Genomic DNA, 57,471 nt, shown 5'->3' with positions numbered 1-57,471 from the left:
CACCCGGTCCTGGCTTGTCGCCCCGTCGCTTACGGCCAGCCTTGGCGCATCCTGGAATGTGCATCTCCTGTCGTCGTTCGGTGCCGACAAATCCCAGACTCATTCGGACATCTTCGCGGGAGGCTCGGTCTATGGGGCAAGTTATCGGCAATATGATAATGATGCTCAGTCGATCGAATTGAACGCCGACGGCCCGCTTTTCAGCCTACCGGCCGGCGAGGTTCGCGTTGCATTGGGCGGCGGCTATCGCCGTACCGGCATCGAACTGACCACCACCACATTGGGCGTCACGAGCAACGCGTTCAAGCAGCACAGTGAAAACGGATTTGGTTTCGCCGAACTGCTGGTCCCGATCCTTTCGCCAGCACAGAATTCCCGGCTGGGGCGTGCGCTTCGGCTGACGGGGGCATTCCGCTACGAGGCGAACTCTGGCACGGATTCCGTCGCGCTTCCGAAATTGGGGATCGTCTATGAGCCATTTGATGGCTTGGCGATAAAGGGGAGTTGGGGCCGCTCATTCCGCCTCCCGACCCTGTATCAGCGATATGGAAGCTATTCCGCCGTCCTATATCAGACCGCCAGATATGCCACGGGCTTTCCAGCCGACTCGACAATGATAATCTTGGGGGGCGCGAACGCCGACCTGAAACCCGAGAAATCGGAAAGCTGGACCTTCTCGGCGGAATTCCGTCCAGTCGAACATCCCGAATTCACCGGCAGCATCAGCTTTTTCCATTTTGATTACACCGATCGTGTTGCAACGCCACTGACGTCTGCGATCGGCGTACTCAACAATCCGATCTATAACAGCCTCGTAACGCTCGCCCCGTCCACCTCCTTGCAACAGTCGCTGATCAGCGGTGCAGCGATCGGTCTGCAGAATGGCACGACCGGCACTTATGATCCCAGCCGGGTCGTCGCAATTCTGGATGGCCGTGACCGAAACATGGCACGCGAGATCTACAAAGGCATCAGCCTTTCCATGCGCTACCTGATCGGAGACCCGGATCGCGAGGCGCTCGATCTCAGCTTCGATGGCAATTGGATCGATAGCAGCAGGCAATTGTTCGACGGCCTGCCGACGGTCGATCTTTCCGGCACCATATTCAACCCGCCCAAGCTCAAGGGCCGAGTTGGTGCCAGCTATGTCACACCGCGGCTCACCCTCTCTGCATTCACCAATTTGAGTTCAAGCATTCTCGATAACCGGAGGCTGCCAGCTTACCGCCTGCGCGCGCTCGCGACCCTCGATCTTTCCGCCATAGCCAAGATGGGAGGCGGATTCGAATTGGGCGCCAATATGCAGAATGTCTTCAACGCCAAGCCCCCGTTGATCGTCACAGGCTCTGGTTATGACACGCCCTTCGATACGACCAATTACTCCCCGATTGGACGCTTTCTCTCCATCCAGATTCGCCGGTCGTGGTGATGTTGATGCGCGTGGGAACATGCCTGGCCATCTTGCTGACACTCGCGGCGGCACAGCCGATGGTGGGCCGTGCGGTCGCGGCTCAAGGCCACTTCTGGACCATGGACGACATATTGGCGATCCCTGCAGTGGCCGGCACCGCGCTGGCCGATGACGGACGAACGCTTGCCTACATCCTTCGGGTCGCAAACCGAAAGGAGAACCGCACGGAGTTCGAACTCCATGTGACCAACTTCCAGCCGGATGGAGACAGGATCCTTGCCCGTTCCATCTGGATGGAAAGGCTCCAGGCCGTTCCCGGCAAAATGGCCTGGAGCCTATTGATCGATCAGGGACAAGGCGTTCAGCTCTATCAGTTCGGGGCCGACGGCGCCATGCAAGCCCTTGTCGTCAATCCCGATCCAGTCCTGGTCGGGTCAGCCGATGGTGCACAATTCGGCTATGGCTTCACCGGGCCAGTACGCTTTGGCCTTGCCTATTATGACTGGTCACCCGACGGGCGTCGACTCTTCTACTCACTGCTGCGCGGTGAGGACGAAAAAGGAGAAATCCGGCATGATGAAGACGTCACGCGGCTGACCATCTATCGGCGACGAGGCCCGAGGGTCACGACACATTTCTTTATGAAGGAGGATGGTGGTCCGCCGCTCTGGATCGCTGACGTTGTCGGCCCCGACCGGGTTGGGCGCTATCTGGGCGGCATGCCGATCTGGCACGATGATGCGCTTGACTATGCACTTCAGGCAGACAACCTCAATGTGCCCCATATCCAGCGTTACCGCTGGCGGTTCGAGGATCGCAAAAGCCGCCCTCTTGACGAAGGGCCCGCGCTGTTCGCCGATCGCATCGCGGGACCTCATGACGGAACGGTCGCGATCGAGCGCGTCGCCCAGCAGCGTCGCTTGAGAGAGCGAACAATCGATGGCCGCTTGATCGACTATGGGGTGCTTGATGCCACATTGTCGGACCCTCGATCCCCTGGACATTGGCGATCTCCAGACGGGAGTGTGGCACTCATAGCAGTCCGCTTCACGAGCGCGGGCCGCTATGGCCTGATCCGCCTAGATACTGCTGGCAGAGTGGCGCGGATCGAGGTTCCTGAAAGCCTGACCCATTGCAGTTTTACGCCCAGACTGTCCGAAGGCGTGTGCGTGCGCGAAGGGGTAACGCGAGCGCCATCCTTCGTACGGGTCACCGTCGGCACGGGCAGGATCGAAGCGCTTCAGCCCCTGTCGCCGCGACATGATGCGATTACGCCGCTTCGCGTGGAGACCCGCATCCTGACAAACGCCTATGGATACCGCGCGCGAAATCTGATCATTTACCCCCGGACGTATAAATCCGGGCAACGCTATCCCGCTGTGCTCGTCACGCATGGTTCTGACGCCGACGAACGGTTCGGGTCGAAGGATATACAATGGGATTATCCGATCCAGCTCTTCGCTGAACGCGGATATATGGTCATACTGGCCAATGAGCCCGACGTCTCGCAAAGTGACGAGCTGGAAAAGGCTTCGGCAGATCGCAACATGTGCGGCGGGGCAACGCCGCCTGCGGAGATACAGCGTCTGGGTTGGCTCAATCAGATTGAGAGCTTCCGTGTAATATTGCATGCGCTTGACACCGCAGGCCTGATCGATCCCAGGCATGTCGGCATTGCAGGGTATAGTTACGGATCCCAGATCGCGAATGTCGCCGTCACCCAGGCTGATCTGTTTTCAGCTGCATCCAGCGGCGATGGGGGTTTCCTCGAACCAACCAGCTATCGCACGCACCAATGCGTCTACCGGGCAATCTATGGCGGGGCTCCCGGCGAGCCTGTTGCGCAGCCAAATTATGCCGCTTTGGCCCCTTCCTATCGAGCGCGCTTCGCTCAGGCGCCGGTGCTGCAGCAGATCGCCGAACCACATGAGTCCGCGATCGATTTCCATCAGGCATTGCGCGCTGCGCAGATCCCCTCGGAAATATCACTTTATCCCGGAGAGAGCTGGGCGTCGGACGAGACGCATTTTTTCCATCTGCCCTCAAATCAGGTGGGCGCCATGGCGGAGAATCTGGAGTGGTTTGATTATTGGCTACGGGATCTTCCACCCTCAACTGGACCGGATGGCGCGCGACGCGCGCGATGGGAGGCCATGCGGCTTGCGCGGCCCAAGTCAGGCGATCGATGATCGCCGAGCTAGCCGGCCCACTGGCGAGCCCAGCTTTCCACCCCGGCAAGACCGAGCAGGCGGCGGGCATCCGCTCGGTCATAGTCCGGTCTGCCTGACGGCGCATCCGGCGGGGGCACAGCGCATATGAGGTCATGCTCAGCGAGGAAGCCGGACTTGAGGAAGGACAATATCTTGCGCTCATTGTCCCAATAATATCGGTCGAGAAAGCCCGCCGGCCCGCCTTTGGTCCGGCGGGCGGTAATGGCAGGCGGCAGATCGGACGCAAAGGCGCGGCGCGCCATGGAGCGATCGATCCCGCCTTCCACCCATTGCCAGCTGGGTATGCCCAGGCAGACCTCCATGACCGACTGGGCCAGTAACGGCGCTATTGTCGGTGGCTGGACGTGCCGGTCATGAAAGCCTTCATAGCCTACAGCTCGGGATAATGCGCGAATGTGCGCGGCTGCGCCGGGTGCGAGGCCCTCGGGCGGTGTCAGCCAAGGATGGATAGCGATCCTCTCCTTCGCCGCATTCAATCTTTCGATGTTGAGAAAGCCAGGAGTGCCTTGCGCTGCTTTGCGCGGACCACGTGCGAGATGCCGCAAGATATGAAGCAGAATGGTGGCATAGGAAGCGTCGTGCAATCTCGAAACATCCTGCATCGAGGCGATAACAGCCTTGGCGCCCGCTGCGTCCAGATAGCGATCGAGGATCGGCACAATCGAATGTGTCATTCCAAAGACATTATCCCCGCCATGGCCCGTGAAGAACGCCGCAATATTATGTTGTGCTGCAACCATGGCCTGGGCCTTGGCAGTGCTTTGGGCATAATGGGCCATCAGCGGACGCGCAGCATGTGCGACAATGGGCTGCTCAACATCGATGGCATCCAGGTCATAAGGAAAGATGTCGAGCGGCATGTCGAGCGCTTGAGCAACAAGCTGCGCATAGGACGTCTCATCACCCTCGCGGTCGGTCCATCTCATGTGGAAGCCCCGAGGCAAAGAAGTCGCCCCAGCGAGTCCTGCGCAGACGATCGAAGAATCCAGTCCACCCGACAGGCCCGACGAGATCGAGGCGAACTCACCAGCCCAAGTTTTGATCGCGTCAAGAACGGTGGCGCGCAGATGTTCGATCGAGGCAGGGCCAAGGCGCGCACGACCGGCTATATAGTCCCAAGGTTGCCAGAGAAGGTCCGAGCGCTGCTTTGACGGCCCGATGTGTAGCCGCCCGCCCGGCACAATTTCCCGCACTCCGCAGAGGCATGTTTGTTCGCCAGCGTGGAACGGATGCCACATGTGGACAAGCAGCGCGTCCAGGTCGACAGATATTCCATCTGATGCCGCGAAGGGAGATGTGCCTACCTGAGGCGCAATTACGATGCCCTCGTCAATCTCTCTCCAAAAAGCCGGCAGACCACCGGAGGGATCGCGGATTATGACGATGTCGCCGCCAGCAATCTGGAAGATGGCGACATAACTACCCCAATAATCGCGTATCAGACTTTGCCCATGGGTTATGATGGCCGCATTGGTCTCGGCCGCGTTGAGCTCTTTGATCCGCCGACTGGGTAGTGCCTTCGTAAAGAGATGCCCGATTATCGCGCCCTGCGTGCCGATCATCACGACAGGGTCGGACGTCCAAAGATTGATAGGCACCGCGAGCGGCACCTTTGACATCTGGTCTGTCGCTGCACCTTCAGATCCGGCAGTCGCGCAGCGGACATAAGCCAGATAGCGCGACGCACTCATCTCGCCAGGATGGGTTCGAAAGCAGCGATCCGATCGACTCTGTCGGCCATCAGCCTGTCTTCGCACTGAACCCAACAATGCGCCGCGATCGGCAACTGTACGCCAATCACCAGGGTCGCCTGGTGTCCGAAGCGTCGCAACATCCGCGAAATCGCGATGCTGCGCGCAAGGCAGTGATTATCGAGCGGCAGAAACTGCCGCACGAGCTGAAATGCAGCGGCGACCATGGCTTCGCTGAAGATTGGCAGTGTCAACCGCGGCTTTCCTGCCCCCTCCTCGACGCGATCCAAGATGGTCCGCAGCACGTCGCGACGGACCTGAATCACAGCAATGGACAATGCAACAAGTGCCACTGGTGCCAAGAGCCAACCATGCCTGAACTTGATCAGATCCAGATGACTGGATGTCGGAGCTACGGGTGCCGCTGCGCATTCTGCGTCCCTCGTGGCTGGATCGAGCAGTCCTGCTCGGACCAGGGCCGCAATGTCCTCAGCGCCTGGCTTCATTGCGAGGAGGGCGGTCAGATGGTCTCTGGTTGGTCCGCGGACAAGCTGATATCGCCCGCTCGCAATATTGAGAATTACGGGCGTCTGTCCGATCAGGCAGGCATGTAAATCTCGTCCTATCTGTCGCATTGCCGTTTCCTTCCGCAAATCAAAAGGGCGCGCCGCTTTGAATGAGCGGCGCGCCCTTTCGACCTTCAGTCTTCGTCGGAAATGCCGGACGCCTTGTACAGCGTGCCGTTGCCATCATCCTGGCCGATCAGCAGTACGCCGCGGGTGAGTTCGACTGCATCTCCCAGATCGACGATATCCTGCGAATGTGCGTCACGTTCCATGGTCATTCTCCTTCAAGTCAGCGACTCCAGGTCGCAATTCGAAAGATTTCACAGGAACCATTCACCATCCATTTTATAATTACATTATAATCGATGAACAATTATCCCGAGGTCACGGGAGGAGGGCTAATAGTGACCGAGCAGTGAGGGCGTGCGTTGGGCACACGCACTGACCCCTTTAGCCTTTCAGCCTGGACATGCGGGCCAGTCACCCGGTCACCATCCACAATTGACTTTGTGGAAGAAGGAGACTGTTGCGACATATCTTGTTGCACAAGATAAATTGCCCCCACTTTGATACCTATCTGGCCCTTCGGCCAGTGATTGCATATTTGTCTGAGGTCTCGATCAAAGCGGCAGACCTGCATTCTCCTCGCAACCCAAGGGGATTATCCCTTCGCTGCCATGCACCCATTCCGACGCTCGTCGACTGCTCTGCCGTGTCGTCAAACGGACATGCGAAATTGCAGCAAATCTTCGATAAAGTCCCATATTGGCCATGCTCAAGAATGAGAGCGGCAACAGATTCAGTGGGGAATGCGGTTTCTTCAGAACCATTTTGGAGACACATCCATGGTGCCTGAAATATAATTAGAAACGTCCGTAGCGATAATTATAATAATCATTATTGCTCGATAGCAATGAAATTTATATCGGAAATTCCTGATTTCAAACAATATTAAATTGTTGGTTTGACATTTCCCAAATATAATGTATTTTCAATAGTGCTTAACGTCGCCTGCGACGAAATTTGCATCCTATTTGGGTGTCGTTTCCTTACTTGCGCTATCAGCTTCACCTGCAATTCCGCGGGTGGATTCTCTGTTTTCGTGAAGGGAACGCCCATGCCTATCGGCACCGTAAAATTCTTTAATTCTGACAAGGGGTACGGCTTCCTCGCCCCCGAGGACGGCGGTCCGGACAGTTTTGTCCATATTTCCGCCGTCGAGCGTGCGGGAATGATAACGCTCCATAAGGATCAGCGCCTGAGCTACGAAGTCGAAGCAGATCGACGGGGCAAGCAGTCGGCGGTGAACCTGGAAGCCGCGTAAATTACGAAGTCGAGTTTCTATTTTACACTGCCAGCGCGGCATTGCGTCGCGCTGGCTTGCCGTCTTGTCTTTGCTTAAACATCGTGACGTGTTCCCCTGAAATGTGACCGATTTTGAGTAGAGTCCGACGTAAAGGAGTCGGACGAAGATGAAGCGCAGCAGGTTCAGCGAAGAGCAGATCATCGCGATCTTGAAGGAGCAGGAGGCTGGGATGGCGACGGCGGATGTTTGCCGCCGCCACGGAATCAGCTCGGCGACGTTCTACAAATGGAAGTCGAAGTATGGCGGTCTGGAGGTGTCCGAGGCCCGGCGTCTGCGCACGCTGGAGGAAGAGAACAGCCGGCTGAAGAAGCTGCTGGCCGAGGCAATGCTCGACAACGTGGTGCTGAAGGATCTGGCATCAAAAAAATGGTGACGCCCGGCGCTAAGCGGGATGCCGTCGCCCATGCCCGTGAGCATCACGGGCTGAGCGAGCGTCGGGCGTGCAACCTGGTCGGCGTGAGCCGGCGGGTGATCCGGTATCGATCGTCGCGTCCGGACGATGGTCCGCTGCGACAGCGTCTGCGCGAGTTGGCGGCCGAGCGTCGCCGCTTCGGCTATCGGCGTCTCGGGTATCTTCTGGCTCGCGAGGGCATGACGCCCAACCACAAGAAGCTGCTGCGGGTCTATCGCGAGGAGAACCTGCGGGTCCGTCGCCGTGGTGGCCGCAAGCGCGCCCTGGGCACGCGGGCGCCGATGGTGCTGCCGGACGGGCCGAACCAGCGTTGGTCGCTCGACTTCGTCTCCGACACCCTGACGTGCAGCCGGCGGTTCCGCATCCTGTGCGTGGTCGACGACTACACGCGGGAATGCCTGGCGCTGGTGGCCGACACGTCGCTGTCGGGTGTGCGGGTCGCGCGGGAGCTGACGCGGCTGATTGGGATGCGCGGCAAGCCGCATACGGTGGTCAGCGACAACGGCACCGAGCTGACCTCGTCGGCCATCCTGCGCTGGTCGCAGGAACGGCGGGTCGAGTGGCATTACATCGCACCCGGCAAGCCGATGCAAAACGGCTTCGTCGAGAGCTTCAACGGGCGTCTGCGCGACGAATGCCTCAACGAGACCCTGTTCACGTCGCTGCCGCATGCTCGCTTCGTGCTCGATGCCTGGCGGCACGATTACAACTACGTCAGGCCACACTCGAAACTGGGCGGGAGAACCCCCGCCGAGAAAGCCGGCCAACCTGTCCGGGGGCATGCCCCCGGACAGGTTGCCATCACCTCAACCAACCATCATGAAGGAGCCGGACTCTACCTCTGACTGGTGACAATCAGGGGAGCATGTCAATCGGATAGCGGTTAAGTACCACATAATTGCCCGAAATATGGGCAATTGCCCCCGGCCAAGCGACAGCGGCCTAATGCTCCGGCTTTTTTCTTTTGCGTTATGTGCCGGCAAAAGACGTCGTTGAGCGAGACTTTTTCATTACATCACACGCCGATATGCGTGTTCTAGGAATATCATGAATCACAATATCCGTTCGAATATGGCTCATGCCAAATTAGTGCTAGCGACCGGCAAAACGCCGCGTTCATTTTACCAAAACGTCCCTTTGGGCACTCTGCCCGTGCGAGAATTGCGCAGGGCTGTCGCTGAAATGATCGATTGACGTCCGTCGCAACGACATCCAACTCGCAGGAGATCGACATGCCCGCCACGATCGACTTCTACCTGGCCCGCGTCGCACAATGTGACAAAGAGGCGCAGGAAACCAATCTGGCGAATGTGAAAGAGCGCTGCCTGCGGTCAAAAGCTGCATGGCAGATCATGTCTGATCGCGCTTTGCTGGTCCAGATCGACCGCAAAAGACAAGCGCTCGACAAGATGCGAAAAAAGGATGAGCATCTTGATTAAGCGGGCTGGAAGGCGGTTCGACGGTCCATATTTATCTTCGGATCAGATCGAGCGCCAAGGGCATATTCTTGAACTTGCCATAGCCCGATTAGGCTCTCAGGGCGCCATCGCATTTCTGAACGGCGAAGAGTCCAGCCTCGGCGGCCGACCACTAGATATCGCGGTAAAAAGCTCTTCGGGGCTTGAGGCGGTAAAGCGATTTCTCGAAAAACTCTGATAGATATTGTCAGATTTATCATTGATGTCTTTGCGCTTAAGCATCCGCGCATCGTTGCCCGATAGCCAAGGGCTGGGTCACGAACAGCGCAAGGTCGCGCTGATGAATATGCGGAACCCCGACCATAAGCCAACAAGCTTGGGATGCAGTCCAGCACCGTCATCTCCACTGTCAGGGCGATGGGTATGAAGGCAGTTCCATTCGGCCGGCGGCAAAACAGGCGTGGATGGGCAGGGAAGGCAGCCCGCCAGGCAATCCATGGTCATGGGCGGGTACTGCATTCGCTGTCAGCGGTTAGGGAGCGAGCACATTTTCTGACCACCAATTGTGCCGAATTCTCAAACAGGGAGGAGGAGCGGCATATTGAATGGCTCTAACGATTTAATGATCGGTGAATGATAATTCATAAATCATCTTATGTTATATAATTCTCACCGAAGAAATCATGTTGCAATGTCGCTTTTTTGACAAAATATCTTTTGGATTTTTACCAATTTCATTCCGAGTATCATGAATTATATTCCATGAGATATCATTGTCATATCGACACAATAATTACAAAGATTTTGCGTTTGATTTCGGATTTAGCCATAGACTTTAATAATATTATTTGATAAACACAATCATTGCGCGAAATTTGCTGCAAGCATTCGCCGTGACAGAGAGACCAACGTGCTCCCGCTTGCCAGCTGAGGGAGCCCATCCGTGGAAGATCTAAATTATTTACTCAAGCGCGAGCAGGAAGAGTTGCTGCGTGCCCAAAGCGCGCATTGCCGCGCAGCCTCCCATGCGCATCAGCGTTTGGCCAACCGTTATGCGCAGCGCATTCGAGAGCATGTGCACCCCTATCGATCGGAGCGTCCCGATGGTTCAGCCCCTTTCGCTTTGAATGACCAGCGGGATGGTCGGATATGAGCAGGGCCATAAACATCATGGAGTCAGCCGACGCCGTGCGGCTGGTCTGCCAAAAAAACGGCTTCAGGATTTCGGTTCTCGAAGTGCTCGACTCTGGCGGCGTGCGGATCGTTCTCCTTGACCCACGGGATGCCGATGCACTTCGCGTTTTGATGAAGGGTAAGCTGATTGAAGGTTCTGTCACACGCTCCCGATCGCATGTGGCCCGCCACCATCCGCCGTCAGCACGATGAATATGGCCATGGGTCGGTTCGACTATCTTAACCGCCGGAGATTGGCCGAGTTGAAGCATGCTGAGCTTGCGGAGAATCCTGCGATCAGAGCAAGGCACGAGGATTTGGCTCGTGCCTATGCGAAGATCATTTCCGTGTTGCAACGCGAAGAGGCTTCATCGCCTCTACAGCAGTGGCAATTCTGAACTAACCCGGCCAAGTGCCATCACGACAAATCAAATGGGATTCTCCGGTTTACTGACCTGAGAACGACGATGCCTGCCAAGCCCGGTCGCGCGCTGTAGCGAATGGAAGCCTGGCAGGCTTGGTCTCATGCTTGCAAGGCTGGTACGGACTGGCAGGCCCCGGCCTTGGCTGCGAACCAGATATTGTGCCAGCGTTCGGCGCTGCCGCTAAAGGCTGGCAGCAAAATCTCATCCAGACAGAATCCGGCCTGCTCCAGCCTTTCGGCAAATGCGTCATCGCTGTAGGCTGACCATATCGACAGTAGGCCGCCCGGTTTCAGTGCCGCATAGGCCATTTCCAAGCCGTCGGTCGAATAAAGCCTGTCGTTGCTTTTCCTGATGAAACCGTCTGGACCATTATCGACGTCGAGCAGAATGGCATCGAAGCGATCCTTCTCATGGGTAATGACATCAAACACGTCGGCCAATTGAATTCTGACTCGCGGATCTGTCAGATTGGTACCGAACAAGTGCATTAAAGGTCCGTTCGCCCAGCTTATGATTTTGGGCACGAGCTCGGCAACCGTGATGGTCGCGCTTTGTGACCAGGCGTCGAGCGCAGCCCCGAGCGTGAAGCCCATGCCGAGGCCGCCAATCAAAATATCGACATCGCGCTGAGCAAGACGCTCTTGGGTCAGCCTTGCGAGAGCCTTTTCGGATTCATGATCCCGGCTGCCCATCAACTCATCATCGCCAAACTGGATCGAGAACTCTGTCCCACACTGGAGGAGGTGAAGCTGGCCACCGCCGGGAATATCGGCAATATCGACCGTAATTATCGGGAGGCTTTTGTCCGATCCTGCCCCGTTTTCCTGTACTCCTTTCCTTTCTGGGGATGCGCCTCTGCCATTGCAGGCAGGGGGCGACGACCGCGCAATGCGCGTTCCGCTATAGTTCATGGAATTCCTGTCGCGTTCTGGATCAAGCGCGCCGTAAACCGAAGTGGCGTCGATTACGCGGTGACACGGAACCATGCCTGCCTTTTGGAGGCATGGCAAGGAAGGCTATACCGCACGGTGTAGCCTTGGAGACTGCGATTTGGCGGGGAATAGCCAATGCGTCTCGACCAACAATATAGGGGCACCACGATTAGTCGCTGAAATATAAAATGAATTTCGGAACTTAATCCATATCAATCCGCTTACAGCCTATCGGTGACATGTTCGGCGCATCATCGACTGAGAGACATTGTGCTCCCGCTGCAAGGGGAGAACATATGCTATCAGGATTCTGCGTGCTGATCGTCGAGGATGATCCGCTTATTGCAATGGCGCTTTGCGAAAATGTAGAAGCCGTAGGCGGTACAGTTGTCGGGCCGTTTTCAGCCGTCAGTGAAGCCGTCAATTTCCTTACCCAGGCCAAGATTGACGCTGCCATCGTTGATGCAAATCTTCGGGATCGCGATGTGACGCCTCTAGCACTTTTGCTGATAGAAAGCGCAATACCGTTCCTAGTGTACAGTGCTGCCGGACTTCCTCCAGAACTGCAAGCGCGGCATCCTCACTTGCCGCTTGTTATGAAGCCTGGCCAACCGGTCGAAAGGCTCAGGTCACTGCTTGGAGGCAGTGCAAATGGCGCATCCTGATGCTCACACCTCCCATCATCGGTTGCGGCAGGGAAAAAGTGAGAGTCTGATTGCTGGAGAGTAACCTGCTGCACCAGACTCATTTCTTGGGATTATTTTATCACGCAAAAGTTTGTCGGAGGCCGTTTGGGCATCATCCTCTTCTGAAACCCCGATCGCTGGCCATGAAACGCTCCAGCATCGGGCCGATCAATCGCTCAATTGCCATGGGATGGGTCAGTCCGGTGTCGCTGGCATGGATGCGCGCATAAGCCATCAGATCCCGATGTACCGCGGCGGAAAGTTCGACCGAGATTTTGACTGGCTTATCATCCTCGATCGGTCCTAGCTTGAGTTTGCCCATCACTTTTGCCCTTCCCATGGTTCCAGTATGATGTCTCGCTTCACCATCACGCGCAGAGGATGGCCAGGTCTGATGGTGAGTGTCGGGGGAATCGTCAGTTGCCGCCCGATGGTCTGTCGGCCTGCCTGACTGATGCTGTCCTGCGTGCCATATCGCAGCGCTCGCACGAGACTTCCGTCATCGTCGGCCATGACCTCGGTCCCCACGTTCAATAGGGTCGAGATGAATGCTGCGCCGAGCAAGCCGGCCCAATGATTGTCCACACCATCCTGCAGGCCCGACCTGCCGGACTGATCGGCGCCCTGAAGTCGGTCGAGCAGAATCGAACGGCTGTCGGGAAAAATCAGGCGGTCCCAGGCGATCAATATCCTCTGCTGTCCCGCTGCGGTCGCACTGTCATATTCGCCGATCAGCCGAGACCCTTGCGGGATGAGCAGGATCTGGCCCGACGGGCTATCATAAACATTTTCCGTCACCTGCGCGGTGATAAGGCCGGGAAGATCGGATCGGATGCCTGTGATCAGCGCAGCGGGAATGACATTGCCCGCCTGCACGACATAGGGCGATGCCGAATTCGCAACGCGCTGTGTGCTTGCCTCGGCGATAGCGACCGGCGCCAGAAACGTGCGCCTATTCGTATCGGTGGTTCGGGACTGGAGGGGCTGGCTTTCAGCTTCTACCCTCGGGTCCTGGGGCGCTCTGGCCTCCGCTGGCAGCACGCCGTCCGGTTCCTTCGCCCTTGCAACCGTCGGCGCTGAGGCAAGAAACAATCTGCTCGATAGCGCGGCCTCACGCATGCTCCTCTGGCGCTCCCGCTCATGCTGGCGCGCCGTCAGGCGCTCATCGCTGGGTGGCGAGCGGCCGGGGTTCGTCAGACTTGGCTGTTGTTGCGCTTCAAGCAGCGGCTGTCCCGGGGCGTCGGTCAATGGCACCCCCAATTTGGGAATTTTAGAATAGTCGTCTGGTGCTGAGACAATGGTTTCGGCTTTGATGCGGCCGTGCGAGACCGGTATGTTTTCGACGCCGTCGATCGTCTTTGGCCGCAGGGCATAGATCAATGTTCCGGCAATGCAGATGCAACTGACGGCCGCCAGAAGCCCGATCGCTTTCCGGGACAGACGCATGGCCGGCGGCGAGGCCGCCCGCAACGCAAGCGCCTCAGAATTTTTGCCTTTTGATACATTGGAGGGCGCGATGTCGTCGTGTTTATCGATCGCGACTTGGTCCTCGACCTTGTCGCCCGGCTTGCTGCTATTCTCCACGCTGCTCATCATCGGCTTGCCCGATGAACTGGCTTCGGATCGATCCGTTCGATGCGCACCAGTTTGCTGGTTTTCTTGTCCCCAAGCCTCAGTTCCGCTGCGCTGAAAAGGCGATCGACGATCATGAAGTGCCCCTGCACACGGTAATTAACAAGCTCGGCTGATCCTGACGAACCCGTAACAAAAAGCGGTGGCATTTCTCCGGTCGCGATGTCCGAGGGAAACTCGATCAAGACCTGACGGCCATCGTCAAACGCACGCAGCGGGCGCCAGGCAGGCAGATCCCCTTTTATCTGGTAATGGAAGTTCAGGGATGCCAGATCCAACCCCGTCGCGACCGGCGCATTGCGGCTTTCCTGCGCCGCTGCAGCTTTCAATGCGAACAGCGCATCCTGTGGATAAGTCCAGGACACCGATGACATGTAGGTCGATGGCGTCCCGTTCAGTTCGAGATGGTAGGTGCGTCTGTTCGTGTTGATGATGAGGTTGGTGGCGATATCGCCTCTCGTCGGCTTCACCAGCACATGAACGCGCAGCGAGGAGCCACTCCCGCTCACCGTATCCCCGATGATCCAGCGTACAGTGTCGCCGGCGGCGATCGGACCGGCGCCTACAAGTTCCTCGCCTTCCTGTAGCATGATGTCGGTAACTTGCCCGGGCGCAGCATAGACCTGATAGAGCGCTCCATCTGCGAATGCATAGCGCTGCATAGCATTCACATAATCGCCCTGGCTGGGCTGGATACGAGCCGCTGTGTTGGCTGATTTCACATCCCGCTGAGGCGCAGCCGGAAGCGTCCGGACGACATGCGGCACAGGCTTGAGCTGCCCCGGCAGTGGCATGGGCACCGGAAGTGGCACGACTTTGATTGTGGCGTTGCTGGAGGAGCGCTTTGCCGCTGCCATTTCTCCGCTGTCCTGCGCATATGCGGGCGCCATCGACAGAGGCGCGACCATGAACGCGACCAGCAAGGGGACGGCACCGCCGGCAACCAGGGAGGGGCGAGGCTTTGTCACTGTCCGAACTCCTTTGACCAGTTGAGGGCATCGACGAAGATTCCGAGCGGGTTTCTGGTGAGGACGTCCTCGGATTGAGGAGGCTGGAGTGCCACGGTCAGGATTGCCGACCATCGGCTGGTGTCGCTCAATATGCCCTGCTCATAGCGTCGTTCGACCCAGGCGATCCTGAAGCTGTCATCCGAGGCGCGGATGACGCTCGATATCTCGACTGCCACCTGAATTCGCCCGACCTTGGTGAAAGGATCATCGCGCCGCACATATTCGCTCAGTGCTGCCGCCCCCCTGTCGGTCGTGAAGTCATAGGCGCGCAGCCAGTTCTGACGCAGGATGATGGGATCCGTCGGCAGGCTCCTGACCTGCTCGACAAAGCGGGCGAGATGAAAGGCGATCTGGGGATCCGTCGGGCGATAGTCGCGCGTTGCGGGTGCCACCGCCTGCGCTTGGCCAAGCTTGTCGACCTCGACGATCCAGGGCGTCACGGTTCCGCGCGCCATTTGCCACAGCAGCCCGATGCTCATCGTCGTGGAGAGAGCCAGGCTGGCGAAGAATGCCAGGCGCCAGTTGCGCGCCTGCACGCGTGACGACCCAATCCGGTCATCCCAGACTTGAGCGGCCCGCTGATATGGGGTCACTGCTGCGGGCGACTTTCCATAATGGACCGATGTTCGCTGGAACATGATGTCAGTTCCTTTCGCTGATATCCGGGCCGGCGCCGCCACCATGGCTGTCGCCGCTTTTGAGCGTCTGGCTGGCGACGGTGGCGCCATGGCTGATCATCTGGCGTCGCTTCATAGCCATCGCCCAATGCGGCACATGGCCAGCGCCATCCTGGGCGATCGCGCCTGAAGACTGTCCTGTGGCGCCTGAACGCCCTTGTGCAAAACCATCCTTGAGACCAGCGGCGCTGTTGCGCAGCGGCGAGGCAAGCGATGCCGCAGCGCTCTTTGCGACCTCTGCCCGACCACCGCCCACCGCGGACGCACCGGATTTCCCACTGGCGCCAGCTGAATAGGCCCGTGTTGCAGCGCCAGCGATCCGGGCGCCGCTCGCTGCCGCGCTGCCTGCCGCGCTTCCGATGGCGCCGGCTGCCAGCCTTCCACCCGCGCCGCCAGCTGCCAGGGTCGCCGCCGCTGCGACCGCCGTACCCGCTGCGCTCCCGGCGCCAAGCTGCGGACCGCCCGAGACGATCCCATTGGCTATGCCGGGACCGAAAATGCCCAGCCCCAAGAGCGTCAGTGCAGCAAGGGCTATCGACATCACCTGTGCCAGGTCCGGTTCGGCGGGGATGCCAGCGGTCGTAAAGCGTGCGAACAAGCTCGTTCCGATCCCGGTTATCACCGCAAGGACAAGCAGTTTGATCCCGGACGAGATCACATGCGCGAGCACGCGCTCGGCCATGAACGCAGTTCGACCAAAAAAGGCGAAGGGGAGCAGGACAAAGCCCGCGAGCGTCACCAGCTTGAACTCCACGATCGTCACGAAAATCTGGATCGCGAGGATGAAGAAGGCGAGCACGACGATCAGCCAGGCAAGGAGCAGGATCATGATCTGGACGAAGTTGGTGAAGAGACCGACCGGACCCAACAGGTCGGCCGTCGCATCGAGCAGCGGCGCGCCGGCATCGAGGCCAGTGGCGGCAACCGTACCGGGTCTCAGAAAATCGCCGATAGCCAGTCCGCTTCCCGAAGCCTTGAGCCCTAATCCCGCAAAACTCTGGAACAGGATTGTCGCAAGCGTTGAGAAATTGCCGATGATGAAGGCGAACAGACCGATATAGAGCGTCTTTCGGACAAGACGCTGGAGGATATCCTCGTCGGCGCCCCAAGCCCAGAACAGGGCTGCAAGCGTCACATCGATGACGATGAGACTCGAGGAGAGGAAGCCGACCTCACCACCCAGCAAGCCGAAACCGCTATCGATATAGGTGGTGAAGACGAGGAGGAACTCGTCGATGACGTCTGTGTCAGTCATGGCTGACGATCCGACGCAAAGAAGCGGCGTCGCCTCTCTTCCCAGATCGCCAGGCATGCCGCGTCCGGCTGCGCGACCGTGCGGCACTGGGGCGGGATAGGCGCGGCAGGAGGATTGGCCTCCTGTGGACGGACCGTGGCTGATGGTTCGGCCGCTCGTTCGCGCGCCATGACCATTGTCAGCGCAACGATCATTCCCGCAGCAGCGCAGCATAATATGGCAATGCCCGGCCGCCGCATGTCAATTGCCTCGGAACCGACGGAAACGCTCGCGCGACTCCGCTTCGACCGCCGCCTGCTGCGCGGCCGCCAGCGCCTGAGCCCGGCCTTGTGCCGCAGATATTGCCGTCAGATCGGCAAGCTGCTGAGCCTGGAGCGCCAACATCTGGTTTCCCGCTTGTGCGACCTGCAAGGCGCCGGTTGCTGATTGGCTCGCTTCCATCAGGCGCTCCATGCTCGACTGCGCGCCCTCAAGATTGCCGACGACGCCGGCCTGTACGCGCATGGCATCCTGTAACGCGTCGACGCTATCGTGCCAGCGGGCGTCGGCATTCGCGACCATCTGGGCAGCATCGCCGCGCAGCACGGCGCCCGAGTAGCGGGTTGCAAAGACATTCTGGACGTCCTGCACATCATAGGCGATGCGCTGCGCACTCGCGAGCAGGCGACGGGTCTGGCCTATTTGTGCCTGGAGTGTCGACAATGTCGAAAGCGGAAGGCTCGTCAGATTCCTTGCCTCATTGAGAAGCGATGTGGCCTGGTTCTGGATCTGCTGAATCTGATTGTTGATCTGCTGGAGTGCCCGGGACGCCTGCAGGACGTTGGAGGCATAGTTGGTCGGATCATAGACCACCAGAGCATGCGCAGCCGGCGGGATCATGATTGCCATCGGCGCCATCAGAGCGATCAGGACAAAGCGCTTCTTCATTGCGCAGCCTCCTCGACATGGGCAGGGATCTGCGGCTCAGGATCCACCGGTGGCGCGATATCGATGTGCGCGAGAAGGTCTGCCGCCCAGTCCAGGCCCCTTTGTGTCAGCCATCTGGAGGCAAACTGCTCCCGTCCGACCAGATCGAGGATGTCGCTGATCGAGCGATGATCCTGCTTGGAAGAGACGGCGGTGAAGGCGAGCGCGACCTCACCCAGACCGAGCTCGAACAGACGATTGCCGTGCCGGGACTGGCAATAATAGTCGCGCTTGGGCGTCGCCCTGCTCAATATCTCGATCTGGCGATCATTGAGGCCGAAGCGAGAATATATCTGCGTGATCTGCGGCTCTAGGGCGCGCTCATTGGGCAGGAAGATACGGGTTGGGCAGCTTTCGATAATGGCCGGCGCAATCGCGGAGCCATCAATGTCCGAAAGACTCTGGGTGGCAAACACCACGCTCGCATTCTTCTTGCGCAAGGTCTTGAGCCATTCGCGCAGTTGCTCGGCAAATTGCGGATGATCGAGCACCAGCCAGCCTTCATCGATCAGGATGAGGGTCGGACGACCATCGAGATGTGCTTCGATCCTGTGAAAAAGATAGGCCAGCACGGGCGCTGCGGCAGAGGAGCCGACCAGACCTTCGATCTCGAAAGCCTGGACCGATGCCGATCCCAGATTTTCGCTTTCTCCATCGAGATAATTGCCCCAGGAGCCTCCCTCGCAATAGGGGATCAGAGCTTGTTTGAGGCGCTGTGTCTGCAGGAGCGCTGCCAGACCCGACAGCGTGCGCTCGGCGATCGGGGCCGATGCCAGCGAATTGAGCGCCGTCCAGAGATGATCCTTGTCGGCCGGATCGAGCGCAATGCCTTCCGTTCCAAGAAGAGCAGCAATCCATTGCGCAGCCCAGCTTCGTTCAGCCGGCTGGTCGATCCGAGCCAGTGGCTGAAGTGCAATCCTTGGGCTGGCGTCCTGACCTGCATCAATCTGGCCCCCTAGATCGCACCAGTCTCCGCCCATTGCTAAGATGGCGGCGCGGATCGACCCGCCAAAATCGAAGGCGAATATCTGGCTACCGGCATAGCGACGGAACTGCATGGCCATCATGGCGAGCAGTACCGATTTGCCTGCGCCGGTAGGGCCGATGACGAGGGTGTGCCCGACATCGCCAACATGAAGTGAGAGGCGGAAGGGTGTGGATCCCTCGGTCTTGCCGTAGAGAAGCGCCGGACCATCGAGATGTTCGTCGCGCGCGGCGCCTGCCCACACCGCGGACAGCGGAATGAGGTGCGCAAGGTTGAGCGTGGTTATGGGAGGCTTGCGGACATTGGCGTAAACCTGGCCAGGCAGGCCACCCAGCCATGCCTCGACGGCGTTGACGCGCTCGATCGAACAAGTGAAGTCACGCCCCTGGATCACCTTTTCCACCAGCCGCAGCTTGTGCGATGCCTCGGTCGGATCACGGTCCCATACCGTTACGCTCGCCGTTACATAGGCTATGCCAGCATGATCGGCGCCCAGCGCCTGGAGCGCCATGTCTGCGTCAGCGGCCTTGTTCGCAGCGTCGCTGTCGAGCAGGACAGACTGCTCGTTCGTCATCACCTCCTTGAGGATTGCGGCAAGAGACTTGCGCTTGGCAAACCATTGCCGCCGGATTCGGGTCAGCAATCTGGTCGCATCATTCTTGTCGAGCATGATCGCTCTGGTCGACCAGCGATAGGCAAAGGCCTGCGCGTTAAGCTCGTCCAGGAGACCGGGGAAGGTCGACGTCGGAAAACCGGTGATGGTGAGGGTGCGCAGATAATGGTCGCCAAGGCGCGGCTCGAAACCGCCGGACAGGCCCTCATCGGCAAGAAGCGCATCGATATAGGCCGGTGTTTCGGGAACGCGAACCCGCTGGTGCCGCGTCGAAATGCAGCTGTGGAGGAAAGTCAGCGTCTCGCCATCGTCGAGCCATCGCGCTTCAGGCATGAAGCCGTCGAGCAGATGGATCAGCCGATCTGTCCGGTCGGCAAAATTTCGCAGGTGGGTCAGTGGGTCGAGTGCGCCTTTCACTTGCCCTTCGTAAAGCCAGGATTCCGCCCTCGAGATTTCCTCGGCCGGCGGCAGCCAGAGCAGGGTCAGATAATAGAAGCTCTCGAAATGGACGCCGGCCTCGCGAAACTGCGCGCGGCGCTCCATGTCCACCAGAGCCGATGCCCGGTCGCAGAACAGGCCTTGGGGATAGGCTTGCGCGGGCAGACGCTGCGCTTCCACGAACACAGCCCAGCCTGATCCCAGACGTCGCAGCGCATTGTTGATGCGCGCCGCGACGGCAACAAGTTCTGCGGGCGTCGAGCTGTCGAGATCCGGGCCCCGGAACCTGGCCGTACGCTGGAACGACCCATCCTTGTTGAGGACGATGCCCGGTGCCGCCAGCACCGCCCAAGGCAGGAAGTCTGCCAGGCAGGCCGACGTCGATCGATATTCCCGCAATGACATCATGGCTGCATCCATCCGGGATATTTGAGATGGCGGCGGGTCACATCCACGAACTGTGCGTCGTTGCGCGTGGCCCAGACGGCGAGGAAATGGGCGATGGCCCACAGGGCGAGGCCCAATATCCAGAGCCGAAGACCAAGTCCGACCGCACCTGCCAGCGTACCATTGACGATCGCCAGCGAGCGCGGCGCCCCGCCCAGCAATATCGGTTCGCCCAGCGCCCGATAGACAGGCGCATGGAAGCCGGGCGTGGTGTCATGGTCCTGCATCAGATGAGCGCCCCGCCGCCGAAGCTGAAGAAGGACAGGAAGAAGCTCGATGCTGCAAAGGCGATCGAGAGGCCGAAGACGATCTGGATCAACCGCCTGAAGCCACCCGATGTGTCGCCAAAGGCAAGGCTGAGCCCCGTGACGATGATGACGATGACCGCGATGATCTTGGCAACCGGCCCTTCGATCGACTGGAGGATCGACTGGAGCGGTGCCTCCCATGGCATGGACGAGCCGCTGGCATTTGCTGGTGCCGCTATCAGCATCAAGGCGATGCAGGCTGCGGTGGGCATGGCACGCATCCGCGAGGCGCAGCGATTGAGGGAATGGGTCATGAATCTTCTCCTGAGCTGGAGGCATGGGAAATCAGGCGATAATTGCCGGTCGCGGAATCAAGGCCTGTCACCCAGGCCAGTTCGGTGAGGCGTCGGCCCTGGGCATTGCGATCAAGGACCGCGATGAGATTGACGGTTTCTGCGATGAGTGCGCTGGGCACCGTCGCGACCACTTCCTGGATCAACTGTTCGAGCCGGCGGAGCGCGCCGAGGGCGGAACCGGCATGAAGCGTCGCGATGCCGCCGGGATGGCCGGTTCCCCAGGCCTTGAGCAGATCGAGCGCCTCTGCCCCGCGTACTTCGCCAATCGGGATGCGGTCAGGGCGCAGACGCAAGGCCGAGCGCACCAGATCCTGCAGCGATGCTATGCCATCCCTCGTCCGCATGGCGACCAGATTGGGCGAGGCACATTGCAGCTCACGCATATCCTCGATGAGGACGACCCGATGCGGCGACTTGGCGATTTCGGCGAGAAGGGCATTGGCCAGCGTCGTCTTGCCCGACCCCGTGCCGCCCGCGATGATGATATTGGCACGGTCGGCAACAGCACGCCGCAGCACTGTCGCCTGTTCATGCGTGATCACCTGCGCTGCGACATAGTCGTCGATCGTGAAGATCGCGGTCGCTGGCTTGCGAATGGCGAAGGTCGGCGCCCTGACAATCGGTGGGAGCAGCCCCTCGAACCGCTCTCCCGTTATCGGCAACTCTGCCGACACGCGCGGCGATCCTGAATGTGCGTCCACGCCGACATGATGGGCGATGAGGCGAATGATGCGTTCTGCATCCTCTTGTGCCAGCCTGATGGCGCTGTCGTACATGCCCTCGCCCAGCCGATCTACCCAGAGGTGACCGTCCGGATTGAGCATGACCTCGATGACGGCCGGATCCTGGAGCCACCGCCCGATATGAGGCCCCAAGGCTGTCTGCAGCATGCGCGCGCTGCGCTGGGGCTTTCTGACAGCTATTGTCGCGGTCTCAGACATGCTTTTTCCCATCTGATGGCGATGCCGGACCGCCGATGGGATGATTAAGAGACGCAGAAAATGGCGGGTTTCAACAGATGTCTGCGATCATGAAGCTGTGGCGAAGAAAGACAGGCGCTGGCGTAGGACGCTGATCGCACACGGCCAATATCGTCGACGATTCTTCGTGCCGGAGCCATTGGCGGCAGTTGATACCGGTTCGGCGGCTGGCCCCAAATGCGGCCAATCATGTCATTGGATGGTGCCGCCAGCGGCAAGAGCGTCAAGGCAGTCTGCGATCGCAAGCCAGCGAAGCACGCCAGCCTCATCCCCCGCAATGGCAAGGGCTTTCACGCGCCCTGCGATGAACTCCGCTGCTCCGGTGCCATATTGGCGATCAATGGCGAGAGCGGCGGCCCACCGTTCCATCTCCCGGGTCATAGGAGTGACGGAGCCTCGGCCACCGCCTTCTTCTTCACCCAGAGCTCGCTGGTGCGCGTCATCTCGATCAACGCATCGGGAAAGCAGCGGTCCTGAAATGACACGGCGTCATCAAATGAGCCGTGAAGCCACCGCTCATAGTCTTCCGGCATGAGAAGCACCGGCATGCGATCATGCACAGGCCGGATGGCTTCGTTGCAATCGGTCATTACGCCCGAATAGACAGGGCCCCATTCATCGCTCACGCGCCATAGCCCCGCCCATGCAAAGATCGGCTGTCCCTTCACATTGAACCAGGTCCGCGTCTTGGCGCCCTTTTGACCCTCCGCTTCGGCAAAGGCCGTCAGCGGGATGAGGCAGCGCCATTGCGGCTTGGCCGCCAGGCCTTTCCACATCGGCTTGGCGAGATCGGCAATATTGTTGACAGGCTTGGGCTTTGCCGTCGGCGCCATGCCCTTGAGGCGCAACGGGAAGCCCCAGGTCATCGACTGCATGATGCGCTGCCCGGCTTCCTCCCGGATCACGAGGCCCGGCGTGCCGGGATAGACCTCGTCACCGGCATTGGACATGACCGGATTTGCCACGCCAAAATGGGCGGCCACCTCGGCAGCGCTCAGACGCTCGGTGTAGAGATTGCAGATGGCTGACCTCCTGTTCGAATGAAGCGGCTGGAGCAGTTGGCGATTCCAGCTTCATCCTATCATGGCGCGAAAGACGGGAAAGCCGCCTGTCTGGCAGGATAGCCGGCAAATTTCTCGCCCCGACTACAGCAAAAGCGCCTGCGCCTGCGTTCCGGGCGGCGGCGCCTTGCTGCGCCAGCTATCCTCGGTTTGCTGCACCTCCATCCGTTCTGCCGCAAAGGGCGAACGGAACTGGAACCGGATCACATCCTGGATGCCGCCATGCAGCCAGGCGTCATAGTCATGGGGATCAAGCAGCACCGGCATCCGGTCGTTGGTCGGCGGAATCGCGGCATTGGCTTCCATCGTCATGCCGGCATAGACCGGCCCCTCGCTCAGCAGGTTTCGGCAGAAGCCGGCCCAGGCAATGATCGGCTGGCGCTTCACCGAAAACCAGGTCCTGGTCTTGGCACCGGGCACGCCATCGGGATTGGCAAAATGGGTGAGCACGATGAGGCAGCGATAGCGCGGATCGACCACCATCTCTTCCCACATTGGGTTGGTGAGATCTGCGACAAGGCCGATACGCCCCGCTTCTTCGCCGCGCGCGCGCATATCCTTGGTCAGGCGCGGAAAACCCCATGTCATGGACCGCAAGAGGCGCCGGCCGCCCTTCTCGAAGACAACCAGCCCCGGCAGCCCTTCGACTGTCTCCTCGGGCACCGTGATCGAGGGCAAGGGATCGATCCCGAAATGCGTGGCAATCTCGGCGATGCTCGCTCGCGCGCAATGCAGCCGTGACATAACCTCATCTCCTTGAGGGACTCGAAGCCATCGTCTTAACATAGAACATATGAAGAACGAAATGCCATTGACTCTGGCGTAGGATTGGAGCGAACAAATGGGGAACATATTTTCGAGTCCCTGCCTCCATGTCAAAAACCGCCATCCTCGACGAGCTGCGTGCGCGTATCGCGCAGGTGGAAGCCGTGGGCGGTCGGCATCCGGTGCTTCCCTTCGGCATCGAGGCCATCGACCATCATCTGCCGGGCGGCGGCATAGCGACCGGCGCGCTCCATGAGGTTGCCGGCAGTCCGGACCTTGCCGACGATGCAGCCGCGACCATTTTCCTGGCCGGTATTCTCGCGCGGTCGCAGGGCCAGATCATCTGGTGCCTCCACTGGCGCGACCTGTTTTCGCCGGCCCTGCATCTCGCCGGGCTCCACCCCGATCGGGTCATCTTCGTGGAAGCGGGCAATGACACCAATGTCCTTATCGCCATGGAGGAATGCCTGCGTCACCCCGGCCTTGGCGGCGTCGTCGGGGAACTCAGGAAAATGTCGCTGACCGCTTCGCGCCGGCTGCAGCTGGCAGCCGAACAATCGGGCGTGCTGGCCATGGTCTTTCGCCGCGCCATGCCCCCTGAAAGCCAGGCCGAGGGCAGCGCCGCGCTGACCCGCTGGCGGGTGCGGGCCGTGCCCAGCCCGACGCTGGGCTTTCCCGGTCTCGCGCGTCCGCGCTGGTCGCTGGCGCTTGAGCGCGCGCGCGGCACCGAACCCCAAATCTGGACCGTAGAGGGAAGCGATGAGACGGGTTGTCTCGCTGTTCCTGCCGCGCTGGTCGACGGATCGTATCCGTCGCAAAGCCGGCAGGCCGCCTGAAGGCGGCGCACCGCCCCTCGTCACCGCCCATGTCGACCATGGCCGCCGCCTGATCGCGGCCGTGGACGAGGAGGCGCGCCGGCTTGGCATAGCCGGCGGCATGACGGTAACGCGTGCCCGGTCGCTGGCGCCGGAGCTGGACGTGGTGGATGCCGATCCCGAGGGCGATCTTGAGGGCCTGCGCCGGCTCGCTCTGTGGGCGGGAAAGCGCTATTCTCCGATCGTCGCGCCCGATCCACCTGATGGCCTGTGGATCGACATTACCGGCTGCGCCCATCTCTTCGAGGGCGAAGTGCCACTCCTCAAGGACATGATGCGCCGGGTCAGTGGCTCGGGCCTCGCCTGCCAGGTCGCGGTCGCCGACACGCCCGGTTGCGCCCATGCGGTGGCACGGTTTGTGCCATCAGGACGGCCGAACATCATCGAGCCCGGCGCCACGCGCGCCGCGCTCTCGATCATGCCGGTCACCGCGCTGCGCATCGAGCCGGGCGTCGCGAGCGAACTGCGCCGCATGGGGTTCGAGCGCATCGAGCAGCTGATCGCCGCGCCGCGTGCGCCGCTCGCCAAGCGATTCGGCCGCCAGCTCTACAAGCGCCTCGACCAGGCCTTGGGCCAGGTGCCCGAACCCATCGATCCGATCTACCGCGCCAGCTTGCCGCGCGTCCGGCGCAGCCTGCTCGAACCGATTGGCACTGCCGATGCCATCGCCCAGGTCATCGCCGACCTCTGCGCCGATCTTGCCCGCCTCCTGCTGCGCGCGGGCACAGGCGCGCGCCGGCTCGATCTTCATTTCGAGCGGGTCGATGGTGCCAGACAGGCCGTGCGGGTCGGGACTGCCTCCCCCTCGCGCGATGTACGCCATCTGGCGAAATTGCTCTCCCAGAAGATCGAGACGATCGATCCGGGCATGGGGATCGAGGCGATGGCGCTGATCGCGTCTCTCACCCAGCCCATGGCGGCCGCCCAGGTCGGGAGCGTCCTGGCTGGCGAGGAGCGCGGCCCGGATCTTACCGCGATCGTCGATACGCTCGCCAATCGCTTTGGCGCGCGTAGCCTCTATCGCTCCGCGCCGCGCGCGAGCAGCATGCCCGAGCGTGAAGTCGCGCATGTTGCGCCCTTGTCATCGGCCGGTGGCGCTGGCTGGGCCGATGATCTCCCCCGGCCCGCCCGCATGCTGGTTCCGCCAGAACCCGTCGACGTCATGGCAATGCTGCCCGATCATCCGCCCGCCATGTTCGTCTGGCGGGGTCGGCGTTACCGGATCGCCCAGGCCGATGGGCCCGAGCGCCTGCATGGCGAATGGTGGCGCGAGGGCGGTCATGAGGCGGATACGCCCTATGCCGTGCGGGATTATTTCCAGGTCGAGACGTCAAGCGGCGCGCGTTACTGGCTGTTCCGCATGGGCGATGGCGAACAGGCGTCCACCGGCCCGATGCGCTGGTTCATCCATGGTGCCTTTGCATGATGTCCGAGGATGATCTCGGGGACGAACAGGCGGATGATCTTGAGGGCGCCCGCTATGTCGAGCTGCAGGTTACCACCCATTTCTCCTTTCTGCGCGGTGCCTCCAGCCCCGCGGAGCTGTTCTCGGCCGCCGCGCTACTGGGACTGCCCGCGCTTGGTGTCACCGATCGCAACAGTCTTGCCGGCGCCGTGCGGGCCTGGGACGCGCAGAAGGTCACAGGCTGCCGGGCTATCATAGGCTGCCGGCTGGACCTTGTCTGCGGCACCTCGTTGCTCGTCTATCCCACCGACCGCGAGGCCTATTCGCGGCTCTGCCGACTTTTGAGCATCGGCAAGGCCCGTGGCGGCAAGGGCAGCTGCCATCTCGACTGGTCGGACGTGGCGGACTGGGGGGAAGGAGCGATCGGCATATTGGTGCCCGACCGCGCCGGTGCAGCGTGCGAGGAGGCGCTCGACCGGCTTGGCTCGATCTTCGGGGCCCGCGCTTATCTCGCCCTTTCGATCCGGCGCCGGCCCCGAGATGCGATCCGACTGCGCGATCTTGCCCGCCTCGCCGCGCGCGCCGGGGTCCAGACCGTCGCCACCGGCGACATTCTCTACCATGCGCCCGAGCGGCGGCTGCTGCAGGATGTGGTGAGCTGCATCCGCGAGAAATGCACGGTCGATACGCTAGGGCAGCGCCGCGAGCGTTTTGCCGATCGGCATCTCAAGTCCGTCGCGGAAATGGAGCGGCTTTTCACCCGCTATCTGGGCGACGTGACGCCGCTCCGCCGCAGTGTCGAGATTGCGCGGGCCTGCCGCTTCGACCTTGGTCAGCTCACCTATACCTATCCCGACGAGATCGGGGAAAGCGGCCTTACCCCGCAGCAGGAATTGGAGCGCCTCACCTGGACAAAGGCGCCAGGCCGCTATCCTCATGGGATTCCCGGCAATGTCCGCGAACAGCTTCTCCATGAGCTGAGGCTCATCGGCGATCTGGCCTATGCGCCCTATTTCCTCACCGTCCATTCGATCGTCCAGTTTGCGCGCTCGAAGGATATTTTATGCCAGGGGCGCGGCAGCGCCGCCAATTCGGCAGTCTGCTTCGTACTCGGCATCACCTCGATCGATCCGGTCAAATCCGAACTGCTCTTCGAGCGCTTCGTGTCGGCCGAGCGGCGCGAGCCACCGGATATCGACGTCGATTTCGAGCATGAGCGGCGTGAGGAAGTGATCCAGTGGATTTATGAAACCTATGGCCGCGAACGTTCGGCGCTGACCGCCGTCATTTCCCGCTTTCGCGCGCGCGGCGCCGTGCGCGAGGTGGGCAAGGCGCTGGGGCTCAGCGAAGACATGCTGTCGGGCCTTGCAAGCCAGGTCTGGGGCTGGGCGCGCGATGGCGTCGAGGCGAAACATGCGCAGGAGCTAAATCTCGACACGAGCGACAAGCGGCTGGCGCTGACGCTCGAGCTCGCCCGCACCCTCATCAATACGCCGCGGCACATGTCCCAGCATCCCGGCGGCTTCGTGCTGACCCTGGGACGGCTCGACGAACTGGTGCCGATCGAGCCCGCTGCCATGGCCGATCGCCAGATCATCGAATGGGACAAGGATGATATCGATGCGCTCGGCTTCATGAAGGTCGATGTGCTGGGCCTTGGCATGCTGGGCTGCATGCGCCGCGCCTTCGCTCTGCTCGAGGATGACAAGGGCATCGCAATGGACCTGGCCTCCATTCCCCATGATGATCCGGAAACCTTTGCGATGATCCGCAAGGCCGATACGCTGGGCGTCTTCCAGATCGAGAGCCGGGCGCAGATGGCGATGCTGCCGCGGATCAAGCCCACCAAATTCTATGACCTGGTGGTCGAGGTGGCGATTGTGCGGCCGGGCCCGATCCAGGGCGACATGGTCCATCCATACCTGCGTCGCCGCGAGGGAAAGGAAGCGATCAGCTATCCTACCGAAGAACTGCGCCGGGTGCTGGAAAAGACCCTGGGCGTGCCCCTTTTCCAGGAACAGGCGATGCGCGTCGCGATCGAATGCGCGGGCTTCACGCCGTCGGAGGCCGATCTGCTGCGCCGGGCGATGGCGACCTTCAAGCTGACCGGCGGGGTGTCCCATTTCCGCGACAAGCTCATCAACGGCATGATCGCGCGCGGCTATCAGCGCGACTTTGCCGAACAGACCTTCAAGCAGATCGAGGGCTTTGGCTCCTACGGTTTTCCCGAGAGCCACGCCGCATCCTTCGCGCTCATCGCCTATGCCTCTTCCTGGATGAAATGCCATCATCCCGACGTCTTCTGCGCAGCGCTCCTCAACGCCCAGCCCATGGGTTTCTATGCGCCCGCCCAGATCGTGCGGGACGCGCGCCAGCATGGGGTCGAGGTCCGCCCCATCGACGTCAATCACAGCCGCTGGGACTGCACGCTCGAGCCGACGCAAGGCCGCTATCATGCGTTAAGGATCGGGCTGCGTTATGCGCGCGAGCTCAAAAATGCCGACGGTGCCGCGATCGTCCTGGCACGGGGCAATGAACCCTATGCCAGTGTCGAGGAGATCCAGCGCCGCGCCGGCGTCAGCGGCCGCGCGCTCGACCGGATCGGCCATGCCGGTGGCTTTGGTTCGCTGGCGCTCTCGCGCCGCGCCGGCCTCTGGGAGGTGAAGGGTCTTGGCGAAGAGGTCTTGCCGCTCTTTGCCGCAGCGGACGCAAGGGCAGGCAAGCTCCGACCCGAAGCGATCGAGCCGGAGGTGGCGCTCCCGCAGATGGGCGAAGGCGAAGAGGTGGTGGAGGATTATCGCGCGATCGGACTTTCGCTGCGCGCCCATCCGCTCGCCTTTCTGCGCGACGAACTCGCCCGCCGGAAGATGGTGACCTGCGCCGCGCTCAAGGATATTCGCGACGGGCGATGGGTCAATCTCGCCGGTCTCGTTCTCCTGCGCCAGAAGCCGGGCTCCGCCAAAGGCACCATGTTCATCACGCTCGAGGATGAGACCGATGTCGCCAATCTCGTCGTCTGGCCCAATCTCTTCGAGAAGCATCGCCGCGTGGTGCTGGGCGCCTCGATGATGGGCGTGCGCGGTCAGGTCCAGAAGGAGGGCGAGGTCATCCATCTCATCGCCCAACGGCTCGACGATCTCTCGCCTCTCCTCGCCAGCGTCGGCCAGCGGGCGGATGTCGCCAGCATCTATCAGGTCAGCCGCGCCGATATCGTCAGAAGCGCCATGGCTCCCGATCCCCGCGATGCGGTGAACAGGCCGCTCGGGCGCGGGGCCCGCGATCTTTACGATCCTGATCTGCGCCTGGGCTCGGGCATCATTCCGGGCCAGCCGACAGAGGGCATCAAGGTCAAGACAAGGGATTTTCGCTGAAAGGCGGCCAGCCGCCGATACGGCTCAGGCCGGCTCGATCTGCTCGACATCGAGCATGTCGAAATCCGACCTCGTCCCTACGACCCGGACCATCTGGCCAATAAGATGCCGGCAGGATCTGGGGCAATCGAGTCGCCATTTCCCGCCATCAGCGACACGCAGCACGGGATAGGGATCGCCGCCAAGCAGGATGCCGATCAGTTCGTGCCGCGTGCCGCGTGGCATGTCATTTGTGCCTTGCGGGCTTGCGGGGAGTTTGAGCCTGGGACGGGTTCTGGTCCTGCGGATTCTCGAACACCCAGTTGAGATAGGCGGCGATGCGGATACCACCGCGCTTGAGCCGATCATCAAGCTCGACCCGGTGCTGATAGGCATAGTCCCAGGACAGGCTGGTATCGGTGGGATAGATGGTTTTGCGCAGCGCGATGCTCTCGCGGATCCAGGTGCCTGGATCGCGAACATTCCAGGCGATGATCTGCTGCGGCGTGATCGCGCGCGCCAGCCAGTCGGCGAGTTCGGAATAGGAGAGCGATCGCTGTTCGATCATCGCACTGTCCCAGACCGAATGGAGATTGGTCGAGCGACCGAACCAGCTCACCTTCACGTCATTGCCGCCCCGGTCATTGCCGCCGCCGGCATGAAGCGGCTGGTGGAGGTCACCGATGATGTGGACGACAAAGCGCAGGGCGAGGCGCTTGTCGTCCATTGAGGCTTTAGGATCACGCAGGGTTGCGGTGAAGCGAGCGAGCGCGCTCATCGCGTCGCCTTCGGGCGGCGCGTCGGCGCTCGTATAGGCGTCGCCCTCGCGCACGGTCACATAATGCCATGGGCTGGCCTGCTTCTGCCAGAAATCGGCAGGGTCGGATTTCATGTCGTCCGGCCAGGTCGCCGCCTGTGCCAGATCTTCGTCCCCCAGGAGAAGCTGGACATTGGCGCGGGCCAGGCCGCTCAGGTTCCGGTCGGCAATGGCACCGGTGACGCGGTGGCCGATGGGCCCCCAGGCAAAAGCCGGCGAGGTGATCGAGAGAAGGATTAGAGGTAGAATGAGTTTGCGCATGGACGCACCATTAGCGCGTCTCCACGCATGATCCAGCAATTCGATTCTGGATCCATTTGGAAGGCTACGGCTCTCAAGCTTAGGCAAGTCGGACACAAAGGTCTGAACCTATCCCGCTGGTCGGTCTGTCAACTATCGCCCTGAATTCCTGACGTGCCACCGCGCATTTCTGCTTCCAGAAAGGTGGCGCGATCATGTCGATCATCGCTTATGCGGGCGGTAGCTTCCAGCCTGTTTGCTGAGAGGCCGATCGGCAATCGCATCTGGAAAATGCTGTCGATGGGCCCGAAACCTCGATCCGCGCATTTCTACATCGTTTACGCACCCGACTTTGGGGAGTGATGGATGAGCATCCTTGTAAATGGCGCCTTGGCCGAGGGTCCTAAAGACCCTCGTGTTTCCCTCCTCGACTTTCTGCGGGAGCATCGGGGCCTCACCGGATCGAAGAAAGGCTGCAATCAAGGTGCATGTGGCGCCTGCACCGTGCTGGCGAATGGAGAGCGGATTCTTTCCTGTCTCGCGCTCGCCGTTCAATATGAGGGGCAGGAGATCGTCACGATCGAAGGCTTGGGAACGGCCGACAATCTGCACCCGCTTCAGCAGGCCTTTGTCGAGCATGACGGTTTCCAATGCGGCTATTGCACGCCGGGACAGATATGCTCTGCAGTCGGGATGGCCGCCGAACTGCAACGCGGCGTTCCCAGTCACGTAACGCACGCGCTCGACACCGACAACATAGGGATGACGCGCGACGAGGTTCGTGAGCGGATGAGCGGCAACCTGTGCCGCTGCGGCGCGCATAATGGCATCGTCGATGCGATCCTGGAGACCTTTGCGGAGGTCACCGAATGATCCCCTTTACCTATCATCGCGCCGCCAACGCCGACGAGGCGCTGCGACAGGCCGGTAACGGCGTCCGCTATCTTGGCGGAGGAACAAACCTCGTCGATCTCATGCGGGAAAATATCGAGCGTCCATCGACCTTGATCGATGTGACAGGTCTCGAAACGGGCATAGTCGAGCAATCCGATGGCGGCATGCTGATCGGCGCTGCGGCGCGCAACACTGCGGTGGCCGAACATCGCGCCATCCGCGAACGATATCCCCTTCTTTCCCGCGCGATCATCGCCGGAGCCAGCGCGCAGATCCGCAATATGGCTACCGTCGCCGGCAACATCCTGCAGCGCACCCGGTGCCTCTATTTCTACGACCAGGATGGCACGCAATGTAACAAGCGCATCCCGGGAAGCGGCTGCGATGCGATTGGCGGCTTCACCAGAAATCATGCGATTCTTGGCGCGTCCGATCATTGTATCGCCACCCATCCATCGGACATGTGCGTGGCCTTGGCTGCGCTTGACGCCGCTGTGCATGTGCGAGGACCCAATGGCGCAAGAAAGATCGCGTTTGCTGACTTTCATCGCTTGCCCGGCGAGCGACCCGATATCGACACCAATCTGCAGCAGGGCGAACTCATCACCGCAATCGAACTGCCAGCTGTGTCACCCACTGCGCGCTCGACCTACCGCAAGGTCCGTGATCGGGCGAGCTATGCGTTCGCGCTGGTGTCCGTCGCGGCTGTCCTCGATGTGGAACAGGGGCATGTTCGGGACGTCCGGCTGGCGCTCGGCGGCGTTGCCCATAAGCCGTGGCGTGCAGCCAGAGCGGAAGCGCTTTTGCGTGGATCACCCGCAACGGTGGATGCCTTCATCAAGGCAGCCGCGGAGGAACTGTCCTATGCCCGGCCGCTCCGGGACAATGGCTTCAAGGTCGCGCTCGCGCAGCGGACGATGGTCGCTGTACTCACGCAGTTGATGGAGGACATGGCATGAGCCTGATCGATAGCGGCAAGGCGTTGGCGCAAGGCCTGATGCAGGGCGCGATGGCGAAGGTAGTGGCGCTCGCGCCAGATAGCTGGATGCCGGGAGGCGAACCCGATCCGCTCATCCGTCACCAGCATGGTCATGTCGGCAAGCCCGTCTCGCGCATCGACGGGCCACTCAAGGTGACGGGGGCTGCTCCTTTTGCGGCGGAGTTTCCTCTGGAAAACATGGTCTACGCCGCCATCGTCTACAGCAGGATCGCGAAAGGTCGCATCACCTCGCTCAATGTCGAAACGGCTGAGAGCGCGCCCGGCGTCCTGCTCGTCATGACCTATCGTAACGCGCCAAGACTAAAGCCTGCCCCCCTGTTCATGAGTGATCCCAAGGCCGCTGCGGGCGACAGCATTCCCGTCCTGCAGGATGAGAAGATTTACTGGAACGGTCAGCCTATCGCCATCATACTTGCTGACACGCAGGAGCAAGCGGACCATGCCGCCGGCCTGATCGATGTGGCCTATGCGGCCGAGCCGGCGGAGACCGACTTCCATGCGGCGATCGCCAGGGGGACCACACAATCACAGTTCATGGGCCAGCCGCTGCATGACAAGGTTGGCGATGCGCAGGCAGCGTTCGAAAAGGCCGCCGTCAAGATCGACGCGGCCTATTCGACGCCGCGCCACAATCATAATCCCATCGAACTTCATGCCGTCACGCTCTCGTGGGAGGGCGACACACTCCGCATCCATGATGCGCAGCAAGCGGTCGCGCATTCGGCCTGGACGCTGGGGCAGGTGTTCGATCTACCCGCCGGCAAGGTCGTCATCACATCGCCTTATGTCGGCGGCGGTTTCGGCAGTAAAACACTGTGGCAGCATCAGATCATCGCGGCCGCAGCCGCGAAGCTTGCCCAGCGACCAGTCCGATTGATGCTGACCCGAGAAGGTGTCTACCGCACCGTTGGTGGTCGTTCGCCGACCGAGCAGCAGGTCGCTCTGGGCGCGACCGCCGAGGGGAAGCTCACCGCAGTCATCCATCGCGGTGTGACGGCAAAGACATCGCACAATGTCATGCCCGAACCATTCATCCTCCCAACGCGCAGCGCCTACGCCGCGGAGAATATCCTGCTGGACGTCCAGCATGTCGAGATCGACATGACCAGTAACACATTCATGCGCGCGCCAGGCGAGGCGGTGGGCACCTTCGCGCTTGAATGCGCGATGGACGAACTGGCCGAGAAGCTCGGTCTCGACCCCATCGAGCTCCGCTTGCGCAACGAGCCGGAGAAGGACCCGATATCCGGTCTGCCCTTTTCAGCGCGGCATATTGACCAGGCATGGCGCGACGGGGCCGAGCGCTTCGGGTGGAGCGGACGCAACCCTCTGCCGCGCATGCACCAGGAAGGCGAATGGCTGATCGGCATGGGATGCGCCACCGCTACCTATCCCTATTACCGGATGCCCGGCGGCGCAGCCCGCATCACCCTGTCTCGCGCCGGCCATGCGACGATCGACATCGCCGCGCACGAAATGGGCATGGGTACGGCTACGGCGCAGACACAGGTGGCAGCTGAACGACTGGGCCTGCCGATGTCACACATCCAATTCAACTATGGCGACTCAACCTTGCCTGGGCTGGTCCTTGCAGGCGGATCGCAGCAGACGGCATCGATCGGCGCCTCGGTGATTGCGGCTTACAATAAGCTGGTCGCGCAACTGCTGGCTCTGGCAGGGAATGACTCGCCTCTGGCTGGGCTGAAACAGGCAGAGGTGGGAAGTCGGGATGGCGGCCTAGCCAGCCTGGACGATCCATCGCGGTATGAAAGCTACACGTCGATCCTCTCGCGCGCCCAGCGCGACGCCGTCGTCATCGAAGCCGAGCCGCCCATGCCGCTCGAGACCATGCACTGGTCGATGCACAGCCACGGCGCCATGTTCTGCGAAGTGCGGGTCAACATGATTACGGGTGAACCGCGCATATCTCGCTTCCTGGGATCGTTCGACTGCGGCCGCATCCTCAATCCCAAGACGGCGGCGAGTCAGTTCAGGGGGGGCATCATCATGGGCCTGGGCCTCGCGCTGATGGAAGAAGCACAGTTCGACGAGCGGAGCGGACGGATCATGAACCCCAGCCTCGCTGAATATCATATGCCCGTGCATATGGACGTTCCCGAAATCGATGTCATCTGGACCGACATACCCGATCCCCACACACCCATGGGCGCGCGCGGCGTCGGCGAAATTGGCATCACCGGTACGGGGGCGGCGGTCGCCAACGCGATCTACAATGCGACTGGGAAACGCGTGCGTGATTTGCCGATCACGCTCGACAAATTGATTTAGGATATCAACTGATGGCAACGCCGGCTGTGATGACGGCAAATGGGACATTTGCGACGGTCGGCTTCGGGAGGTTGTCCGACGATTGCGGACATTCCCGACGACGCGCTCTGAGATCCGCTTCACCAAATTTCCAGACGGTCATGCCACCAAATGAATGCCTGACAGCAGCCACTTATTCACGCACCTCCACCCAGTTCAAACCGGAATTTTTCTGCCGATTGCGAAAGAGGCGTCAGTGCACTATAGAATGGTGGTGAACCCGGTGCGCAAGCAGGTCAGGAACGGGGTGCTGTCACCGCCCAGTTCGAACGGCAGCAAATTTCAAAACGCAAGGGTCTAGAAAACTAGGGGCTACTCACTCGCAGGCAATCTTGCGGAAATGCGTGCAGATTTAACCTCTCTATCAGTAATAGCTATCTACGTAGCAATGCCTTGGGGGTTAGCCTTTCCTTGTCGGCATATTGAGCTACACTCTGCTGCGAGAGATATTGCGGCACAAACGTGCTGAACTCACTCTTGGACTTTGTCTGCAGGACTTCATCCAGATTGATGGCCTGCATGAATTTTACGCCTGCTCTGCCATTTTCCGTCCAACGCACCACCGCTTCAAGAGGTGCGGGCATGCCTATTTCAAGCCAGACATGGTCATCGACCTGCAATTTGAGATCCGTTTCGACCATCGCGCCCGTGCGGGAGAGGTTTCGCATCCTTACGGCTTCATTTGCAGAATCGGTAATGATACGTCCCGCCCGAATGATCCTTCGCCGTTCCGCGCGGTCAACCATGTATCCGTCAGCAATTGCCGTTTCGCTTTTTGTTCTTTCCAAGGCGGCCGCCGCGTCCATCGGCCGTCCATAAATATATCCCTGAATGAGCGTGCAGCCCAACTCACGAATGAGCGCAAGCTGATCTTCCGTCTCTACGCCTTCTGCAGTCGTGACCATGCCAAGATCACCTGCAAGGCCAACTATAGCCTTGATGATATGGACATTATTGTTTCCAGGTACAGTGGCTCCTTTTACGAAGGATTGATCAATTTTAATTTTGTCGAATGGAATGCTTTTTAGATATCCTAAGCTCGAAAATCCGGTTCCAAAATCATCGAGAGAAATTTTAACGCCCAGCATTTTGAGAGACGTAATAGCAGATCTCGTCTTTGCCGTATCATTGAGCAATGCTCCCTCTGTGATTTCCAGCTCGAGCCTATTTGCTGATATTCCTGCATACGCAATGGCACTGGCAGCTAAAGAGGGAAGGGACTGACTTGAGAACTGGACTGGTGAAATGTTCACAGCGACTGAAATGTTCTCAGGCCATTTCGATGCCTCCAGGCAAGCATTTCGTAGAACCCATTCACCAAGTTCGGTGATAATTCCGGATTCCTCTGCAATTGGGATGAAGATTCCGGGAGAGATGATGCCTTGTGTTGGATGCGTCCAGCGAACCAGGGCCTCAAATCCAACAAGATGGCCCGTTACAGTGTGCACTACGGGTTGGTAGACAAGATGGAACTCACCTCGCTCTATTGCCCGGCGCATATCTTCTTCGATCTGCTGCCTTAAAAGCGCTTGCTCATGCATCTCCGTCGCGAAGAAGCGATAGGCGCCCCTGCCGGCAGCTTTAGCTGAATAGAGAGCCAAATCGGCATCTCGCACCATATCGATCGCTGATCGCTGATCGTAATCCGAAATAGCAATCCCTATCGACGTGCCAATTGTGACCAGATGCGATTGTATGAGGTATGGCTGGGATAGACTGTGGATTATATCGATGGCGATCGACGATAACCTGTCCTGTTCACAAATGTCGGCGAACACTATTTGGAATTCGTCGCCACCAAGGCGCCCGACCTGCCCCCTGCCGGCGATAATCTTGACCAGTCGCTCCGATACGCTTTTCAGGAGTTGATCGCCTACAAGATGGCCAAACGTGTCGTTGACGAATTTGAAGCGATCAAGGTCCAAGATCATCGTGGAGCAACGATGCTTACGATGCACCGACGACATGATGCTATTTTCAAGCGCCTGCCGCATCGTATCTCTGTTGGCGAGATTGGTTAGGGAATCAAAACGCGCCAGCTGCAGCAGTTTGATCTCTGAATTTTTCTGATCTGTCAGATCCAGCGCGAAACCTACGAAACCGCGAAATCGTCCAACTTCATCATGACTTGGTTCGCCGGTGATTGACCACCATACATCATGCTGGCCTTTGGACTTGAGCACCAATCCTTCAAAGGGCAAGCGCGACGTAAGGTAGAAACTCAGACTCCGCTCGGACGCCTCTTCTGCCAAGCTGGCTTCATTATCGACGAGGTCGGTTAGGCTCTTGGGCGAAATGCCACTTCCCGCCATGGCGCGCGAGACTTTCGAGCTAAGATAATTCAGTGAGCCATCAATGCCGGTTTCCCAGAACCAACCCGCGCCGCTTTCTTCATATTTTTCAAGCAGGCGCGAGGCTTGCCCATCGGTCAAAGCTGCTTGCGTGGCCATGAGAGGACGAGGTGAACGCAAAACCATATTCTTTGACCAGTTTGCTGCGCAGTTGAAATCATATGTGTGGAAGGGAAGGCACGTGGCCTAGCCGTCCGACTGAAACCTGTCCTGGATTACTCTGCCTCCCAGGTCTGCCGCTTCCGGTATGGGGTTTACGGGCTCGAGATATTCCTCATTCGCCACTGAAGGCACCGCATTGCCACTCGGCTTGGCAGGCAAAATCATTCGGCTCTGCTCGTGCATTGCCGCTGCCGGGGCAATGGTTGGCGAAGACTTGCCCGGCTGGCTCTCGCCATCCTGGTCACTTGCTGCCACTATGATGGCGCCAATGCCGAGTGCCAGGTAGATGAGCTTATCCATTTTCCGACTGCTCCTTCAGCATGTGGACGGCACCATATTTTCGTTGTTGTAGATGCCGTTGGTCCCCCCCCCATAATCCCGCTGGTCGCGGACGGTCATAGCGGCTGTCGCAGTGATTTGACTTAGCGGCACGAACAGGCGCGCAATGAGAGGCTGATAGTCATAGGCGATCTCGACAAACATGAGGGCGCCATCGTCGGGCGCGGTAGCGGTTTGCCCTCCCACCGTTACGCCAGAGAGGTTGCTGTCCCCTGCACGGCCCTGCGACGAGGGCCAGGTCTTTGCCCCACGGCACCGCTGCCATCTTATTCGATAGCGATTGGTAGGATTAGGATTCTCAATTGGCTCAATGCTGCTGAGTATGACGCGGCCATGGCCAAAGAGATCAAGCCGCCCACTTTGTAGCCCAGCACCGGTTAGCAGGTCATTGATCTGCGCCTCCGTGATCTGCTTGTTGGCCAAAACCGTGCCAGTACCCATGCGCGCGGCATTGTCCGCGACATGAAGCGCCAATTGACTGATGCGCATCTTGGTCGTCACGAAGTTGGTCAGTTCGGCTCCCGACAGCGCTATCGTCGACATCAACGGCAGAGCCAGACCGAATTCCACGGCTGCCACTGCCCGACTATTTTCTAGCAGCTTGATGACCAGCGACAGTAGCTTCATGGGCAGTGCCCGACTGTTGGCGAGCCATAGCTGCCCTGCTCACCAAATGGCTGATTTCCCAGGACCGTCCGCGCTTCGACGGTTGCCATCTCGGACATGCCTATGAGCCGCGCCATGGGGAACAGGCGTGAATACGTGATTTGGACAGTATATACGACATTGTCCTTGGCGCCGCCTTGTCCATTGTCACCGCCATCGCGGTCCCATATCGTATTGTGATTATTGTCCTGAAACGGTTCATCATCATCGCAGCGACCATTGTTGTTGATGTCCTGGAAGGGCTCTGCAGTGGCTTGGGCCGCTTTTGTGAAATCTCGGAAATATCGCCGCGAGAAAGTAACCGATGAGTTCGCGGCCAAATGCTCGACGCGTTCGCGTACCGTTGCATCAAGTTGAGACTGCCGTGCTTCCGACTTGCCACTTTCCAGCGTCGCGTCTCTAGCACTTTTCTGCACTGCGCCTTGCAGAACAGACTGCATGTAGAGGCTGTGTCCGAGGTCCAAAAAGCCTAGGAGCGTGGTAACAAAGACCGTCGATACCAAGCCAAACTCGACAATTGTGGCGCCGGATTGATCCGCCAGGATCCTGCATCTTGAAGTTTGTTGCCGACTCATTTTGTCAGTCGCAGCTGTGAGATTTCATCGGCGATCTGCTGAAAATTTGAGATCAGCGTGGCGCTATTGGCTGCCACATAATAGCGATTGGGCGAAGCACAGGACTGCAGCAGCGCCTGGGCGTTCGTGCTGACGCCATTACCAAATGAGACCACCCACAAGGTGATGTTCTTGGACTTGATTGCGGAACACAGAGCCTTCGTGCGCTCATTCACGACAGCTGTCAGGAGAGATGCGCCTGGCCCAGCATTGCTGCGGGTCTGGCGCCTGTCCCACCAAGCAATGCCATGAGCCGTATAGCCTTGGTTGCTCGTGACCGTGTCGCCGTCGGTCATGAAAACCAGATGCCGTTCGATTTCGCCCCCCGTGGGCGTGAAGGCATTCTCCGGTCCGAAGATTCCTGTGGGCGACATAAGTCGCGCGCCCCACAGCAAACCTATGTCATGATAGGTGTTGCCGTTGGGGTAGAGGGTATTTACATAAGACTCAAAGCTGCTCGCCGATGGATAGCTCTTGAGTTTGGAGGCAGCTGTCGGGCACGCATATGTATAGTTGCGACTGAGATCTGAGCTGGTCTTGACCTTCGAAACGGTCCAGTTGCCGTTGCTGTCGTAGCGCCCCCAGACCAGATCGGGCAGAAGTGGCCTCCATTTTGTGGCATCGGATCCATCAGGTATCATGTCGATGTTCATGTCGAACGCATTCGATGGGATTGGTGCGAATTCGCCTGCCGGGCTATCGTCGGTGTTCTGATAGGTCTGGCGCTCTTCGACGCAGCCATCCCAAGCCACGGTAGCTGCCTGCCCATAGGGGCCGACCGGAGCAACAATGCTGGCCTTCCAACCGTCCGCCCCAGCCTTCAGCCCCGAAACATCGAAGCTGAGTTGACCATATTCATATTCCTTGAAGCCGGTCGTATCGGTCCGCTGATAGTTCCGCTTCAAATAGCCGCTGATATAACGCCGTTGTATCTGGCATTTTCCGCCCACCATCACACCCTGATAATTGTAGTAGCGACCATCCTGGTTGGTTGACCAACTCACCACCCGGTTGGCACCGCTACCAGTCGTACTCTGGGCATAGGGAGCACTCTCGGGCCCCGTCATTTCGATTGAATTGGCAGGGATCCGGCCGTTGCAACTCGTGCCACCAGCCGTGCCGTGATTTTCCCACGCGCTCCAATTCATGCTGTAGGGGACTTGTTCTGTGGACGTGACCTCCGCCGTGCCCTCCTTGAATCCGTCAACGTCGGTATTGCCTGTCGTCTTAGCCTTGCGTGATTGGTAGAGTGCGGTGTCGACCATCCAGTCGTTGCGTAGCAATCGCCCGACATTTACATTCGAAGAATATGGGACGAAGCCGAAGCGTAACTGTACGTCATTGTTGCGATAGCCAGTCGGGTTGCTGCCGCACTGGGCGGATGTGTCAATTTTTGCGAGAGCCTCATAGAAGCATTTTACAGCCTGCTTAAGGCCATTGATCTTCGTATCACCATCGCCAGGATTGACCGAAGCCATCGAACCCGTGGTATCGAGGACGAACATGACATCGGTGTTGGGGATGCGCATTTCGGCGTCGCAATTGACCGAAATCGTCTTGGTCCCGTAACCGAAAATAACCATGACCGTCATGGGAATGATGACGGACGCCGAACCGGATACTTTCCCCTGACTTTCAGAAAAACGCTTGTTCAGCTCGCTTGAGCCGTAAGAGCCGGGCACATAATTAATGTTGAAAATGCCCTCAGCGGTGGTCCGGGCTTTTTCATTATTTGCCGCCCATGCTCCGCCTGCCATCTGTTTGCGACCAGCGAGCGCGCCTGCGTCGCAAGCATGCTGCAGGCGGGTCTTCACCAGATAGATTCTCGCCATATCGACGCCGCCACCGATAAAGCCCAGAAGTGGCAGAAATCCGGCTGCAACCATGACAAGCACATTGCCAGCTTCATTTTCGCGCAAGCGCCCCAGAAAACCCATGACCCATCCCTTCAGAGTGTGTGGTCATGGCGTATCGAGGTTTATAGCAAGTTAAGTAATCTCGACATTACCGTAACATAGATCAATAAATGCCAATTTTGCGTAATTTTCTCGCGTAAATTTTGCCATATTAGATGGCATTTGGTGTGTATCTGAGGAGCCGAATTCTGGCTCTGCGCGTATCATAAGAGGCGCCGCCGCCGAAAACTTTGGCCTGATCTCTCAGCCCGTCACGGAATCAGTCTATCAACGCCTAGTCGCTTGAACAGGGCGAAAAGCGCATCGGCGGTGGGTTGGTATCCGGCGAAACCAAGCCGCCGGCCTTGTTCCTCTGCGACGACCTCGGCCGGCTGCCCCAGATCAGCATCGGTATGCCAAGGTGATGCAAGCCGGATGAGATCCGGCTCCGCTAGTCCCTCGCGGATCGCGATCTCCCGCCACAGCGCAGCGTCGCCCGCCATCTGCGGCTCTAGGGGTCGAACCGTGCCATCGAACGGTACAACCTCGATGCCGAAGCGCAGACGGGCCAGCTCGTGACACGCCGCCCACGTGCTCTTGAACTGACGCCCGCAGGCCATGCGATTCTCGCCTAGCGGACGGACCGCACTTGGGCATCGGAAATTGGCAGCTGAAAGTCTTCAAAGGGTCGACAACGGAGGAAGGGCCCCATGCGGATCAGGCCGGAAGTACAAGCGCTGCTGCGTCGACTCAGCGATTACCGTCAAGGCCAGGTTCCGTCGAGGCTTACGTTGTTACGTCGAATGCCGGGGTTTGGGGCGCTACCCCGCCAAAGTCATTCCGCCGCCGCCCCGGCCCTTAGAAACCTCGGGCGGACTGAACTCGACCCGCACATTTAGACCATCACGGCCACGAAACTCGTAGACGCGGCTCTCTAGGATCTCTTGATCGTCGAACGATAAAGGCGCGCTTAATGATCGCCACTCATCCTTGACGACGCCAAGCAGCCAGTTCTTGGCCTCGAGCGTGAGCTGTCCGTTTCGCCAGAGGGTCACCCCCGGGTCGGGGCTGTGACAGGATGCAGTAATCTCTCCGCCCTTGATACGGATGACGGCGGACTGACCGTCCTCACATACGAGCTTTCCACCGGGTGGCTTCGGGAAATTCTTTTCGACGGTCACGGCGCCCTCCTGATTTCGATCGTCGTCTCGTGCTCAATCACATGATAGTCCGGAAACGGAACCTGCCCGACGACGAGTCCCCCAAGCGCGCCGGCAGCAATCAGGCTGCTGCGTGCCTCAAGTTCTTGCTTGCGCACCAACCGCGCTAATTCTTCAGGCGAGAAGTCCGGGAAGGATACCACTTTCTTTTCATGGGCCAACACGGTCCGCATGGCCATCTCGAACGTCTGTCCGTCGGCAATCCAGATACCGAAATGGTCCTCCAAGATCGGCGGGTCGTCTTGCTTCACGAATAGCCAAATGCCGAGCCCGATCAGAACTACGCCCAACAAGGGGGCGGCGATGGCTAGCGCAGTCGCTATTGCTTCTGGCGGCCGAGGAAATGCCACATCCGTAAACAGCGTCGCCAAGGCCAGCACGAGCGGTGGACCCGCTGCGAGAGTCGTGCCGCTGCGAACTAACAGTGATGCGAAACGAAGCTTGGGATTCCCGCGGAGAAGCTTCCAAAACGCTTCGAACAATCGATAGCCGGTCGGCAAAGGCGGGTCAGTCATCGGATTGCACCAATTCAGTAGAGCTTGCCCGACCATAAGCCAGTGTACCCCGTGTCGTAAGCGCAAACACTAAGTCGATTGGAATTAAACAAGCGGCAGGTTTCGGTCAGTCTCGGCATCTAGAATGGGAAAGCTGCCGGTCCGCACCTGGGAGCGTGAAATTGGATGCTGAGCGACTGATATGGGTCGAAACTGGCAGCATATCTAGATCGAACAAATGGTCGTTGTGAAAACGCACCTAGACAATGGTAGCGCTATCTAAAATTTGTTGCATTACAGCACTCTTCCACGCACAATCAGTCGATCAACGAGCAAAGCGCGCCTTTATAAAGCTTTGCCGATAGGAGGGATATGTGATGCCGCTTCAAAGCGGAATGCTGACAAGCCTGTTGTGTGCTGCCTCTCTGATCTGCGGGTCTGGCGCCGCGGCGAAGACGATTTCGTCCGCATCGACTTACGCCAACCCCATTCTCTACGCCGATTATTCCGACCCCGACGTCATCCGCGTCGGACAAGATTATTATATGGTGGCGTCGAGCTTTCATTTCTCGCCCGGCATCCCGATCCTCCATTCCCGCGACCTGGTCCACTGGTCGATCCTTCGCCATGTCTTGCCGCGCCTGCCGTTCGCGCCCGAATATGACATGCCCGGCCCCCACAGCCTGACCGACGCGATTTCCAAGCCGATCGGCGGCACCCGCTATGCCGGCGGCGTCTGGGCGCCTTCGATCCGCCATCATGCCGGCCTGTTCTACGTCTATTGGGCGACGCCGGACGAGGGCATCTTCATGGCCACCGCCAGCAAGGCGGAAGGCCCCTGGAGCGCGCCGGTCAAGGTGATCGACCAGCCGATGCTGGAAGACCCCTGCCCCTTCTGGGACGATGATGGCCAGGCCTGGCTGGTCCATTCCCGCCATGGCGCCGGGCCATTGATCCTCCATCGTATGAGCGCGGACGGCAAGAGCGTGCTCGATGGGGGAACGGTGATCGTCGAGGACAAGCAGAAGCTGCCGATCCTCGAAGGCCCCAAATTCTACAAACGCAACGGCTATTATTATATCTTCGCGCCCTATGGCGGCGTGGAGAAGGGCGCGCAGGTCGCCCTGCGCGCGCGCGATATTCGTGGCCCCTATGAAGCGAAAACCGTGCTGGCGCAGGGCAGCAGCGCGCTGCAGGGGCCGCATCAGGGCGGCTGGGTCGAAACGCCGTCGGGCCAGGGCTGGTTCATCCACTTCAACAGCAGCGGCGCCTTTGGCCGCATCACCTATCTGGAACCGCTCAAATGGGTCGATGACTGGCCGGTGATCGGCGACCTGCGCCCTGGCAGTGATGTCGGCCAGCCGGTCGAGCACCATGCCATGCCGGACACGGGATCGCCCGCACGCACGGATCGGCTCCAGGACACGGACGCATTCGGCAGCGCGCAACTGGGGCCACAATGGGAATGGAACCATAACCCGGACGACCGTGCCTGGAGCCTCACGGCACGCCCCGGTTTCCTCCGTCTCCACGCCCTGCCCGCCGACCATCTGGTAACCGCCCGCAACACGCTGACCCAGATATTGCAGGGGCCGAGCAGCCGGATCACGACCCGGATCGAGATCGGCCGGATGACCGATGGCCAGCGGGCGGGGCTTACTCTGTTCGGCGTGAAGCCTAGCTGGATCGGCATCGTCCGGCAGAGTGGAAGGATGCACCTGACCCTGGCGTCGGCCGGGGAGGAAACCACCGGCCCTGCCCTCACCGGCTCCTCCGTCGAATTGCGGGCGGAGGTCGGCGCAGACCAGACGGTCCGCTACAGTTACAGTCTCGACGGCCGCGCCTTCCTGCCGTTCGGCGATGCCATTGGCCTTGCCCGTTTCTCCTGGTGGAAAGGCTCACGGCCGGGCCTGTTCACCTTCAACCGCAGCGGCGCGGATGGATCGATCGACGTGGACTGGGTCCGGGTCGATCATCCCGCGCCGGTCGCGCCTTAAAGCCAGCTCTCAGGGGATATAAATGGATCGACGTTCCTTCCTGCTCACCGCCGCGAGCGGCCTTGCCAGCGCTGGCGCAAGTCGAATGGCCTATGCCGAACCGGCTGCCGATGCGCCGCGCTTCAACACCGCCAACCGGCTTTGGCAGGCGGCCTATGACAAGGCGCTGGCGGTATTGGCCGCCAATGTTCAGGTCATGCCCTATGTCAGCAAGCCGGTGCTGATCGAAGGCGCCGTCTATCAGGGCATCTGGCAGGAATGCGGGCCGCACGAGGCGTTGGTCTATCGCAAATTCCGGCCGGACGTGGCCCGTAACAGCCATATGACCTTTTTCGAATTGCAGCGGGCGGACGGCCAGTTGCCCGCCAACAACAAGATCGTCGAAACCGGCTTTGGCCAGATCCAGATGGTGGTGCCGATCGCTGCCACCGCCTGGGAACTGGCGCGAGCGACCGGCGACAGCGCGCTGCTGGAGGCCAGCTACCGCGCCTGTACGGCCTGGGATGGCTGGCTGATGCGCTATCGCAATACGCGCGGCACCGGACTGGTCGAAGGATTTTGCACCTATGATACCGGCCATGACAACAGCCCGCGCTGGGCCGGCATGCCCAACCAGTGTCCGAACAAGGACGCCCGCACCCATCACCCCATCGCTACCCTGCCCCGCCTGTGCCCGGACCTGTCCGCAACCGTTTATGGCGGGCGCAGGGCCTTGGTCGAAATGGCATCGGCTCTTGGCAAGACCAGCGAGGCCGACCGCTGGGCCGCGCAGGCCGATCATATTCGCGGCCTGATCCTCTCCAAACTCTATGTGCCGGAAGATGCGGCCTTCTACGATCTCGACGCGAAGGGCGATTTCGTGCGCGTTCGTTCCGATATTCTTTCGCGCGTCTGCGGCGAACATGTGCCCGATCAGGCGCTGTTCGACACGCTCTGGACCCGGCAACTGCATAATCCGGCCGCCTTCTGGGCGCCCTATCCGCTGACGTCGGTGGCGATGGATGACCCTGCCTTTGTCGGATCGATACCGGCCAATAGCTGGGGCGGCGCCACCCAGGCGCTGACGGCGCTGCGCGCAGGCCGCTGGTTCGACCATTATGGCCGCACCGCCGAGTTCAGCCAGATGATGACACCCTGGTGCGCAGCGCTGATCCGCGACATGACCTTCCGCCAGCAGATGGACCCGCGCACCGGTGCCTTCACCCATGCCGAGGCCGCCGGCTATTCCCCCGCCGCGCTGGTGATGGTCGATTATAGCTGGCGGCTCGTCGGCGTCTGCGAGGAAGCTGATGACCTGCACTGGAATGTCCGCCCTGGCCATGAGGCTGCGCAGGCCACCCATCTGTCGATGCCGACCGATGCGGGACGCAGCGCCACCATGGTCTATCTCGCCGGGGGCGCCGACCTCAGCCTTGCGGGCGCACCAATCGGCCGGATCGAGGGTGGGGCCGCGCGCCTCGTCACCGACAAGCAGGGCAAGCCACGCCATCTGATCGGTATCGAGCCGCAGGCCCAGACGGTCCGCCTGCGCCTGACGGGACAGCCCGTCCGCCAACTGACCCTGCACGCCAATGAACGGGTGACGCTGTGAACCGGGTGATCGACCGCCGCAGCCTGATCGCGGGCGCCGCGACCCTGGCCCTGCCGGTTCCTGCCTGGGCAAGATCAGTAAACTCCCTCGCCACGCTGGGCTCCGCCAAGGGCATCCGCTTCGGCAGCACGGTCGGCAAGGATAATTTCGCCGATCCCCGCTATCGCGCGCTCAATGCCGCACAATGCGCACTGGTCGTGCCGGAAAATGAAATGAAATGGTCGATCACGCGTCCCGATCCGCAGCACTTCGACTTTCGCGCGGCCGACCGGATCGTGGATTGGGCAGGAGCCAACGGCCTTGGCGTGCGCGGTCACACCTTGTTGTGGCACAGCGAGCGATGGGTGCCGCAATGGGTGGCGGAGCATGATTATGGGCCCAATCCCAGGGCGGAGGCGGAACGGCTGCTGACCGATCATGTCGCCACGGTCGCCGGCCGCTATGCCGACCGGATCGACAGTTTCGATGTCGTCAACGAAGCGATCGATTCCGAAACCGGGGCGCTGCGCGACACCGCTTTGTCCCGGCATATCGGGGCGTTCGAGACAATCGACATCGCCTTTCGCACCGCGCGCGCGGCAGCGCCAAAGGCCCAGTTGGTCTATAATGACTATATGGGCTGGCGCGCCGACGAGGGCGTGCATCGGGATGCGGTGCTGCGCCTGCTGGAACAGATGCGCAAGCGTGGCACGCCCATCGATGCCCTTGGCATACAGAGTCACCTCGGCAGCAAGTTCAGCGATACGCCGACAGGGCTGGGATCATTGGATGAACCCGCCTTCCGCCGCTTCCTGGATCAGGTCACCGGCATGGGCCTTGACCTGCTGGTCACGGAAATGGACGTGCATGACAATCCGCTACCCGGCGCCATCGGTCCGCGCGACGCGCAGGTCGCCGCCCATGCCAAGGCCTATCTCGACCTGATGCTATCCTATCCCCAAACGAAGACGGTGATGTGCTGGGGCCTGTCCGACCGCTATAGCTGGCTCAGCGGCATGCGGCTGCGGCCTGACGGCATGGCCAAGCGGCCCTGCCCCTTCGATGCCGATTTTCGCCCCAAACCCTTTCGCGATGCGATCGCGGCGGCCTTCGCCGCCGCACCAGACCGCAGGGGCTAAAAGTCACCGGACAGCGGGCCGTCGCTCCGGCGGTCCGCGATCCAGCGCGCCCCACTGCTGCGAAAGCCGGTGACCCGGTCAAGCGACCAGGTCGTGCCGCGTGGCGCGCGCAGGCCGACAAAGTCGGCGTCCTGCACATCCTCCAGCCGGAAGGCTGCACGCGGATCGGGCGCGGCCACCGCCACCTCGACATTGCTGAAGCGGATATTGCGCGCGTGGCGGACGAAGAAACCGGTGGCGGGCAGATCGCCAAACATCGTCGCCTCGGGATAAGCCAGTTCGGCCTCGGGCGGACGCACCTTGGCCATCGCCGTCGGCGCACCACCGACATGCTGGAAATGACAGTCGGCAATGGAGACATCCTCGATCGGATGATCGACCAGCCCCGCAATCACCGATGGCAGCATATTGGCGCCCGAACTCACCACATTCTGGATCAGGATGCGCTTCATCGTGCCGATCGGTACGCCCGCAGGCCCGCGCATCCGCTTGCCCAGCCGCAGGAACAGCGGCGCGTCGATAATGCCCCGCATGGTGATATTGCTGACCGTCACATCCTCGACCACTGCGCCATCGACCGTCTCGAACGCCAGCCCCCGGCTATCCTCGAAGATGCAGTTGCTGATGGTGATGTTGCGGAAGCCACCATTGGATTCGGTGCCGAACTTGATGCGTCCGTGGATCTTGGGCGCAAAGGACGGCGGCATCTTGCGCCAGCTACCATCCAGCACCGACCCGACTTCATAATTGCCGGTGACGAAACAGTCGGAAATAGTGAGATTTTCGGTGATGCGAGGATGGCCCAGCGCATAGCTGCTCTTGGGGCAGATGCCGTCGTCCCAGGGCGAATTGACGGTGCAATTGCTGATCCGCACATTGCGGCAGCAGTCAATGTCGAAGCCGTCGCGATTGGTGTCCACCAGCACATTGTCGATGGTAAGATTATCGACCCCGGTGGCGAGCAGTGCGAACCAGCCGCCCTCCAATATCCTGATGTCGCGCAACAGGACGTTGCGGCAATTTTTGAGCGCGATCGCCTTGTTGCCGGTGCCGGGACCGGTCGGATCCTTGAGCCAATTATCCTTGCCGTCGCCCCGGCCCAGCCCCTTGCCCCAGATCAGCCCCGGACCAAGGATGGCGATGTCGTTCAGCCCCTCGCCCCAGATCAGGCTGTTGCGCCAATGGCTATGCCCGAAATCTTGATAAGCACCCCACTCCCCGATCGGTTCGGCATGGTCATAGCCATGCGCGCCGGTTGGCGCGGCGGCCAGCAGGACAGCGCCATCCGCCAGGAACAGCGTGACCCGGCTCTTCATCCGGATCGTGTAGCTGGCATAGGAACCGGCCGGGAAATAGACGGTGCCGCCGCCCAGCCCGGCGACATGATCGATCGCCTTGTTGATCGCGCCGCTATCGATCGCCGTGCCGTCGCCCTTGGCGCCGAACCGGCGGACATCGACGATCCCGCCAACGGCCCCGGCAGCCGATCCCAGGCTCGCACCGGAGGCCGCAAAAGCCGGTTGCGCGATCCCGGCCATGCCTGCCCATGCACCGCCTTGCAGGAAGCTTCGCCGGTCAAAACCCATCATCCATCCCCTTGTCATGATGAAGGCGGGAACAGCCTAGCTGCCCCCGCCCTCCTGTCTCGTCCTCAGAATTTCAGCGATGCGCCGATGAAGAACTCGGTCCCCAGCACGTCATAGGTCGCCGAGAAGGTGTTGGCATTCGGCCCCTGGGTGGTGACCGGTGGCTTGTTGTTGAACATGTTGTTCGCACCGCCGAAAATCTCCATCCCCTCGCGCAGCTTGTAGTTGAACGACAGGTCGAAATAATTCTGATCGTTCAGCACCGGGTAGGCGAAGCTGTCGAGGCTGGGCGCGTTCGCCGCCCCCTGACGATGCGGCACGACATAGCGGTCGGTCGTGACCTTGCCGATATAGCGATGACGCAGGCTGAGGCTCAGATCCTCGACATTCCAGGTGATGCGCGACGTCGCCCGCCAGCGCGGCAGCGGCTGGCCGCAGGTCGGGCCATAGGCTCCGGCACATTCATTCTTGATGTCGGGCAACGCCGCGACCGGCGTGGACGTGAATTCGTCCAGATAGGTCAGGTTGCTGCTGATATCGAACGAGCTGGTGCTGCCCAGCCCTGGGAAGCCGAAACCGACGTCGAAGGAATAGCGCATCGCAAAGTCGATGCCCGAGGTCTTGAGCTTGCCGGTATTGGCGTTGCGGATCTGCGCCACATAGGGATCGTTGATCTCACCCGTATTGGGATTGCGCACGATCGCCCGGCAGAACTCGCTATTGGCGTCCTGAATGACGGTATAGCAGAGATTGAGCGTGTTCTGCAGGCCACCGCCCAGCGACGAGATCGCGCCGTCCAGCGAGATGTTGAAATAATCGACGCTGAAATAGAGCTTGGGCGCGAAGCTGGGCGTGAACACGGCGCCGACGGTGAACGTGTCGGACTTTTCCGCACCCAGATTGACGTTGCCGCCAAAGTCCGCCGGCATGATGTTGTTGGGCTGGACCGCATCGGTGAAGACCGCGCCGGCTGGAACGCCCGTCGCGATGCAGACCGCGCGGACGGCATCGGTCCGCTGCGCCGCCGAAGCGCGCGAGGAGCAAGGATCGGTCGCGACACCGACGACACGGGTCACACCGCCGTAAAGGTCGTTCACATTGGGTGCGCGAATCGCCCGCTGATACTGTCCACGGAAGGCAAGATCGCGGTTCACCCGCCAGTCGAGCCCGCCCAGATAGGTCCACTGGCCGCCAATGCCGGACAGGCTATAGTCGGAATAGCGGAAGCCGCCATTGGCAACCAGGCTCTCCATGAACGGTGTGTCGTGGATCAACGGCACGCGCAATTCGCCGAAAATCTCGTTGACCGAAACGTCGCCCTTGGTCGGCAGGCCGGGATTGAAACCGGCGACGTCGCCCGAGGCCAGGAAGGAGTCCGGCGTGAAGGTTGCGCTGGTCTTGCGCCACTCATAGCCGCTGGAGAAACCCACCGGACCGGCAGGCAGCTGGAACAGGGTGCCGGTGACGCTCGCCTGTGCGACCTGCTGGGTGGCGATGGTCGAGTTGGTGGCGTTGATGCGGATCGCGCTGGCGCAGGCTTCGGAGATATTCTGGCCAAAGATGTTGCAGACCGGTGCCGCGCCATTGACCGACAACAAGGCCGCCTGCAGCCGGCTACGCGAAATCGCGTTCTGCAGCAGCAACGTGTCTTCACTGCGGGCATAGGTGTAATAGGCGTCGAACTTGAGATCGGTCAGGACATTGTCCGACACGCTGCCCAGATTGCCTTTGAAGCCCCAGGCGCCACGGAAGACATTACGCCGTTCGCTGGCCAATCGCGGCCCCACTTCCCGATAGCGGCGTCCCGCGGTCAGAACCGCCAGCCCGTCCCCTGCGGTCGTCGTCCGCGTCGCGGTACCGCTGGTGACGGTGGTCGTCCCGGTTTCGGCCAGATCAAGCTGGCGGAGCACTTCCTGCAACTGCGGCGTCAGATAGGGATTATTGACATCGAACAAGGTGGGCGACCCGACATTGGTCGGCGCCAGTCGGGCATTCACCACATTGCTGCTATAGTGAAGCTCCATATAGCCGGTGATGTCATCGGTGAAATCATAATGGCCAAAGCTGTTGATCATCCAGCGCTTCTGCGGCTGGATCAGATAATTGTCGGGGCCCAGATTAAAATCATCCTGCGGCGTGATCTGTGGCCGGGCAACCGTGCCTTCATCGTTGAAGGTGAAGCCGCGCGACGTCATCGCCGACAGGCCGGCATTGGCATAGGCGGCATTGAGCGCCGCGTTGGAGCCGCCCGCCGCCGGAATACCGGAAAAGCGTCCATTGGGAATGTCACCGCTGCCACCGGCAACGAAGCCAAGCTCACCGCCACCCGCGACGCAGCCCAGGCCAGAGGCCGGCGTGAAGGGCGTGCCGGCCCGGTCATGGCCGCCGCTGCCCGGCACGATGCATCCGTCGTTGAGCGAGTCATAGGCAAAGCTGCCGCGCTGCCCGCGCGTGATCGAGTTGCGCTTGAGATAATTGCCCGACACGACCAGATTGCCACGACCGTCGGCAAAATTACCGCCCATCGTCAGGTCGACGGTATAGACGGGCGTCCCGGTGGGACGATCCATATTGAGCTGGGCGCGCGCTTCCACGCCTTCGAAATCGTCGCGCATGATGAAGTTGACGACGCCGGTGATGGCATCGGACCCGTAGACGGCCGACGAACCACCCGTCACGATTTCCGTGCGCGCAATCAGGCTCGACGGAATCGTGTTGAGATCGGTAACCTGCTCCGGACCATAAATGGCATAGCGCCGCCCATTGACCAGCACCAGGTTGCGGGTCGAACCAAAGCCGCGCAGGTTGACGTCGGCAAAGCCGCCGGGAACAGTATTCGAGGTCGCGCTACCCAATTGTGAACCGACCACCTGCGGCAGCTGCGCCAGCGTCTTTTCGACGTTCACATTGCCCGAGAGCTTGATGTCCTCGGAGCCGACCACGCTGACCGGGGTCGAGGCGTCGAAGCCATTGCGCGCGATGCGCGATCCGGTGACGACGATGTCTGCGGTTGCGCTATCCGAGCCGCCCTGCGCCTGCTCGGCAGCAGTGACAGCTGGCGTTTCGGTGGAAGTTTGGGCCTGTGCCAGCGCTGGCACGACCGGACAAAAAATAAGCGCGGCTCCCGTCAGGAAATGCACGCGCAACGATTGCATCTGCTTCATTCGATCCTCCCCTTCTTTCTTGCAATGACCAGTTGGAGCCTTGACCTGCTCCGCCGTAAATTGCTCGACACGCCTTAGTTAGCGCTATCATTGATGGCCGTGAATTATGCTTCTCCAACCCGCGCGTCAAGTCAAATAGATAGGCATGATGGTAGCGCGTGACAGAAGCGATCTGGCAGCATAGCGTCCGACCATGAATAGCAATGCTTCGTTCAACAATGGCCATGAGCCGACCATTTCTGACGTGGCGGATCGCGCCGGCGTTTCGATCCGCACGGTTTCGCGCGTCCTCAACAATTCGCCGCGCGTCAGCGACGACACCCGCGAGCGCATCGAGCAGGCTATTTCCGCCTTGAATTTCAGGCCAAGCCTGCGCGCAAGGGCGTTGGCCAAGGGTCGATCCTTCCTGATCGGCATCGTCCATAATGATCGCAACGCTCTGGTTCTCGACACCGTGCAACGGGGCGTTGGACGAGAAGCGACACGGCGCGGCTATGAGGTCATCTGCCATTCGACGCCACTGGAAGAAGAAGGCGCGATCGAGGATGTGCTTGCCTTTGCCCGCAGGTCTCGCATCGATGGCCTGATCGTGCTGCCCCCCGTGTCCGGGATCATCGGCTTGCCTCAGGCCCTGCAAGCCGAACAGGTTGCCGCCGTGGCGCTCTCGGCCGTGCCGATCGATGGCTATGGCAGCGTCATATTGTCCCGCGAAGCCGATGCGGCCGGTGCGGTCGCGGATTATCTGGTTGCACTCGGCCACCAGCGAATCGCGATGGTCACCGGCCCCCAGTCGATGATATCCGCCATCGAACGACGTCGTGGTTTTATCGAAGCGCTCGACCGGAACAGAGTTGCCTTGCTTCATGAAATCGAGGGGAATTACAGCCTCGCCTCCGGCGTCGCAGCCGCCGAGCAGCTTCTATCCCTTTCGCCGCTGCCCACAGCCATTTTTGCCGCCAACGACATCATGGCAGCGGGCGTGCTGAAGGTCGCTTCGGAACTTCGCATCGCCGTACCAAGCCCGCTTTCCGTCGTCGGGTTTGACGGCAGTCTGGTTGCCGAATTGCTAACCCCCGCGCTGACCACCGTAGCGCGACCATTTGGCGAAATGGCCGAGATCGCAACCCACCAACTGATCGATCTTGTCGAAGGTCTACCTTTGCCGCAGGTAGCACCGCCCCCACTCCGATTAGTGATCGCTCAGTCAACTACTGCCGCTCTAATAGGAGACCGTCAGCAGTTCGGAATGACAAATTAGAAGCAGAGCGTCCACAAAGGGTCGACAGCGGAGATGGCCGCTGCGCTCCCCAAGCTGCGAAGGCAATTATGCACCGTGGCTCGCTAAAAATCCGTTTCTGCAGCTGGTTGTTTTCGAGCCGGAAGCAAGGCCTTGTCGATGCGCGCTGCCACGCCGACACTTCGGCCCGCGAGGTTCGGGATTGAATAGCGCACCGCGCTGCCGAGCACCTTTGCCGCGTCGGACAGGCTCAACCCATAATCCTGCTGCAGCCATTGTATCAAACCTGTGGTTGCGGCCCTCGTGGCTTCGTCGAGCGAGCCGGCCTGCCCCAACGCCATGATCGCATCAGGCGATTCAATCCTGGGCATCATGATGGCGCTTCCCTTGATGATTTCGACCGAGAATTCGACGTCCATCGACGTTTCGAGCGCATATTGGGAGGTTTCGCCGTCCCCTTGGAGCGCGTGTGCGTCCCCCAGATACAGCAACGCGCCGGGTTGCTGGACTGGCAAAAAGACGGTGTTGCCCGCAACCACCTCGGGAAAGTCCATGTTGCCGCCTGCACGACCGGTATCCCCTGTCGATAGTGGAGGAGAAGCAAAGCCACTCGCCAGGCCGACGCCGCCGAGCATTGGTCGCAATGGGACGCGATAGTCTTTCAATCGATCTCCAGGCTCCTCGAGCGTTGCAAATCCGCTCTCCCGATCAAGGCGCCATCGCACTGGCCGGCCAAGATCGGACGCTTTTGCACTCAAGCCCGCCCCCAGTACGCGTGTCACGATCGTGTCGAGGCTATCTGCCCAATCTCGATTGGGCGTCAGCTTGCGGATGTGTATCGCGAGCGTGTCGCCTTGCTGTGCTCCCGCAACAAAGAAGGGGCCGGTCTGCGGATTGCCGAACAATGCGCGCGTGACGCCATTTGCATCAATGCCGCCGGAATCGATTGTCGAAGTTCGAACGATATCGCCAGGCCATATCGTCAGGACCGGATCGCGCTCAGCCGAGAAGCTGTTGGCGAAGGATTGAGGGGCATAGTCTATCACGCGCGGCTGAGCCGTCGGACGCTCGGGCACTGGTCGGGCGGAGAAGGCAAATGCCTGCCGCCTATCCGGGAAATTATTATCAGGGTAATTGGCGGTACCAGACAGCCGGCCTTTTTCGAGACGCGCCTCGAACCGATATTCGGCTCCGCGCTTGTCGGTCACCGAAAAATGCAAAGCCTCGCCAGCAATCGTCCCTGCTACACGATCGCCGTCCCAGTCGCCGGAAACCGCATCCTGCAGGATCGACAGGTTGAGTGTCGAATACTCCGGATTTCCCCATCGATCGACCACCAACACCCACTGGCCATTCATCTTGGGCGAGGCTGACGCCACCGACGTCAGCATGCACAACGCGCCAGCGGCTATCACGGTACGCAACATAGGCCCTCCTCATCAATTGACTACAGATGTAGTTAATTGATGAGCGCTGGCAATGCTGTTGGTCGAAAAGGTGGTTATGGAAAGGCGGTCGACGTCCATCTCCTTCTTGACGCTCACAATCCACATGGTCACCATCAGCCATATGATCGAGAACAACGCAAAAAAGCGGACCGACGGGAAATGATAGACGACAAATCGCGGCCGAATGGCCGCAAAGGGTCGATAGACTGCGCTTCCTTCTATTCTGAGCAGGTCAGGCCAGCTTGGCAAAGGCGAAGAACATGCCTGCGGCAAGATGTTTATGGTGCTGTCCATCGAATTGGGTAGATGTCGCTATTCATCTCGCAGCCCGAACCCTCTGGGAATGGAGGAAAGCTGGTAAGGGAAAAGCGGACAAGCGTCTTTGGCAGCATCCTTCTCGCGCTGACGGGGCAAGCGGCTATTGCTCAAGTCCCAACTAGTCTTTCTGACCTCGTTGGTTCCCGGGCTGCTAGCGGCGAAACTCAGATGAAAGCGCGGGGCTACGATTTCGTGAAGGTCGAGAAGGGCGATGACCGAAGCTACACGACATGGTGGAATCTCGACAAGCAGCGACTCCGGTGCATGTCAACCGCATGCTTCAGCGTATGCGAAAGGAGGGCCCCACCTGCCTTCCAGATGAAACTCCCTCATCTTCAATCATTTGCCATGATCTTTCGACAACCGCCGAATCAGCTCTCGCCTTTTTCAGAAATTAGCCGCCGTCGGCGCAGTTCGATAAGAGCACCTTGCTGGCGCGGGGTTGGAAAATCCCTGTCTGCCATGTTCTCGATTTCCAGAAAAAGCGCTTCATCACTGGCAAAAATGGCTTCCGCTTCCGCGAAAACATAATCCTGTGCGTAATATTTCCGTCTGCCGTTGTTTACCAATTTACCTTCTCTCTGCTTCTTAAAGCAGAGCGCGCATAGTTTGTTGGAGTTGGACCGTTCAATAACATTAGTTAGTCTGAAGCGTTTAATTGTGATTCATCTCAATAATGTGCATCAGGGGCGAACGCTTTGGCCTGCGGTTCCTGGCAGAAAAATCTCGATGAATACGGGCCGATCGTCACGCAATTGCTTTGGTGCCCCAAGACAGATTTGTGCGCCGATCGGCGCAACGGCGTTGCAGAAGGCTGTAAAGGCCAGCGGCCGACGATCCGATCATCATGGCTGCCAGAAGCGTGGCTTCAATCTTGAGGACCAGGGTCGATCCATCACGGTCATTTTTGACGTCAGGTTTCAATTATCTGCCTTAAAAATACCCCACCGACGCCGGCGGGGTGTCGTCCTGAATATCAGAGGAAAGAGAAGATCGAGGCCCCTCACGCATTTGTTCCGGATCTTATCGCATCAAACCCACGAGAGCGGCGAACAACGCCCCGCACAGGATGCCCAGCGCCAAGACGGACGCTTTGCCGCCATCGGTGAGATGAACGGCGCGATCACGGTGATTTTCGCTGTGCTGGACACCGAAGGCGTCTCGATCATCTCTGCCCGCCCGGCCAGCATTACGGAACGCAGGCTCCTGCCATGACCGACCCAAAACATGCCGCTCCCGGATACACCCAGGCCGATATGGATGCGGTCAGCAATAACCGTGAATGGACAGCCGATGACTTCGCGAGGGCAAAGCCTTTCGCTGAGGCCTTCCCGGACCTCGCAAAGACAATTCGCGTACGCGGTCCGCAGAGGACCCCGAAAAAGGTCAGCACGCTGTGCCTTTCGCCCGAGGTGATCGAGCATTTCAAATCGGGCGGTCCCGGTTGGCAGTCGCGGATCGATGCAGCCCTCAAAGATTGGGTGGCTGCGCACTGACGCCGATTGACCCCATCCTTTTGGCAGGGCGATGGCAAGCTGTCGATCCGCTGCTGGGGAGAAATCGGTTACTGAGCGACCGGCGGGGGGCGACTGCAGCACCCAACGAAAGAGAACGTAGACGAAACGATAGCGCAAGATCGGGTTGCATCAAACAAGCGCACAGCCAATGATCGAGTGGTGCAAACGAACGATGGCCCAACAGACCCCGAGCTGATCCGCTTCCTGCGCGAGGAACTGGGCGGGGACGTCTCACCCGACGAAACAGCTTGGGAGCATGCCGGTCCTATCTGGTTGTGGCGCGGGGAAGGCAAGGATGGCCAGCCGTCATCGATGTCGTGGCATTTTCTGACGATCGACGGCTACGTCGCGGAAGCCATCCGTGTAGCATCGTCTGGTCACTCAGCGGCTTGGGGATCAGTCTATGTAGAGGCTGCCATCGGCAAAACATGCTGGCGCACATCGGTTTTTCCGAGCAAGGCCCGCCAAGGCTACATGCTACCCATCAAGGCGAGCGTGAGAAAAGCAGAAAAGCTGGCCGAAGGCGACTTGATCACGGTACGCATTACCCTATCCAAGGGACCATCACGCTAGAAATGAGCGCTCGACCTGAGGGAAGTTGGTCGCGAGCCGCCGGAAAAACGGAAGATCTGCGCCTGAGGAGCCGAACTCTGTCTCTGAAAGTATGATTTGGGTCGGCGGTAGACGCCGATTTCAATCTTAGCTTCAGAATCAATGACGGAGAGCAGGGAAGAAAAATGCTCAGTCCGCCTGTGATTTTAGGAGATTGCAGCGAGTCTAAAGCGAATTTACCATCCAGAGCATGGCGGCCGTTCGAGGGCAATCGATTGGGCCCGCCTGGGAGAGTTCGTTACGATGATTGACCGCGCTAAGGTATTGGTGATCGACGATAGCATAGAGATGCGAAACGTCCTGTGCCGGCTTCTGCGGAAAGATTCCCGCTTCGAAGTTGTCGAAGAAGGAGTAGATTGCGTACATGGTGTTGCTATGGCGCGCGATTACGCCCCCGACATCGCTATTCTTGATTGCCCTCCCCCTTTGAAGAATGAGCTGCACTACGCAACGCAATTGAGACAGGTTACTCCCTCCATCTACATCGCG

53 protein-coding genes (2 of these 53 running past the window's edge) are annotated in these 57,471 nt (G+C 60.1%); 23 read left to right on the top strand and 30 right to left on the bottom strand.

From position 1 onward, the window contains the following. Together DIZ22_RS19605 and DIZ22_RS19600 are read left to right on the top strand one after the other, a co-directional pair. On the top strand, positions 1-1,429 hold the 3' portion of the coding sequence (locus DIZ22_RS19605; RefSeq protein ID WP_240626784.1) for a TonB-dependent receptor. Its footprint begins 1,118 nt before the window's first position; the window shows 1,429 of its 2,547 coding nt (coding positions 1,119-2,547); its start codon lies beyond the left edge, outside the window; its stop codon occupies positions 1,427-1,429. After that, positions 1,429-3,600, top strand: coding sequence for a prolyl oligopeptidase family serine peptidase (locus tag DIZ22_RS19600; protein ID WP_122928670.1), 2,172 nt, complete (start codon positions 1,429-1,431; stop codon positions 3,598-3,600). The genes DIZ22_RS19605 and DIZ22_RS19600 overlap by 1 nt, the downstream gene beginning before the upstream one ends. Before the next feature lie 8 nt (positions 3,601-3,608). On the opposite strand, the gene DIZ22_RS19595 is transcribed toward DIZ22_RS19600, so the two are convergent. The 3 genes from DIZ22_RS19595 to DIZ22_RS19585 form a co-directional block, all read right to left on the bottom strand. Further along, positions 3,609-5,261, bottom strand: coding sequence for an asparagine synthetase B family protein (locus tag DIZ22_RS19595; protein WP_240626783.1), 1,653 nt, complete (start codon positions 5,259-5,261; stop codon positions 3,609-3,611). Positions 5,262-5,329: 68 nt separating this feature from the next. Next, complete coding sequence (locus DIZ22_RS19590) at positions 5,330-5,968, bottom strand: lasso peptide biosynthesis B2 protein (RefSeq protein ID WP_122928665.1); 639 nt, start codon at positions 5,966-5,968, stop codon at positions 5,330-5,332. 65 nt (positions 5,969-6,033) lie between these two features. Beyond that, entirely contained in the window at positions 6,034-6,171 is a 138-nt protein-coding gene (locus DIZ22_RS19585; protein ID WP_004209709.1) for a benenodin family lasso peptide, read from the bottom strand. Positions 6,172-7,016: 845 nt separating this feature from the next. On the opposite strand from DIZ22_RS19585, the gene DIZ22_RS19580 reads away from it, so the two are divergent. The 6 genes from DIZ22_RS19580 (at position 7,017) to DIZ22_RS19555 (ending at position 10,666) form a co-directional block, all read left to right on the top strand. Then, entirely contained in the window at positions 7,017-7,223 is a 207-nt protein-coding gene (locus DIZ22_RS19580; protein WP_004209708.1) for a cold shock domain-containing protein, read from the top strand. A gap of 148 nt (positions 7,224-7,371) precedes the next feature. Then, a protein-coding gene (locus DIZ22_RS19575) for an IS3 family transposase (protein WP_107917615.1) occupies positions 7,372-8,522 on the top strand; the annotation gives its coding sequence in 2 pieces (ribosomal slippage) (positions 7,372-7,624 and positions 7,624-8,522; 1,152 coding nt in all). A gap of 387 nt (positions 8,523-8,909) precedes the next feature. Further along, positions 8,910-9,116, top strand: a complete 207-nt coding sequence (locus DIZ22_RS19570) for a hypothetical protein (RefSeq protein ID WP_004209707.1) — start codon at positions 8,910-8,912, stop codon at positions 9,114-9,116. After that, a complete protein-coding gene (locus tag DIZ22_RS22000; RefSeq protein WP_206364611.1) occupies positions 9,109-9,333 on the top strand; it encodes a hypothetical protein in 225 nt (74 codons plus the stop codon). Before DIZ22_RS19570 ends, DIZ22_RS22000 begins: the two co-directional genes overlap by 8 nt. 705 nt (positions 9,334-10,038) lie before the next feature. After that, entirely contained in the window at positions 10,039-10,248 is a 210-nt protein-coding gene (locus DIZ22_RS19565) for a hypothetical protein (protein WP_072893433.1), read from the top strand. A 241-nt stretch (positions 10,249-10,489) separates the two neighbouring features. Then, positions 10,490-10,666: a hypothetical protein gene (locus DIZ22_RS19555; protein ID WP_206364610.1), complete on the top strand. Its 177-nt coding sequence runs from the start codon at positions 10,490-10,492 to the stop codon at positions 10,664-10,666. Positions 10,667-10,791: 125 nt separating this feature from the next. Here the strand turns inward: DIZ22_RS19555 and DIZ22_RS19550 are convergent, their stop codons facing one another. After that, on the bottom strand, positions 10,792-11,604 hold the full coding sequence (locus DIZ22_RS19550; RefSeq protein ID WP_122928660.1) for a spermidine synthase: 813 nt from the start codon (positions 11,602-11,604) through the stop codon (positions 10,792-10,794). 335 nt (positions 11,605-11,939) lie between these two features. Here DIZ22_RS19550 and DIZ22_RS19545 point away from each other — a divergent pair, with 335 nt between their 5' ends. Beyond that, on the top strand, positions 11,940-12,290 hold the full coding sequence (locus DIZ22_RS19545; RefSeq protein WP_122928860.1) for a response regulator: 351 nt from the start codon (positions 11,940-11,942) through the stop codon (positions 12,288-12,290). 133 nt (positions 12,291-12,423) lie between these two features. Here DIZ22_RS19545 and DIZ22_RS19540 read toward each other — a convergent pair whose 3' ends face one another. The 12 genes from DIZ22_RS19540 to DIZ22_RS19475 all read right to left on the bottom strand — a co-directional run bounded on the left by DIZ22_RS19540 (position 12,424) and on the right by DIZ22_RS19475 (position 23,723). Further along, positions 12,424-12,633, bottom strand: coding sequence for a DUF2274 domain-containing protein (locus tag DIZ22_RS19540; protein WP_122928658.1), 210 nt, complete (start codon positions 12,631-12,633; stop codon positions 12,424-12,426). Continuing rightward, a complete protein-coding gene (locus DIZ22_RS19535) occupies positions 12,633-13,907 on the bottom strand; it encodes a TrbI/VirB10 family protein (protein ID WP_240626782.1) in 1,275 nt (424 codons plus the stop codon). Before DIZ22_RS19535 ends, DIZ22_RS19540 begins: the two co-directional genes overlap by 1 nt. Continuing rightward, positions 13,904-14,911, bottom strand: coding sequence for a P-type conjugative transfer protein TrbG (gene trbG / locus DIZ22_RS19530; RefSeq protein WP_122928655.1), 1,008 nt, complete (start codon positions 14,909-14,911; stop codon positions 13,904-13,906). Before trbG ends, DIZ22_RS19535 begins: the two co-directional genes overlap by 4 nt. Next, positions 14,908-15,591 carry a conjugal transfer protein TrbF gene (gene trbF / locus DIZ22_RS19525; RefSeq protein ID WP_122928652.1) on the bottom strand — a complete coding sequence of 228 codons (684 nt, stop codon included), beginning with the start codon at positions 15,589-15,591 and terminating at the stop codon, positions 14,908-14,910. Before trbF ends, trbG begins: the two co-directional genes overlap by 4 nt. Positions 15,592-15,595: 4 nt before the next feature. After that, on the bottom strand, positions 15,596-16,885 hold the full coding sequence (trbL, locus tag DIZ22_RS19520) for a P-type conjugative transfer protein TrbL (RefSeq protein WP_122928650.1): 1,290 nt from the start codon (positions 16,883-16,885) through the stop codon (positions 15,596-15,598). 240 nt (positions 16,886-17,125) lie between these two features. Beyond that, positions 17,126-17,812 carry a P-type conjugative transfer protein TrbJ gene (gene trbJ, locus DIZ22_RS19510; RefSeq protein ID WP_122928645.1) on the bottom strand — a complete coding sequence of 229 codons (687 nt, stop codon included), beginning with the start codon at positions 17,810-17,812 and terminating at the stop codon, positions 17,126-17,128. Beyond that, positions 17,809-20,295 (bottom strand): conjugal transfer protein TrbE, encoded by a 2,487-nt coding sequence (trbE, locus tag DIZ22_RS19505; protein ID WP_122928642.1) that lies wholly within the window; start codon positions 20,293-20,295, stop codon positions 17,809-17,811. The genes trbJ and trbE overlap by 4 nt, the downstream gene beginning before the upstream one ends. Further along, positions 20,292-20,561, bottom strand: a complete 270-nt coding sequence (locus DIZ22_RS19500; protein ID WP_122928640.1) for a VirB3 family type IV secretion system protein — start codon at positions 20,559-20,561, stop codon at positions 20,292-20,294. Before DIZ22_RS19500 ends, trbE begins: the two co-directional genes overlap by 4 nt. After that, complete coding sequence (locus tag DIZ22_RS19495) at positions 20,561-20,863, bottom strand: TrbC/VirB2 family protein (protein ID WP_234893326.1); 303 nt, start codon at positions 20,861-20,863, stop codon at positions 20,561-20,563. The genes DIZ22_RS19500 and DIZ22_RS19495 overlap by 1 nt, the downstream gene beginning before the upstream one ends. A 29-nt stretch (positions 20,864-20,892) precedes the next feature. Then, on the bottom strand, positions 20,893-21,879 hold the full coding sequence (trbB, locus tag DIZ22_RS19490; RefSeq protein WP_122928635.1) for a P-type conjugative transfer ATPase TrbB: 987 nt from the start codon (positions 21,877-21,879) through the stop codon (positions 20,893-20,895). Between the two features lie 416 nt (positions 21,880-22,295). After that, positions 22,296-22,940, bottom strand: a complete 645-nt coding sequence (locus tag DIZ22_RS19480) for an SOS response-associated peptidase family protein (protein ID WP_122928631.1) — start codon at positions 22,938-22,940, stop codon at positions 22,296-22,298. 123 nt (positions 22,941-23,063) lie between these two features. After that, positions 23,064-23,723: an SOS response-associated peptidase family protein gene (locus DIZ22_RS19475; RefSeq protein WP_122928628.1), complete on the bottom strand. Its 660-nt coding sequence runs from the start codon at positions 23,721-23,723 to the stop codon at positions 23,064-23,066. A gap of 128 nt (positions 23,724-23,851) precedes the next feature. On the opposite strand from DIZ22_RS19475, the gene DIZ22_RS19470 reads away from it, so the two are divergent. From DIZ22_RS19470 to DIZ22_RS19460, 3 genes are read left to right on the top strand one after another with little or no spacing between them, the layout of a single operon-like run. Continuing rightward, positions 23,852-24,580 (top strand): damage-inducible mutagenesis protein, encoded by a 729-nt coding sequence (locus tag DIZ22_RS19470; protein ID WP_122928626.1) that lies wholly within the window; start codon positions 23,852-23,854, stop codon positions 24,578-24,580. Beyond that, positions 24,504-26,045 carry a DUF6504 family protein gene (locus DIZ22_RS19465; protein WP_122928625.1) on the top strand — a complete coding sequence of 514 codons (1,542 nt, stop codon included), beginning with the start codon at positions 24,504-24,506 and terminating at the stop codon, positions 26,043-26,045. Before DIZ22_RS19470 ends, DIZ22_RS19465 begins: the two co-directional genes overlap by 77 nt. Continuing rightward, on the top strand, positions 26,042-29,395 hold the full coding sequence (locus DIZ22_RS19460) for an error-prone DNA polymerase (RefSeq protein WP_122928624.1): 3,354 nt from the start codon (positions 26,042-26,044) through the stop codon (positions 29,393-29,395). The genes DIZ22_RS19465 and DIZ22_RS19460 overlap by 4 nt, the downstream gene beginning before the upstream one ends. Positions 29,396-29,419: 24 nt before the next feature. On the opposite strand, the gene DIZ22_RS19455 is transcribed toward DIZ22_RS19460, so the two are convergent. Beyond that, positions 29,420-29,620, bottom strand: coding sequence for a DUF5818 domain-containing protein (locus tag DIZ22_RS19455; protein WP_122928622.1), 201 nt, complete (start codon positions 29,618-29,620; stop codon positions 29,420-29,422). Position 29,621: 1 nt separating this feature from the next. Continuing rightward, the gene (locus DIZ22_RS19450; RefSeq protein ID WP_122928619.1) at positions 29,622-30,452 is read right to left on the bottom strand and encodes a S1/P1 nuclease; all 831 of its coding nucleotides are present in this window, start codon (positions 30,450-30,452) and stop codon (positions 29,622-29,624) included. A 345-nt stretch (positions 30,453-30,797) separates the two neighbouring features. On the opposite strand from DIZ22_RS19450, the gene DIZ22_RS19445 reads away from it, so the two are divergent. From DIZ22_RS19445 to DIZ22_RS19435, 3 genes are read left to right on the top strand one after another with little or no spacing between them, the layout of a single operon-like run. Beyond that, positions 30,798-31,304 carry a 2Fe-2S iron-sulfur cluster-binding protein gene (locus tag DIZ22_RS19445; RefSeq protein WP_072893401.1) on the top strand — a complete coding sequence of 169 codons (507 nt, stop codon included), beginning with the start codon at positions 30,798-30,800 and terminating at the stop codon, positions 31,302-31,304. Continuing rightward, positions 31,301-32,284 (top strand): xanthine dehydrogenase family protein subunit M, encoded by a 984-nt coding sequence (locus DIZ22_RS19440; protein ID WP_122928617.1) that lies wholly within the window; start codon positions 31,301-31,303, stop codon positions 32,282-32,284. The genes DIZ22_RS19445 and DIZ22_RS19440 overlap by 4 nt, the downstream gene beginning before the upstream one ends. After that, entirely contained in the window at positions 32,281-34,614 is a 2,334-nt protein-coding gene (locus DIZ22_RS19435; protein ID WP_072893394.1) for a xanthine dehydrogenase family protein molybdopterin-binding subunit, read from the top strand. Before DIZ22_RS19440 ends, DIZ22_RS19435 begins: the two co-directional genes overlap by 4 nt. A gap of 413 nt (positions 34,615-35,027) precedes the next feature. On the opposite strand, the gene DIZ22_RS19430 is transcribed toward DIZ22_RS19435, so the two are convergent. The 8 genes from DIZ22_RS19430 to DIZ22_RS19395 form a co-directional block, all read right to left on the bottom strand. Continuing rightward, positions 35,028-37,103, bottom strand: coding sequence for an EAL domain-containing protein (locus DIZ22_RS19430; RefSeq protein ID WP_048938928.1), 2,076 nt, complete (start codon positions 37,101-37,103; stop codon positions 35,028-35,030). 87 nt (positions 37,104-37,190) lie between these two features. Then, positions 37,191-37,466, bottom strand: a complete 276-nt coding sequence (locus DIZ22_RS19425; RefSeq protein WP_048938929.1) for a hypothetical protein — start codon at positions 37,464-37,466, stop codon at positions 37,191-37,193. A 15-nt stretch (positions 37,467-37,481) separates the two neighbouring features. After that, entirely contained in the window at positions 37,482-38,132 is a 651-nt protein-coding gene (locus DIZ22_RS19420; RefSeq protein ID WP_048938930.1) for a hypothetical protein, read from the bottom strand. After that, entirely contained in the window at positions 38,129-38,746 is a 618-nt protein-coding gene (locus DIZ22_RS19415; protein ID WP_048938931.1) for a TadE family protein, read from the bottom strand. The genes DIZ22_RS19420 and DIZ22_RS19415 overlap by 4 nt, the downstream gene beginning before the upstream one ends. After that, a complete protein-coding gene (locus DIZ22_RS19410; protein ID WP_048938932.1) occupies positions 38,743-40,722 on the bottom strand; it encodes a Tad domain-containing protein in 1,980 nt (659 codons plus the stop codon). Before DIZ22_RS19410 ends, DIZ22_RS19415 begins: the two co-directional genes overlap by 4 nt. A gap of 230 nt (positions 40,723-40,952) precedes the next feature. Then, positions 40,953-41,300 carry a hypothetical protein gene (locus DIZ22_RS19405; RefSeq protein WP_048938933.1) on the bottom strand — a complete coding sequence of 116 codons (348 nt, stop codon included), beginning with the start codon at positions 41,298-41,300 and terminating at the stop codon, positions 40,953-40,955. A gap of 201 nt (positions 41,301-41,501) precedes the next feature. Continuing rightward, positions 41,502-41,861: a hypothetical protein gene (locus DIZ22_RS21995; protein ID WP_048938934.1), complete on the bottom strand. Its 360-nt coding sequence runs from the start codon at positions 41,859-41,861 to the stop codon at positions 41,502-41,504. Further along, positions 41,858-42,415 (bottom strand): hypothetical protein, encoded by a 558-nt coding sequence (locus DIZ22_RS19395; RefSeq protein ID WP_048938935.1) that lies wholly within the window; start codon positions 42,413-42,415, stop codon positions 41,858-41,860. Before DIZ22_RS19395 ends, DIZ22_RS21995 begins: the two co-directional genes overlap by 4 nt. Positions 42,416-42,771: 356 nt before the next feature. Between DIZ22_RS19395 and DIZ22_RS19390 the strand changes: the two genes are divergently transcribed. From DIZ22_RS19390 to DIZ22_RS19380, 3 genes are read left to right on the top strand one after another with little or no spacing between them, the layout of a single operon-like run. Continuing rightward, positions 42,772-44,391 (top strand): glycoside hydrolase 43 family protein, encoded by a 1,620-nt coding sequence (locus DIZ22_RS19390; protein WP_048938936.1) that lies wholly within the window; start codon positions 42,772-42,774, stop codon positions 44,389-44,391. A gap of 22 nt (positions 44,392-44,413) precedes the next feature. Beyond that, on the top strand, positions 44,414-45,982 hold the full coding sequence (locus DIZ22_RS19385; RefSeq protein ID WP_048938937.1) for an alpha-L-rhamnosidase: 1,569 nt from the start codon (positions 44,414-44,416) through the stop codon (positions 45,980-45,982). Further along, positions 45,979-47,100, top strand: a complete 1,122-nt coding sequence (locus tag DIZ22_RS19380) for an endo-1,4-beta-xylanase (protein WP_048938938.1) — start codon at positions 45,979-45,981, stop codon at positions 47,098-47,100. The genes DIZ22_RS19385 and DIZ22_RS19380 overlap by 4 nt, the downstream gene beginning before the upstream one ends. On the opposite strand, the gene DIZ22_RS19375 is transcribed toward DIZ22_RS19380, so the two are convergent. After that, positions 47,097-48,686 (bottom strand): glycoside hydrolase family 28 protein, encoded by a 1,590-nt coding sequence (locus tag DIZ22_RS19375; RefSeq protein ID WP_048938971.1) that lies wholly within the window; start codon positions 48,684-48,686, stop codon positions 47,097-47,099. The two genes, DIZ22_RS19380 and DIZ22_RS19375, sit on opposite strands and share 4 nt — an antisense overlap. A gap of 65 nt (positions 48,687-48,751) precedes the next feature. Then, positions 48,752-51,850, bottom strand: coding sequence for a TonB-dependent receptor (locus tag DIZ22_RS19370; RefSeq protein ID WP_048938939.1), 3,099 nt, complete (start codon positions 51,848-51,850; stop codon positions 48,752-48,754). Between the two features lie 193 nt (positions 51,851-52,043). Here DIZ22_RS19370 and DIZ22_RS19365 point away from each other — a divergent pair, with 193 nt between their 5' ends. Next, positions 52,044-53,108 (top strand): LacI family DNA-binding transcriptional regulator, encoded by a 1,065-nt coding sequence (locus DIZ22_RS19365; protein ID WP_048938940.1) that lies wholly within the window; start codon positions 52,044-52,046, stop codon positions 53,106-53,108. Positions 53,109-53,191: 83 nt separating this feature from the next. Here DIZ22_RS19365 and DIZ22_RS19360 read toward each other — a convergent pair whose 3' ends face one another. Together DIZ22_RS19360 and DIZ22_RS21990 are read right to left on the bottom strand one after the other, a co-directional pair. Continuing rightward, positions 53,192-54,514: an acetamidase/formamidase family protein gene (locus DIZ22_RS19360; RefSeq protein ID WP_122928615.1), complete on the bottom strand. Its 1,323-nt coding sequence runs from the start codon at positions 54,512-54,514 to the stop codon at positions 53,192-53,194. 710 nt (positions 54,515-55,224) lie between these two features. Further along, positions 55,225-55,422 carry a hypothetical protein gene (locus DIZ22_RS21990; protein WP_139278834.1) on the bottom strand — a complete coding sequence of 66 codons (198 nt, stop codon included), beginning with the start codon at positions 55,420-55,422 and terminating at the stop codon, positions 55,225-55,227. A 91-nt stretch (positions 55,423-55,513) separates the two neighbouring features. On the opposite strand from DIZ22_RS21990, the gene DIZ22_RS21985 reads away from it, so the two are divergent. From DIZ22_RS21985 to DIZ22_RS19340, 4 genes are all read left to right on the top strand, one after another. Continuing rightward, positions 55,514-56,068 (top strand): hypothetical protein, encoded by a 555-nt coding sequence (locus DIZ22_RS21985; RefSeq protein WP_164488838.1) that lies wholly within the window; start codon positions 55,514-55,516, stop codon positions 56,066-56,068. Beyond that, positions 56,065-56,349 carry a BrnA antitoxin family protein gene (locus DIZ22_RS19350; RefSeq protein WP_072895386.1) on the top strand — a complete coding sequence of 95 codons (285 nt, stop codon included), beginning with the start codon at positions 56,065-56,067 and terminating at the stop codon, positions 56,347-56,349. Before DIZ22_RS21985 ends, DIZ22_RS19350 begins: the two co-directional genes overlap by 4 nt. A gap of 180 nt (positions 56,350-56,529) precedes the next feature. Further along, entirely contained in the window at positions 56,530-56,943 is a 414-nt protein-coding gene (locus DIZ22_RS19345) for a DUF1905 domain-containing protein (RefSeq protein ID WP_235654636.1), read from the top strand. A 282-nt stretch (positions 56,944-57,225) separates the two neighbouring features. Further along, positions 57,226-57,471, top strand: partial view of a response regulator transcription factor gene (locus tag DIZ22_RS19340; RefSeq protein WP_072895389.1) — the 5' portion only. Its footprint extends 396 nt past the window's final position; 246 of the gene's 642 nt are visible here — the first part of the coding sequence; the start codon lies at positions 57,226-57,228; its stop codon lies off the right edge, out of view.

Source organism: Sphingobium sp. LF-16 (assembly GCF_003711185.1).
GTDB classification, from domain to species: Bacteria; Pseudomonadota; Alphaproteobacteria; order Sphingomonadales; family Sphingomonadaceae; genus Sphingobium; species Sphingobium yanoikuyae_A.
Note: the sequence above shows the minus strand (reverse complement) of the source record. Positions and strands in the feature narration are given on the sequence as shown.

What these genes read in the sequence shown, in the direction of transcription:
- DIZ22_RS19600 (WP_122928670.1), top strand. Translation starts at nt 1,429, where the DNA reads ATGTTGATGCGCGTGGGAACATGCCTGGCCATCTTGCTGACACTCGCG.
- DIZ22_RS19595 (WP_240626783.1), bottom strand. Translation starts at nt 5,261, where the DNA reads ATGTCAAAGGTGCCGCTCGCGGTGCCTATCAATCTTTGGACGTCCGAC.
- DIZ22_RS19590 (WP_122928665.1), bottom strand. Translation starts at nt 5,968, where the DNA reads ATGCGACAGATAGGACGAGATTTACATGCCTGCCTGATCGGACAGACG.
- DIZ22_RS19585 (WP_004209709.1), bottom strand. Translation starts at nt 6,171, where the DNA reads ATGGAACGTGACGCACATTCGCAGGATATCGTCGATCTGGGAGATGCA.
- DIZ22_RS19580 (WP_004209708.1), top strand. Translation starts at nt 7,017, where the DNA reads ATGCCTATCGGCACCGTAAAATTCTTTAATTCTGACAAGGGGTACGGC.
- DIZ22_RS19570 (WP_004209707.1), top strand. Translation starts at nt 8,910, where the DNA reads ATGCCCGCCACGATCGACTTCTACCTGGCCCGCGTCGCACAATGTGAC.
- DIZ22_RS19555 (WP_206364610.1), top strand. Translation starts at nt 10,490, where the DNA reads ATGGGTCGGTTCGACTATCTTAACCGCCGGAGATTGGCCGAGTTGAAG.
- DIZ22_RS19550 (WP_122928660.1), bottom strand. Translation starts at nt 11,604, where the DNA reads ATGAACTATAGCGGAACGCGCATTGCGCGGTCGTCGCCCCCTGCCTGC.
- DIZ22_RS19540 (WP_122928658.1), bottom strand. Translation starts at nt 12,633, where the DNA reads ATGGGCAAACTCAAGCTAGGACCGATCGAGGATGATAAGCCAGTCAAA.
- DIZ22_RS19535 (WP_240626782.1), bottom strand. Translation starts at nt 13,907, where the DNA reads ATGATGAGCAGCGTGGAGAATAGCAGCAAGCCGGGCGACAAGGTCGAG.
- trbF (WP_122928652.1), bottom strand. Translation starts at nt 15,591, where the DNA reads ATGTTCCAGCGAACATCGGTCCATTATGGAAAGTCGCCCGCAGCAGTG.
- trbL (WP_122928650.1), bottom strand. Translation starts at nt 16,885, where the DNA reads ATGACTGACACAGACGTCATCGACGAGTTCCTCCTCGTCTTCACCACC.
- trbJ (WP_122928645.1), bottom strand. Translation starts at nt 17,812, where the DNA reads ATGAAGAAGCGCTTTGTCCTGATCGCTCTGATGGCGCCGATGGCAATC.
- trbE (WP_122928642.1), bottom strand. Translation starts at nt 20,295, where the DNA reads ATGATGTCATTGCGGGAATATCGATCGACGTCGGCCTGCCTGGCAGAC.
- DIZ22_RS19500 (WP_122928640.1), bottom strand. Translation starts at nt 20,561, where the DNA reads ATGCAGGACCATGACACCACGCCCGGCTTCCATGCGCCTGTCTATCGG.
- DIZ22_RS19495 (WP_234893326.1), bottom strand. Translation starts at nt 20,863, where the DNA reads ATGCGTGCCATGCCCACCGCAGCCTGCATCGCCTTGATGCTGATAGCG.
- trbB (WP_122928635.1), bottom strand. Translation starts at nt 21,879, where the DNA reads ATGTCTGAGACCGCGACAATAGCTGTCAGAAAGCCCCAGCGCAGCGCG.
- DIZ22_RS19475 (WP_122928628.1), bottom strand. Translation starts at nt 23,723, where the DNA reads ATGTCACGGCTGCATTGCGCGCGAGCGAGCATCGCCGAGATTGCCACG.
- DIZ22_RS19470 (WP_122928626.1), top strand. Translation starts at nt 23,852, where the DNA reads ATGTCAAAAACCGCCATCCTCGACGAGCTGCGTGCGCGTATCGCGCAG.
- DIZ22_RS19465 (WP_122928625.1), top strand. Translation starts at nt 24,504, where the DNA reads ATGAGACGGGTTGTCTCGCTGTTCCTGCCGCGCTGGTCGACGGATCGT.
- DIZ22_RS19460 (WP_122928624.1), top strand. Translation starts at nt 26,042, where the DNA reads ATGATGTCCGAGGATGATCTCGGGGACGAACAGGCGGATGATCTTGAG.
- DIZ22_RS19455 (WP_122928622.1), bottom strand. Translation starts at nt 29,620, where the DNA reads ATGCCACGCGGCACGCGGCACGAACTGATCGGCATCCTGCTTGGCGGC.
- DIZ22_RS19450 (WP_122928619.1), bottom strand. Translation starts at nt 30,452, where the DNA reads ATGCGCAAACTCATTCTACCTCTAATCCTTCTCTCGATCACCTCGCCG.
- DIZ22_RS19445 (WP_072893401.1), top strand. Translation starts at nt 30,798, where the DNA reads ATGAGCATCCTTGTAAATGGCGCCTTGGCCGAGGGTCCTAAAGACCCT.
- DIZ22_RS19440 (WP_122928617.1), top strand. Translation starts at nt 31,301, where the DNA reads ATGATCCCCTTTACCTATCATCGCGCCGCCAACGCCGACGAGGCGCTG.
- DIZ22_RS19435 (WP_072893394.1), top strand. Translation starts at nt 32,281, where the DNA reads ATGAGCCTGATCGATAGCGGCAAGGCGTTGGCGCAAGGCCTGATGCAG.
- DIZ22_RS19430 (WP_048938928.1), bottom strand. Translation starts at nt 37,103, where the DNA reads ATGGCCACGCAAGCAGCTTTGACCGATGGGCAAGCCTCGCGCCTGCTT.
- DIZ22_RS19425 (WP_048938929.1), bottom strand. Translation starts at nt 37,466, where the DNA reads ATGGATAAGCTCATCTACCTGGCACTCGGCATTGGCGCCATCATAGTG.
- DIZ22_RS19420 (WP_048938930.1), bottom strand. Translation starts at nt 38,132, where the DNA reads ATGAAGCTACTGTCGCTGGTCATCAAGCTGCTAGAAAATAGTCGGGCA.
- DIZ22_RS19415 (WP_048938931.1), bottom strand. Translation starts at nt 38,746, where the DNA reads ATGAGTCGGCAACAAACTTCAAGATGCAGGATCCTGGCGGATCAATCC.
- DIZ22_RS19410 (WP_048938932.1), bottom strand. Translation starts at nt 40,722, where the DNA reads ATGGGTTTTCTGGGGCGCTTGCGCGAAAATGAAGCTGGCAATGTGCTT.
- DIZ22_RS19405 (WP_048938933.1), bottom strand. Translation starts at nt 41,300, where the DNA reads ATGGCCTGCGGGCGTCAGTTCAAGAGCACGTGGGCGGCGTGTCACGAG.
- DIZ22_RS19395 (WP_048938935.1), bottom strand. Translation starts at nt 42,415, where the DNA reads ATGACTGACCCGCCTTTGCCGACCGGCTATCGATTGTTCGAAGCGTTT.
- DIZ22_RS19390 (WP_048938936.1), top strand. Translation starts at nt 42,772, where the DNA reads ATGCCGCTTCAAAGCGGAATGCTGACAAGCCTGTTGTGTGCTGCCTCT.
- DIZ22_RS19385 (WP_048938937.1), top strand. Translation starts at nt 44,414, where the DNA reads ATGGATCGACGTTCCTTCCTGCTCACCGCCGCGAGCGGCCTTGCCAGC.
- DIZ22_RS19375 (WP_048938971.1), bottom strand. Translation starts at nt 48,686, where the DNA reads ATGGGTTTTGACCGGCGAAGCTTCCTGCAAGGCGGTGCATGGGCAGGC.
- DIZ22_RS19370 (WP_048938939.1), bottom strand. Translation starts at nt 51,850, where the DNA reads ATGAAGCAGATGCAATCGTTGCGCGTGCATTTCCTGACGGGAGCCGCG.
- DIZ22_RS19365 (WP_048938940.1), top strand. Translation starts at nt 52,044, where the DNA reads ATGAATAGCAATGCTTCGTTCAACAATGGCCATGAGCCGACCATTTCT.
- DIZ22_RS19360 (WP_122928615.1), bottom strand. Translation starts at nt 54,514, where the DNA reads ATGTTGCGTACCGTGATAGCCGCTGGCGCGTTGTGCATGCTGACGTCG.
- DIZ22_RS19350 (WP_072895386.1), top strand. Translation starts at nt 56,065, where the DNA reads ATGACCGACCCAAAACATGCCGCTCCCGGATACACCCAGGCCGATATG.